The organism is Pseudomonas duriflava (genome assembly GCF_007830155.1).
In the GTDB taxonomy this organism is placed as follows: domain Bacteria; phylum Pseudomonadota; class Gammaproteobacteria; order Pseudomonadales; family Pseudomonadaceae; genus Chryseomonas; species Chryseomonas duriflava.
On sequence record NZ_VLKY01000019.1, the window covers coordinates 1 to 53,862 of the forward strand.

The window sequence follows — 53,862 nt, forward strand, 5'->3', positions numbered from 1 at the left end:
TCGGCATCGGCATCGGCATCGGCATCGGCATCGGCATCGGCATCGGCGCTGAGTCTATGAAGCCTCTATGTCCTTTCAAGCGGGTAGGCCCGTCAGATAGCGCGGGAATCGCAACTTAAGCCATTTTGCATAATGGGTATGATCCGTATGCCTATCTCAAGGATGTGCTGACGCTGCTACCGACGCAGCGGGCCAGGGAGATTGAGCGATTGTAGCCGCATCAATGGGTGCCGGCCTGACTTACGTAAGGTGAGTTGGGCGGACGCTTACAATCAGAGTTCATCTAATAAATGTATTACAGTGTGATGAACATCATTCACTAAGTTCCCGTTTGATTCAAATATTGCGCTAATATAATTTTTAAACTCAGAGATAGAACTTAAGTTATTAAGTAAGGCGTGCTTGACAGCGGATTGACATCTTGAGCATCCAAGAATCATTAGCTTGTTGTAAAGTTTCAGGTTTTTTTTTGTGAAATCAACACTTCTAAAGCCAGAATGCACAGAGTCATTACGGAATATACGAATTTCATCAATCTTACTGAATATTTCTTTACTCCAAAAATCGTAGCGGGAGTGAGATCTTAGCTGTTTTATAAGCAACGGCGAAATATCTTGACTATTTTTTCCATTAGGAAATCCCAGAAACCACCTAACTATACCAATTATGTTATCTGCTTCGGTTTCCTTGAGTAAAGCCTCTAAAGAAAACCAATAATAAAGGATTCTTAGCTGGTCATTTTTTTCATGCCTACTATTACGTGACCAGTGTAAAGACCGAATGTATCTTTGGCTAAGTTCGTTATTTAAAGAAAGAATATAATTAGTTTCATCATATCGTTGAATATCACCTTGGTGAACTATAAAAGCCGTTGTAGGCCTGAACCCATTACTGACTATAGGTTCTGCATCTCCAGAATCAAGATTCTTTACAAAACCAATATCGGAAGTCTTGAAATTGGATATCGCATATTCAACATACTTTATATCAAGGACCTGAGAGAACAAGTCATCTGCTAAAGCAATCGCGCCTTCTACACTTTCACTATTTACTATGGTAGCGATTCTTGCACAAATCTGATACTTTTCATAATCTAAATCGAAGTTTGATGCAGAATTTTTGAAGAGACATATTTCTTGCTCAGAGTCAGACTTGTGTGATCTAATTTCAACTGATCCATAGATCGTGGTGGTAGGTAAGACGACTCCACTAGACTCAAGCAATTTAACTACTAAGAATTTTTTCATTGTTTAATCTTATTATACTGTTAGCAAGTTGGTTAATAGCTATCAATTTTATTTTTCTCTCAATGCGAGGATTAAGAGTAAACTTGTTTTTCTTGACATACTGAATTAAAAGCGGTATGGGCTTATAGCTGTTTGAGTTTATACATGCTTCAATTACTGTGCTCAACTTGCTGTTATCAATACCATTTTTTAATAACTCGACGCAGTATTCTTCGCACTTCTTTTTATTATTTATGGATATATAAAATTTCAGACGGAGCCAATATAGATCTGTTGTTGAAATTTTCTTATCCATAAAAAATTTGTCATATTTTAGAACACCGTCTCGGTCAAACAAATGAATGGATAAGGTATAGCCTAAGCGTATAGAGTTCACGTGGCTGGGACTCACCAAAAGCAGTTTTTCGAAATAATATTTAGCCTCTAGGAATCTTCCTTTTTCCATTAAAACTTCGACGTATTTTGTGAGCCTCTTTATATACTTTCGATGCGTAGGTAGGGTATCTCTATAGATCTGTTCTATGGCTTCCACAGCTTAAAGCCTATTATATTAATTTTCGTTAATTTCGGGTAAAAAGCTGAACTTTGCTGCCACTAAAGTATAATCATCTATTGGCTGAAATCTCTTTATTCTCCGGTGTAGGCTTGACGCAAAGCTGCTAGGATCACTTAAAGTATTCAATAAAAATTTTGGCCTTTTCTCCCAAAAATGATAAGCACCGTCTGACATAATGAATAAATCCACATATGAATCATTAGTGATTTCACTATACGGTATATAAATTTCTTGAGACTGAAGATTTATATTTTTAGATAAGGCGGTAAAGAGTGTATTTTTTCCTGACAACTTTTTAAGTTCTGAGGCTCTATAAATTCCTTCATCTATAAGCTTTTGGTGCTGTGTATGATCTTTGGTGAGCTGTATTAACTTATCATTTTTTCTTACATATATGCGGCAGTCACCAATATGACCTATTTGAAAGCCTTTCTCGCCGGCATAACAAAAAGTTAAGGTTGTAGCTGCATCTTGAAAAGACTCATTTAAAATTGAAAGCTTTGCTATCTCAGATTTTATAGTCCGGAATGTGCTTTCTACATCAATTTTTCCACCCATAGCTTTAGTTTCGGCTAACACATCAATTGCTATTTTTGATGCCTTATCCGCGCCATGGTAGGCTCCAACACCATCCGCTACTGCTAGTAAAAATCCGTTACCAATATTGCGAGGAGTTAAAAATGAATCTTGATTATTTCTATCAAAATTTTTGGGATACGAGAACACTCCGCAACCTATAAGCTTTATCATTTTCCCTTTCCCTCAAGAGCTAGATTCAAATCCTTTAACATTTCACTAACTTCAGCATACCTATCAAGCGGTCTGCGAGCAGTGCTTTTGTCTATGACTCGCTGAACTCCAGGCGCTTCAGCTAAGTTAAGATCTTCTATTAGCAGCCCGAGTGCAAAGATATCTGTTTGCTTGGAGTAATCTCCTGCGTAGAGAACCTCAGGAGCCATATATCGTGTAGTCCCCATTGCCGAAGCAATTTTGGTGAGAACTTCTGACTCAGCGTCCTTATCTAGGTTCTTAACAAGGCCAAAATCAGATACTTTATAAGTATTTTTATTAAATTTTAGTACATTGTTTGGTTTTATGTCTCGGTGTAAGAAGCCTCTCGAATGAATATATGCCACTCCGTTAAATATCATTCTTAAAATATCAGACTTTTCATTAAAGCTAAGATTTCCTTCTTCTAAATCTTTAAGTAAGTCCCCCTCAGCTAAATTCATGACAAACCAGGGTTGCTCAGCTCTAAGATTGCACAAATAAATATGGACTATGTTGTTGTGAACACATGAGGCTTGGTAAGTCACCTCGCGCGCGAATCTACGTCTAAATTCATCATTTAGCTCAGGAGAAAGCACCTTTCGCGCATAGTTTCCGCACTTATGTCCAGCTAAATTAAAAAGCTCTATATGCTCAACATAACCAAACCCACCTTGGCCTATCTTGCTCAAAACCTTAATTTTATAATTTCCGTGTACATCTTCCATTAGCATACTCTTCCTGGCGGCAACCGCGTCTGACTGAAGTTAAGGCTCACCTAATAAGGGAATGTATCGTCCACGGACACGTATTCTTTAAAGATAAGTTGAAAAACTATAGCTAGCCTTGCTAACTAAATATGAATGCGCTCGATCTCTCCAAGACTAATTTCATCTCGGCGTCGGTCATAAAGCTGTGTTGTCTTGGTTGATGAATGATTTGCCATAGCTGCCGCGATCTCAATCGTGCCCCCGTTCTTGAGATACGCCGTAATCCCCGTGGCTCGGAAGGTGTGGTTGCCGATCTGGGTATCGATCCCCGCTGCCTTAGCGCGACGACGCACCATGGCATGGGCATTGGACTGGTGCAGTGGCGTATCGCTGAGCTGATCAGTTCCACGCTTTATAGTTCGAAAAAGTGGCCCTTTAGGGTCATTACCAATACCGGTCTGGTCCAGGTAGGCGTGCAAGTACTCCTCCAGGGCGTGATGGCACGGCATTTCATGCCGCTTGCCGCCCTTTTCTTTCAGCCGCACCCACAGCCGGCGATTCTGGATATAGAGGTCTTCCACCTTCATCGCCAGCGCGGCGCCGATACGGGCAAAGGAAAACACCATCAGCCCAATCAGGGCGCGGTCTCTGAGCCCCGCCGGTGTACTGATATCAATGCTGTCCAATAACTGCCGCGCTTCCGTCGCGTCCAGCACGGGTGTCTTGCCCTGACGCGCCGTATGCCGTGGCCCACGCACCGAAGCCGCGGGATTCGTAGGAATTACCTGTCCTGTTACCAGCCAGTCAAAGAGATGCTTGAGTGCCGCCAGGCGTTGCTTGACCGTGGGCGCCGACACCTGTTGTGAAAGCAACTCGATCCAGGCTGCTACGTGTAGCGGCTGCACCTGAGTAATAGACCCCACACCGACCTCCCGACACCACTGCAGAAAATCTGAGACAGCCCGCCCATACGCACGCCGGGTATTTGGATTACGGATATTCGAAGTGAAGAACTCCAGGAAGCGAAGTTGCGCGCGATCCCCCGCTTCTTGGATGAGTGCCGGCAGCGGAGGCAGTAATGAGGTGGATAGCAGGCTAGGCAACATGCAATCTATTAGTCTCGTCTTTCTGATTAGAAATTTTCATACAGGAGCCAGAACGACCCTTTGCCTCAGAATAGCCGAAAAGAGCGTTTGATAAAGGACATTATCAGACATAATTATCTGATTTTCTTAGAATTAATGAATCGTTCTCCAAACGATGCATATAAGTGATTTTTTCTAGAGAACTGATATATGCATTTGGAAGAGTTACCTATGCTGTGGAAGTAAAGCCCCTGCGCTACGAGCCAGCTCCTCCAGCGAGACGCCATTGAGTCCTGCTGCATACAGGAGTACCTCGGCATCCGAGGCCGACATTCCTTCAGCGACCCGATGTACCTCGCAGGCAACCTCAAAGTCCCACTGTTCCGCGATTTGAGAGGTACTGGCCCGCCTTTCGATGGCGTGGTACAGGTCGAACGCATCAATATAGCGCCCCGCCTCATAGACCCGCACCTGACCTGCCAGTACTCGTAGCCTTATTGCATTCGCCCTACGAAGACGAGCCAGAAAGAAGGCGCTCCAGGTCTGCATGTTCAGGTGATACTCGGCGAGCCAGATACGATCAGAAATGTTCGTCAGGGTGGTGGATTGCATGGACGTGTCCTCGCGCATCACAGGAAGTGGTACTACCAACGTCTCACGAGTTTTCAGGGATGCAAGTGTTAGTGGTCTTAAGAGGTCACAAAAAAAGCGGTAGCTTTAGGGCTACCGCTTCAGGTGAGGGCGTTAGAGAGAGGGTTAGAACAGGCTCAGGCCGTTGGAAATGAACTGCATGGTGGTCGGCATGGCGGCGATATGCGAGAGGGTGGAGCCCATGATCGATTCCACGACCGTAGGCGCGTTGTACAGGCCCATGCCCATGGCAAGGCCCACGGCAAAGGTCATCAGCGACTGGCGAACAACGCCAACGCACGCACCGACCAGAATGATACCAATGGCAATGATCCGGCCCAGCGTTCCCTGCGTCCAGTCCACCAGTGTTTGCCACACATCATCAAACTCGGCACCGCCCGTACCGGCCATGGCCGCTTCCGGTACAACCATCATCGCCCCCATGGCACCCATTACGCCCAGTGTGGCCAGGCCACGAGGGGTAACGGTGCGGCGTACCTGAGTGGCCTTGGCTTTCAAGGCTGTTACCACATCAACCAGCTGGAAGTTCTTGGTCATTGCAATCGCTCCGTACGTTTTGTTTCGTTCAGGATCCCCGGTTTTTGTTCAGTGCCGTTACTGCTGGTACTGGTACTGGTGTTGCTCCCACTGCTTACCGGCGCGAGTGCCTTGAGCCTCGGGGCGGCTGTCGGCGCCTCTTCGCCAATAACCCATCTACGCGGCTGGATTTCCGTGTAGATATATCCACTCACCACCAGATCACCGGTGTCGTCTTCCCAGGGCGCAAGCCACACGCGCATTACCTGCGCGGGGGTTCGTACCGGGACCGGCTGATCCGGAAGCCGTGGCGAGACAAAGGTGCTCACCACGTCCTGCGGGTTCTCGCTGCGGCCGGAGAGCGTTTGCTCCTGGCCTCTGGCGTGCCCCTCGTTCTTACCGTCCTTGCCCTCCCCTGACGGGTCCATGGGCAAGGGCACATTTCCATTGTCGGTAGCGCTGTAGATGTCTCGACTCGACTTGCACAACGCATCGCCCGGCATGCCCGGGCAGCTGTAGTCGTTCTCGCCAACCTGCATCCATGAGCAACCGCTCAGGACCGCTGTTATCACCGCAACTGGAACGAATCCTAACTTGATCATTTCGGTACCTATCCTCGTGGTTGGTACCCGCGCGGGCACCTAAATGAAGATTTATTTTTCGCAAGACCCTTTTCAGGCCAGTTCCCGATAAACGGTACTAGCGACGCTCGCGTGGGTTACGCTTCTTGACCTGCGAGAACTTGAGTTCTGCGCCCTTGCTCAACACCAGCTCGATTTGCCGACCGGCATCCACCTCGATGACCGGAAAGATGTTTTCCGCCATGTCGATATAGAACTGGGCAATGCGCTCAAGCGCACTTGACGCGCCACTGGCCGCCGCGCCCTGAACCATGTCGGGCGAGTAGTTCTGCTGGTATTGCGTGGTCGAGCCAACATTGCCGGTCTGCAGCACCGGAATAGGGCTGACGTTAAAGGCTTCAGCCGCGCCTGAGGCCAGGCCCGCCAAGAGCGAGCGGGCTACAATCGCCCCCTGCTTGGAGACCAGACGGCCTCGGATACCCGCCTTGCCGTCTTCACCCACCGCATAGGCGTCCAGCGGCGCTTCCACTACCTGGCCGTCGTTGCGTACGCAGGAGATCCGCTCGCCACGAAGGTAGGCACGCTCGGAGGAGAGATCGCCAAAGCCGCTGATAATGGCGTGGCAGTCCACAATGTCAGCCTTGAACCGGTTGGGCAGGATGGCGTCGTATTGCACCCGCACCATGGCCGGGAAAGGATCACGCCGTGCGCCCTGTGACGTAGGGGCGTCCATGCCGTTGATCAGCGCCACTGTCACGATCGAGGCAGGCGGTAGATACACCGACTCCTCATCTTCAGCCCTGGGCTTTGCCGCTTCGTCCTGCTTTTCCTGATAGGTCCGGATCTGAAGGGGCTCGGGTGCTTTCTGCTGGCGTTCCCCTCGGCCGGCGGTGCGAATCTGTGGCCCCTGCCCATCCGGTCCGGTGGCTACCGCCGGACTGCGGCTGAACGCCTCGCGGACAGCATTGGTTTCCGCCTTGCTGCGTTCAGGCACATAGCGTTCGCGGCTGGTGCTCTTTCTGGACTCCTGACCAGAGGATTCCCCCGGCGCCTGTGCAAAGTAGTTCGGACCAGCTCCACCAACACCGCTGCTGCGGATCTCGTCTACCTGTGACTGAAGCCCCCCTACCGCCGCCTTGATCTTTTCATCAATCAGGCCGGGGCGGTTGCTGGCCTCCATCTCGCGCGAGAGCACGTCCAGCTTGCGCGACAGGTCATCCTTGTCCTTGTCAAACTTCTGCAACTGCGCCACCAGCGAGTCGAGGGTGATGTCCTTGAGGTTCTGGTCGGTAAGTCCCGTGGTGACAGGCTTGTCCGGCACGGTGTTCTTGGGGGTGCGCTCGCCTTCCCCGGCAAAGATGGAGATCACGCCGCACATGGCCAGAATGCCCCCGCCCACCATGATCCAGCGTCTGTGCCTGGGATTGAAATTCTCCCAGCGTGTCCGGGCCGTATCTATCATGCTCATGCTATTGACCTCCCGAAAGCAGTGACGGGCGTGGCGTGGTGCGGGCACGCTCGGGTGCGTTGCGCATGATCACAAACACTTCGGTGCGTTCCTGCGGCGTCAGGATGTTGCGCGGATAGGCGGCTACGGCCGCCACATCCCAGTTGCCACACGCCGCTTCCTTGAACTCGACCGGCTGCGAGGAGGTGTTCTTGGCTACCCCAATAAAGACCTTGAGGTTATGCCCCAGCATCTGCTGGCCGCGGGAGAAATCAAAGGCAAGTCCGTTCTGTACACAGCGCGGCAGGTCGTAGGTATTGGCAGTGACCGGCTTCATCGAATAACCGCTAGGGGTCTGTCCCAGCGCCAGGTCGCGCATGACATCCTTGATCGTGGCGACATAGGGCTGGCTGGTCTCCCACTTCTCGGCCTCTTCGCTGGCCAGTGGCTGGCGTATGCCCGCAAGGGACTGCTCATCCAGCTCAAAGGAGACCTCACGCGCCGGGATAGTCTGTGGAATAAGCGTGATGGACAGGGCAACGCCGGGATTGCCCTTGTCATTGATAAACAGGGTCACCGGTGCTTCATCGGAAGAAGCCACATACACGATGTTATTGAGGATTTCGGTCGTGGCGCTGGAGGTGGTCTTGACCTCGGGTTTATCAAAAGGGGTCACTATCCGGTTGAGCTGGTAGCGGGCAATGGGCACCAGTACGTTTTCACCAGACCTGAGCCGGATATGCGAGGCATGGTTCAGCTCCATGCTGGCGGGATTGGTAGTGGTCTGGCCGCTACGCGCCTGCGAGAGCGTGATGGGGCGTGGCACGCCTTCCGTCATTACGCTGCGACTGACCGAGGGAATCTCGGGGGTTGTGCTTCGCACCGAGGACGGATGCACCGGTGCCTGAACGGAAATGGCCGGGCCGCCCTGCTCGGCATGGTTGGCCGGGATAACCGGAATATCAATACCGGCTGCCTGCGCCTCGTGCACGCCGCCCAGGGCAAGGGCCAGCGCTGTCATGAAAGGGATGGGTTTCACAGGTGGCTCCTCTATTTACCGGCTTTGCTGGCGCGCTCAGCCGCGCGCTCGGCGGCCTTGCTCTGCTTTTCCAGCACATCAAGCGTGTGGGGACGGTCGGCGTAGGTCGTCATGAACGTGACGACAGGCATGTAGCTGTCAATCCTGATCCTGAACTCGTAGGTACGCCGGTCACGACGGGTCTCGCCGTTGGGGCTGATGACCGAGCTGTTGCCAAACACAAAGACCTTGCCGGAGGCACGCTCGAACACCACGTTGCGTGGCTCGAACGTCATGCTTAGGCGGTCCTTTCTGATGATCTCGGCCTGTGACTGGATCGCCTCCATGGCCTCCTGAAAGATGCGCGGCGACAGCAGCGGCTCCAGGCGCTCACGCACAAACTGCACGTTACCGGGGGTGATGTTGCCCATCAACAGCGACAGAAACATGCCCCAGGCCTCGTGATAGGACTGCCCGGCCTCGTCAGCGGTAACAAAGGCCTCCTCCTTGAGGGTATAGGGCTGAAGAATCACGACCGGCTTCTTGAACAGCAGCATCCCCAGTGTGAGCGCAAGACAGGCAACCAGGCCCACAATGGCGTAGCGGGAATACCGGTTTTCGAGCAGCGCCCAGTTCCACTTGCTCAGCATGTTTCCCATTTTCACGGCAGGACCCTCCGGGCAAAGGGATTGAGCAGGGTCTTTGACGTCGACGGAATGGCGCCCATCCAGTAGGCGATATGAATGAGATAGCCATCGGCATGACCATCCTTGTACTTCTGGTAGAGAAACGTCACGGCATAGCCGATAGCGCCGCACAGGAGCGCTTTGCCGATGGCCATGCCAAAGAGCAGACCGACCCCTATCGGGACCAGCTCATCAAGACTCCAGATCAGGACATGAAGCGGATCATCACAACGCGTGGGGATGTGTATGGCTTTCACAGGTAGAGCCCTCAGTCTGTTACCAGGTCAGGGCTTATTGTGAGGTAAGAGGCAGGCGGGCTATGGCCGTGGTTGGTACCCGCGCGGGTATCAACCACGAGGTTTGGGTGCAAATAATTCAGAAATTTTGAGCAGGCCAGGATAAAAGCCGCCCAGTCTTCAGAGGCATGTCGCCTGGAAGACTGGGTGGGAATAACTCAAATCTGCTTTTGCAGGTTGCCGACAAACACACCCATCATCACGCAGACAAACATCATCACAATCGGAAGGATCGCCGGGTTGATGGCAATGGGGCTGATAAAGGCAATCAGCACCGCCTGCACGGCTACCGAGGCACTGAGCATGCCGTAGCGGTTCCAGACGGGAGAGGCGTAATCGTAGTTGGTCTGCTTGACCTTGCGGCGCATGAGTCCATCCCAGATGGCCGGGATCAGCAGCAGCGCCATATAGGGCAGCCAGATCGACAACAGCGCCAGCCGCGCGCAGATCTGGTAGACCATGTGCATCAGTGCATCGAGCCGGTCTTCCATCCACGAGAAGAGAAAATCGCCCATGCGCTCCATGCCCCGACTGCGAGCGGCTTCCTCTTCACTGGGTATCATCAGGCGATGCAGCGCCGGATAGATGCCGGTTTCAAACACGGCGCCCTTGTACCAGCTCATGGCCTTGGTGTTGACGTAGGCCTCCGATTCCTCGCCCAGGTGGCTGCGCACCATGGCCGACTCCTCCCGAATCACCCGTTCGGTCCAGTCGCCCGGAATAAAGACCGTAACCAGCAACAGCTCAATAGCGACGAGGAAGAGTGTCAGCCACAATGGCGTCTTCATATTTGGTACCCGTCAGTATGTCGAGATAGCGCTCATGCAGGAGGCTGATCAGAAGACGCCGTGCCTCGGTAATTTCAGCTTGCGTCAGCGGCGTGGCGGTCAGCGGGTCATCGGCATTAAGCACTTCACAGGCAGTCCTGTCAGAAAGCAGGTTCCACGATTGACCGGACCTGTCCGAAAGGGTCACGCCCAGGAGTTTTACGGTAGTGGATATGATCGTATTGACGATGACTGCGAGCCGATAATAATTATTAAGTTTGCCATCGCCGTTTACATTAAGTACGGCGGCGGTATATTCGGTCATGGTTTTGTCTACAACCGACCAGATGACCGGACGGTTCTGGTGCAGAATTCCCTCGCCAATATGATTATAGACACTTTCCATGTAAGTAATGGTACGTGCCCAGTCAATGTCAAGTATTTCCCAGTAATGAATATGCTTATTCAGTGAGGAAATGGCTCTGAATCTGCGATTGAATCCTAGTGGCTGGATTATAAGATTTACTTCCGGGTTTAAGGTGTAGTAATTGGAGTTATTCATAGGTCCGTCCAGGGCTGCCACTCATATGAGATCGGGATACTTCCCTTGATAACGATTTGGCTTGTTTAATAAAGAATAGGAAGAGCATTAGCCACGATGGGTTCTTCATATCGCGTATCCGTCAGGATTCCGCGATAGCGCTCATGCAGCAGGTTTAACAGCAGGCGCCTGGCATCAGTTATCTGGTCGGGAGACAAGGGCGTGGCAGAGAGCCTCTGGTCGGGCTCAAGAACTTCACAGGCGGTTTTTTCAGAGAAAAGATTCCATGCGTTTCCTGAAGTATCACTTAAGGTGACATCAAGAAGTTTGACCGTGCTGGATATGATGTTATTGATGATAGTTGCGAAACGGTAGAAATTATTCAACTTGCCATCGTCGTTGACATTCTGAACAGCAGCGGCATATTCAGCCATGGCCTTGTCAACAACAGACCAGATGACCGGGCGGTTCTGGTGCAGGATACCTTCACCAATAGTGTGATAGATATCTTCCATATAGTCTTTTGCACAAGGCCAGTCTATTTCCAGAATGTTCCAATAATGGTGGTGTTTCTCAAGCGAGCGGATTGCCCTGAATCTGCGGTTGAATCCATGCTGCTGAACGATCAGGTTTACTTCAGGATTTAAAGTGTAGTAACTGAAATTATTCATATCTTTGTCCAGGGCTCAACTAATGTAGAATCGGGATTCTTCCCTTGATTAATTTCCCGCCAGATAACTTCGCAAAATATTCCAGATTCGGTAGCATGGTTAAAAGTTGGTAATCAAGCAGAGGCACCAACTCCTCCATAAGTCGCTCACCCTGTCCACCGCCATGAAGTAACGGGTCCTCTCCCCCGGAATTCATGTTTTGAGACCGTACTACATATTTGATACGGGTTTCGGGGATATCTTTTACAAACTGTTCCTGGGTTTCAGCATCTTTTAAGCGCAGGGCAATGGTGTTATTAACATTGCCCAGTACTTGTTGCGCTTTATGTTCGCTGCCAAGCCGCGCACAGAAATCCGCATAGGTTTGGGTCGCCACATATAAGGTCAATTTGGCTCCCCGGCCCTTGTTTAACAGCATGATAAAGGGTTCGTTGATAACTTCTGCCGCCTCGTCAACAAAGACATTTACTGGACGGTTATCCACCTCAAAGTTATACCGATCACCTGTAACAGCCGTCAGGTCCGAAAGTAGAATGGAACCAATTGCTGATGCAACCATGTTATCAGTAAGAGAATCCAGCCCAATATAGGTAATGGCGCCCTCATTTATTAATAAGGCGCTATTGGTAATGGGCCTGTCGTCAGTAGGATCTTCGGGGTCAGGCGAAAGAAGTGGACCAAGATCGCCTGAGGTCAGCATGTTTAGAACTGGCAATAACGTTGCGACCATCTTGGAGAAGTGCGCGCTGTCATGCTCAAACATATTAAGCAGACCTTCCAGTTCTGAACTGGCCCGTACAGGTTGAATCACCTGCTTATAAAAAGCATTGGCGGTGAGCGCCTTTTTACGGGGTAGCAATGGCTCCAGCCATTTATCATAAAATGCCACCATCATGGCTTCCCAGCCCTCACCTAACACGTCTCTGGCGTAGGCACAGACGGCGCTGACCACCAGCCCATCAACCCCTCCCTCCAGATACCGGCGCAAGAGTTTGAGCGTGGGCCTCTTGTCAATGAGGTACAGCCCCTGACAGACGTTGTTCAGCGCCTGCCAGCCAAAGCTCTTGAAGGGGTCCGAGCCGGTTTCCGAGGGAATCAGGGCGGCGATACGCGAGGCAATCTCGGTGACGCGGGTAAAGTTCTGCAGCGGGTTGATGCGCATGCACTCATCCGGAAAGGCCGGGTGAAAGCTGTAGAACGGACGACCAACATGCGCGGCCGCGCGACGGGCATTCTCGCGCATCTCCTTGTCGCCCTTCGGGTCAATGATCAGCACCGCTTCGCCGCGCAGTACCTTCTGGCTGATAAGGAGGTCAAACAGGCGGGTCTTGCCCGCGCCGGTGGTGCCCTCGATCAGCACATGGCCTTCCGTATGAGGAATCGGCTGGGTGATCTCGATCTCACGGGGCTCCAGGCCATGAATCCACGGCGCTCCCATCGGCATCTCATCCCTGCCCTCAACGCCCTTGCTGGCGCGGGGATTGACGATCTCTGACAGGTCACGCTTGAGGATCTCGTATACCAGCTGGCAATGACGGTTCTCCCAGTAAAAGCCCTTGCCCAGCCACAGCTGGTCAGGATGCTTTTTTAATGCCTTGCCCAGCTGCTCCAGATTTATGAATTCGAGCTTTTTGCCCTGCAGGTTGCGCTTGACGTAATACAGGCGAATCGCCGCGGGCAGACGGCTGATGGCCATGACCGAGCAGATGCCGCTCATCCAGTACACCGGCTCGGGTGGCATGTCGGTGACCTGATTGACCAGGTAGGCGACCGAAGACGCAGCGACCCAGCCCATGCAGGCCATGAATTCATAATTAGGCCGAAAGGGCATCTCATAACGATCATTCATGGCTGCCCTCCCGCTCAGGCGCCTTGGGTCTTACGTAAATGAAGTACCTGTCGACTTCCAGGTCATAGCGGGCCGTTTTTTTCCTGATGATGTAGCGCAGCGCCTTTTCCAGATCCTTGCGTCTGATGGTGGGGTAGTCGGCACTGACCATATCCAGGCATGCGATACCGGCTGCAATCCCCTTTTTCGTCTTGCGAAGGGTGTCGGGTAGCCAGCGACCATAACCCCTGATGATCATCTCGAAGAGCTCCTCAAGGCATTGCTGAGGTGTTGCGCTGGCAACAAACTGGACATCCAGTTCTACATGTTCCTGTTCCTGTTCCTGCTCATGCTCATGCTCATTGCATGCCTGCTCTCCCTCGGACTCCGCCAGTCCATGCATGGGGTCGATCACGATCTGGACTGGCTCTGGGGCAAGTGGGGTATTGAGCGCCCTGACCGTATGCAGGTACTTGATAGGAACCGGTCTGGGCTGCTCCAGGACAATGGGAACCGGCCGCAACGAGGCACCTGTCACTGTGGCGTCTACCGCAGCCACGTCTACAAACCTGTCCAGCCGTAGATCCGGCACCTTCATATTGAGCGGCTTGAAACCGTCTACCGAGCCGGGCAACCGCGAATCGCTATGGGCTCTTTCTTCGGCTCTGGAGCGCCGATGCCGGGGCTTGCGTTGAGGAGGAGTTATGAGGGCGTGTTGGCCAGTGCTTTTTCTATCAGCCTGCCCTGACATAACCTGCTCGGTCGGACTGACATTAACCGGTAGCCTTGCCTGACCAACCGGCGCACCAAAAGGCAGGTCCATAACTTCAAAACAGGCGTCGTCCCGATGCACCACGGGCACGACAGGCTTTAGTTCATCATCCACAAGGTCCAGCAGGCCTGGCATAGCTGGATGAGCGTCGTCAGGTCCGGCAGCGGCCTCTGTCTGCTGAGCCTTGTTTTTCGGCTTGCTGGATGTCTTGTGGCTACCGCGCTTTGGCTTGCGGCCGGTATCAGGTTCGAGCAGCTGGAAACCATGCATTTGCTCGACGTCCCGCTCCTGCGCCTCAATGGCTTCCAGTTCCTGCTCATAGGCGTCCAGTGGAGGCCCGGCCAGTGTTTCAAAAAAATCAGCGCCCAGGTCCATGCCAATAGAGCTTTCCGCTACGGACTCAGATTCAGTAGCCTCAGGCATAAAGGCATTATCGTCACCTGTCCCTGCTTCAGCGTTCTCCACTTTTGGCTGCGGTCCTTTGGTGACATGTTCAAGCAGTGCATCAAACTCGCTGGTCGCCTTGGGAGATACCGCTGATACGTCTTCCTGCGTAGATGATGTCTCTGCCTCTAACGGGCCAGTGGCAGCAACTTGCCCGCCTGCCTTTGCCTTTTTCTTTCGTCTGGCTGTTCCCTTGTCAGTTGCGTCAGTTGTCGCAGGTGAGACGGTTTGCGCCGCGTCCTTCTTCTCAGCAGCTGCATCGGACTGTGTAATAGCCTGCCCCTTTTCAGGTGCATCAGTCAGTACACCCTCTATCGGAGCCGGTAGCCCCATGGGGTAAAAGAGGCCGGTCTCCTGAATCTTGAGCAGTGCCAGTACCGGTCCCTCGGCCTCTCCAAATTGAGGCTTGATTGCCCAGTAGCGGTAGGTAATGACGGGTTCGCCAGGGCGGGTTGGCTCGATCTCGCGTGCTGTTGCGACCCCGCATTGAATCAGCATGTCCGCCTGAATAGCGATGTCCTTGGGAATGGCCTGAATACCGTCCTCGTTCAGGCGGTCTACGACATCGCGTGAGGCAGCCTTCCAGTTGATAAAAAGCCCTTCCTTGAACACATAGACCATTGCACCGGCCTCGTTCACCTTCCAGCGCCCGGACTTGATCATCCGGCGAGTCCCTTCCACCAGATAGCGCTCAACCGAGGGCATAAAGGCCTGCGAGCCATCCCCTCCGCCGTTGAGCTTCAAGTCCAGTGTGACGCTGGCCTGATCCGCCTTGAGCACCACGTGGGCAATCTTGGACTGCACGGCGTAGCCACCAATGGCTTCGTCAATCTGATCGAGCATTTCCATGGTGTTGTCAGGTGTCAGAAAGGTCCGCGTCTGTTTGGGAATCAGCAGACGTGCGATACCCGGACCATGAAAGGCATGGCGGTTATGCAGGCGATCCTCGCGCCATGACACAAAGTAGCGCTGGACCTTGTTGTCCCGCGCCCAGGGCACCAGCCGGTAACCGTACTCCTGCAGGGCAAAGTTCCAGAGCAGGCCCGTATCGCTGGTGATCTTCATGTCACACACGGGTTTGCCGACGTCATGCAGCAGTCCAGCCAGCGCCGTGGCCACGCGCCAGACCTTTTCCCGCTGGCGTCGCTCACGAGGCGTTGCGTCCGCGTCATAGATGACCGCCCCACTCATGCGCGCCGCATGAAAAGCCACCTCAAGGCCGTGGCGCAACAGGCCGCCGCGTCCCTTGTGGTGGTGGTCCTGCGAGGCCGGCAGTAGATGCACAAACTCGGCATAGCGCACCAGGACCGGATCGATAATGGTCCTGAACTCCTGCTCGGAGAGCCCGAGCGACTGCTTGAGGCGCGCTATCTGGGTGCGATGCCCCGCCAGCAGCCTGCGCGGCTCGATGATCTCGCAGCCTTCGGGAAACGGCGGATAGCGCGTACCGGGATCGGCCTCGAAATCAGGCAGGTAGATGTTCTCAACAAAATACAGCGGGGCACTGGAGCCATCTGCCGGATTTCCTTTCTGCCTTCCTAAAAGACCACGCAAAAAACTGAACATGACGCGCTGCGACTCCAGTCAATCGATCCTGAAAGCTATCGTCGCAGATTTTTTTGCTACCAAACCTCGTGGTTGATACCCGCGCGGGTACCAACCACGAGGAATAGCCACATATTTTTGTTCGTAGACTGTTCCCACCCCACCACGGAGCAGTTCACATGAAGGCTTACCTTGCTACTGACGGCTGTGTTCACCTTGTTTTGAAGACGCAGGCCGAGATCGATGCACTCTGGTCCATTGCCAGTCACATCGGCGGAACGACCCAGACCCTGCGGGCAGTGTTTTGTGACGGCACAACGGCCGAGCCGGGCCTTCAGGACGCCCTGCTGCCCTTTGCCTCAAGGCATGAAACCGATACCCCCAACCTCCAGCCGGGCGATCCCAGCGCGGTGCTGGAAAACCAGTACGGCCAGTATCTGGACGGCACCCTGTTCTTTCGCCCGCTCGCTCGGCGCAGGGGCAGCCATGTTTAGGATCATTCTTCCCCTTGCCCTGGCCACCGCTGCGTTGTCCGGCTGCATGGGCCTGCAGGGCAGGCCTCACCCGCTGCCTGAAATACCGGACGAGCCCTCGCTCGAATGGGTAGAGATGAACCTGCCCGAGTTCAAGCGCATCACTGAGCAATACCCGACCGAGGAAAACCGGGCCGCGCTTAACCGTCTGGAAATGTATGTGGCCTACTATAAGGAGCTTGAGCTGCGGGCCGGGCGGGTCAACCGCGCCCTGTCACTGGCATGGATCAACACGGGCCGCGCCGGTGCCGCCATGCGCCAGCCCGCCTACGTCCACGCGCTGGGCGGTGACTTCAACACCGAGACCCGTAATGGCGCTGCGCCTGATCCACGGCGCGGCATTGTCTACGACCCCACCCGCGCCCGGACGCCAGCCGTACCCATGGTGCCGGTGACGCATACCCAGACCTTTGCTGCACGTCCAGACCGGGCGCGTGGCTACTCCATTTACGAGACCTCCCGCTGGGTACGCTACTGCGACAACGGCAAGGGCATGGATGAAGCCGACTGGCAGTTTGTGACCGATGAAGGTCAGCAGCTGGGCATTCCTGACTACCTCACCGGACGATGCCGCGCGCCCGCCTATGACTACAACAGTTACCTCGCGGCATGGCGGGGCTTTTGTAGCCGATCAGACCTCTCGGCGCCGACCCGCGCCATCGTGAAAAGCAGTGTGCGGCCCAAGTCCATTGGCGGCTGCGCGGCCCTGAACATCCACTGATCCTGACGGAGCCGGACCATGACAACACCTACTGATGAAACAGTACTTCCCGAGATCAAGGCGGAGCGCGAACCTGAAAGGGAGAAGAAACAAAAGTCACCTAAAAGGATGACGCTTCTGGCCGTGGCCATCCTCTGCGGACTCGGAATCTCGTACATAGCCACCCACCAGGGCAAGCCGGAACATTCGATCCCACAGACGCCCGTCAGCAATGATGTGCCGATGGCGCAGGGCACCGATCCGGCATTAAAGAGAGAGGCGGCTCAGCTGGATACCGCAGCGCCTGAATCAGCCAGGGAGGCAGCCGATGTCGGGACCTCACATACCTCCTTCGCTATCGACCCGGACGCCGACTTTGAAGAGGATGAATTCGCAGGCGAAGCATCGCCTCTACCCATCCAGGCACCGGAACACCGGATCACCCGCGAGGGTGTAGAGACGGTTCCGCCTACAACGGAGCCTGTTGAAGAGGAGATGACCGCTGGCGCATCGCCTGAAACCACTCCAACCCCTGCCTCAGAGGATAAGACGCAGCCAGTTGCTAGTAGCGCTACGGCACCAGCCAACCCCCCCCAGAAAGGGCAGGATGAGGTATCACCACCCGAGGAAGACCTCGCCAGCTTTGGCTACAGCATCAAGCCCAGTCAGGTAGGTACACCTCCCGAAGCTGAGGATAGACACCAGAAGCGACTGGCAGCGCTGGCGCAGACCCCGGCCTACCAGAATATGGTAACCGCCGTGGGCATACGGGTAGGCCAGAACTGGCGCGCACCCGAGGACTACGAGAAGCATGGTGCACAGGTCCGGGTGAAAGTGGGACCGGACGGCGTCATGACCGGGTTTGAAGTGATCCGCTCTTCCCATAATGACGCCTACAACAAATCAGTTATCAGCGCGGCCGTCGAGGCGTCTCCCTTTATCGAGATCAACACACTGCCCGCAGCCGATCGGGATGCCGTCACCGAATTCACCCTGAACTTTGGTCGCAGGATTTCGGATGCCGAGCACAGCGCGGCTAACGGGTCGGCTTTGCCTGAAGATCTGCCCGAGCAGGCTCAGACTGAGGACGTCACAAGCGGTCCGCTGGCGGCGGCTCCCATGGCTGCCCGCACTGTTCAGGACCCGCTCAAGGCCATGTTTGAAACCAGCCATGCGATGACCGGAGGCCAGTGATGGACGCCGTGCAGGTGAATGAAGACTCCTACAGAGACCTTCTGGTCATGCTCTCCGAAGCCGCCAACGCGCAGAGCCCGCTGGATGCTGTATGCCTGATTACGTTCACGCTGCAGGACATCCAGAAAAACCACCGGCTTCCCCAGCTTGAGGACATGGTGCGCGACTGGAAGCTGCTCTATGCCCAGCATCAGGAGAAACGCTCATGATTCCTCAGCTGGTGGCGCTGGGCGTCATTGTCGCGCTGCTCTACTCAACCAATGTGCTGTTTTTCGACAAGGACGATATCCCCGAGGGGAACGCACCGGAGTCCAGCCAGCAAAGTCCCGGCGGACGAGACATTGCCCAGGCCTTCAACCTGGTCAATCAGGAACTGCTGGGCAAGCTCAAGGACGGTAATGGCACCCATGTTACGGATTTTACCGGCCCGGAAAAGGAAGAGGCCGAGCGCAAGGCACAGGAGCGCCGCCAGGCTGATATCGAGGAAGTACGCACCGTCGCCGCTGAAATTGCCGAGGAGATCGGGCTGAACTGGCGTATCAGTGAGGAGCTGTATGCCCAGAACTACGCCATCGTGGCCATTACCTTAAAGGACAGTGGCAAGGTCGCTGCGGTCGAAACGCTTTACTCCACCGAAAACCGTTTCTTTGATAACAGCCTGCGTCGTGCCATCCGCAAGGGCGAGCCCTATCGCCAGTTCAAGGACATGACCACCCGCCAGCGCGAGCAGCTTACCGAGATCGTGCTGCACTTTGGCGCAGGCAAGCCTCCCACCGACCGCCAACTGGCCTCGATCAGACGATCAAGGGGTGATTTATGAGTGTGGACGTGTATCTGGCCGAAAAGCCCAGGCAGGGCCGCGCGCTGGCTGCGGTACTTGGCTGTGACAGGACCGGCAAGGGCTGTATGCACAATGGCAAAGGCACCTTTGTTACCTGGTGCATTGGTCATCTCCTGCAGGCGCTAAAGCCCGATGATTATTCCGAAGCGTGGAAAGGCTGGACGCTGGATCACCTGCCCATGGTGCCCGGCGAGTGGAAGCACCAGCCCAACGACAAGACCCGCGATCAGCTCAGGATTGTTTCTGAACTCCTGAAAAAAGCCGGAAAGGTCTATATCTCCACCGACTTTGACCGCGAAGGAGAAGCCATTGCCCGCAACGTCATCCGTTACGCCGGTTATCAGGGGCCGCTGTACAGGGTGTGCATCAAGGCCCTGAACCCCAAGGGGCTGCGCAAGGCGCTGGACAGCATCGTGCCGGGCAAGGAGACCATCAACCTCTACCACTCTGCGGTGTGCCGTGAACGCTCCGACTGGCTGGTCGGCATGAACGGGACGCGCCTGTTTACCCTCATTGCCCGTGGGGCAGGTTTTCAGGAAACCCTGCATGTCGGCCGTGTGGTCTGCCCCATGATCAATCTGGTGGTCACCCGTCATCAGGCTATCGCCAACTTTGTTCCCAGGAGCTACTGGGACCTGTGGGCCGATGTCTCCGTACAGCGTGGCCAGTTCCGGGCCAAGTGGGTACCGCCGGAAGAATGCACGGACGAGGCCGGACGCTGCATCAACAAGACGCTGGCCGAGCAGACTGCCGCGCAGCTGACAGGAACTGGCGGTGTGATCGAGAAGGCCGAGACGACACCCTCTAAAGAGAGTGCGCCCCTACCCTTCCACCTGAACAGTCTTCAGCAGTACGGCAACGTGCGCTATGGCTATACCGCTGACGAAGTACTCGCCGCGGCCCAGTCGCTGTACGAGAACCATCAGGCCATCTCCTACCCCCGTACCGAATGCCGGTACCTGCCGGAAAACATGCACGCCGAAGCACCCGAGGTGATGCAGGCCCTTATCCTGAGTGATGCCTCTATCTCTGGGCTGGTGGCTGGCGCGGACCTCAAACGCAAGGGCCGATGCTTTAACGACAGGCAGCTCGAAGGCAAAAGCCATGAGGCAATCATTCCAACAGCCGAAAAGATCAATCTCTCTTCACTTACGGAGATTGAGCGCAATCTCTACGACGCCATCCGCCGCTTCTACATCGCCCAGTTCTATGAGCACCATGAATTCAACCGCACGGTGATCCATGTCCGGGCAGGTAAGCACGAGTTCATGGCCAAAGGACGCCAGCCTACGAAACAGGGCTGGAAGATCCTGTTTCCGGACACTGAAGCCTTTAGCGAAGCTGATAATAATGAAGAGGATGAGAGCGAGGAGCAGAGCAGCGCGCTTCCCCCAGTCAACCAGGGTGAACCGGCCATCATCAGCGGGCCGGAAGTCTCAGGTAAACATACTCGGCATCCGCCCTACTTTACCGAGGCTACCCTGCTCTCGGCCATGGAGCACATCAGCCGCTACGTCACCGAAGAACAGTTCCGGCGCATCCTCAAGGAAACCTCGGGACTCGGTACACCCGCTACTCGCGCCAGCATCATCAAGACCGCCGTGGATCGTGGCTACCTGATCCGCAAGAAGCGCCAGCTGCATGCCAGCGACAAGGCCGTGGCCCTCATGAAAGCCCTGCCCCCCGCACTCAAGTCACCCGGCCTTACCGCCGCGTGGGAGCAGGAGCTGGAGCGCGTCGCACGCGGTGAAGTCAGTCAGGACGAGTTCATGCGCAAGATCACTGACTGGGTGTCGCGCATTGTTCATGGTTTTAAAGCCAGCCTTACGGCCACTGAGGGACAAGGTAGTACTCAAGCTGCTGCCCTGAAACAAACCTTTAGCGAGGCGCGCGGCACAGTTCACAAATGCTTCGCCTGCGGTGCTGAGCTGCGCCGGGTCAAGGGCAAGCAAGGCTTCTTCTGGGGCTGCGCCAACCGCGACACCTGCAACAAGACCTTTCCCGATCAGAAGGGCCTGCCGCAAAAGCCCATCAGCGAGGAGGACCGTCCCCTGTGTGGGGACTGCGGTCGCCCGATGACCCTTCGCCTAGGCAAGAAAAAGGAGGCCAAACGCGCCAGCCGGTTCTGGGGCTGTTCGGGCTATCCCGAGTGTCGTGCCATTGCGCCCTATACCAAACCCAAGAGAGATCCACTGGAGGCATGACGATGAGTTGGTTTAAACGCAATCGAAGTAGCGATGTACCGCCCTATTCCCCGGATGACTCCATCGAGGTCCTGCAGGAGCGCCAGCGCCTCATGCAGATCCACACCTTTGACAAGTGGGTCTCGGGCACCGTCAAGCAGAGCCGTGCCCGGCACCGCTGGACCCTAATCTTCAAGGGCATGCTGCTCCTGATCGTCCTGCTCAGCGCCTTTAACACCTGGTACTTCCTGCGCCTGTTTGATGAGTCCTCGGAAGTGGCCGATGGCGCCAGCCATGTAGGTGTCGTGGACGTAATGGGGCCGATTGATGCCCAGCAGCCTGCCAACGCCGACCGCATCAACAGTGGTCTGCGCCAGGCCATGGAAAACCCCAACACCGTGGCGGTGGCCATCCGCATCAACAGCCCCGGTGGCAGTCCGGTCCAGTCCAAGCGGGTCTATGACGAGATCCGCTACGAAAGCCAGCGGCATCCGGAAAAACCCATCTTTGCCGTGATCGAGGACATTGGTGCAAGCGGCGCCTACTACATTGCCTCGGCCACCAAGGAGATCTATGCCTCGCCTACGGCCATTGTGGGGTCGATTGGCGTGATCAGTACCGGCTTTGGCTTTGACAAGACCATCAAGCTCCTTGATGTCGAGCGCCGCGTGTATACCGCCGGCACCAGCAAGTCGATGCTGGACCCCTTCTCCCCGGCCAGGGATGAGCAGGTCCAGTACTGGAAGACCGTGCTGGGCGCGACTCACCAGCGGTTTATTGCAGACGTAAAGCAGGGCCGTGAAGATCGTCTCAAGCCTACCGAGGGCATGTTTGAGGGACTGGTCTGGGAAGCCGGTACCGCCAAGAACATTGGCATCATTGATGACCAACTGACCCTTGAGCAGCTTGTGCGCAGATTGGTGCCGGACGATGACGGCAAGCTCAAGATGAAAAACTACACCCCGCGCCTGAGTCCGTTTGCCGACTTCAAGAAGGGCATCTCGCTGAGCTTTCAGGAGGCGCTGGGTATACACACCGAGCAAGGCTACAGCTCGCCCGTCAGGTTGATGATTCCTTAACCCTCCGCCATGTGGCCCTGCATGAGCCCGCTTGTGCAGGTGCCTGTTTAGCAGGAAAACCGTCATGACACAGTTACTTGCTCTCTTGGGTGTGACCGCCGCTGTGCTGGCCCTGACCGGCCTTGCCAAGCATTTCCTGATCGCCAATCCCAAACTACCGACGTGGCCCGCCTATGCCTTTACCGGCATGGTGGGCTCCCCTGTTCGGGAGACTGCACGCGCCATTGTCTGTTTGTGCATGGGCTTCAAGCTCACCCGCATTGCCCTGTACAAGCGCAATGATGCAGACGGCACGCTGGGCTATGTGGACTACACCTTTTTTCCCGGCCCGCTCAGTTACATAGGGCGTGCGCTGGAAGGCCTCGCACCCTGCGCCGTGGGTGCGCTGCTCCTGTGTCTGCTGACCGGTATTGCCTATGACGTCCCTACTCCCCCGCAGGACGTCATGGGAATCCTCTACTGGATTCCCGAGGCCCTGACTGAAATCCTCTGGAGCCTGTGGACCGAGGCCGACAGCGATCCCTTGAGCCTGCTCATCATTACCGGTTTGTTTCTCGTTGCCCTGCATGCAGTACCCACCCTGACGGATCTGCACAGGCTGAGCTATGGCCTGATTACCTTTACCCCTATTGTGCTGTTTATTGGCGCTCTGCTCTGGTTTATCCGCTCGGCCCACTTTCCCTATATCGAAGGGTTATTCATTCAGGTCGAGCGCTGGTTGATCCCAGGCACCTATGACGCCGTTCAGTGGATAGCGGTGAGCATTCTCATGCTGTGTGTAGCGGCTGTACTGTCCGCGATGCTGTTTGTAGTCATCCCGACGCTTGCTGTCTCTGTCTGGCACAAGCTGACCCGCAAGCCCGTCGCCAACCCGGAGGCTGTAGAACCATGAGAGCGCCACTGGTCATGCTCGCGCTCATAGTCTCAGGCGTAGCATGGGCTGCCCCGGAAACCTACTACGACGCCAAGCACTTTCTGCGTAACGACATCTACGGTGATCAGAATGCTGGCGAGAAGGCCTCGGGCGACCTCTACTGCGGCTGCCAGTGGGAATGGGTAGGCCGTAGCGGCGGCGTGATGGATCATGAATCCTGCGGCTACCAGACCCGCGCCCTGCCCGACCGCGCCATTCGCCTTGAGTGGGAGCACATCCAGAGCGTCTGGTCCTTTGGCCACCAGCTCCAGTGCTCGCGCGAGGGCGGCTCGGGAGCCTGCCGGGCTGATCCCCTGTTCAACCGAATTGATGCGGACCTGCACAACCTGGCGCCCGCTATTGGAGAAGCCAATGCCGATCGCGGCAGCTATCTGTACGGTGAGCTTCCGGGCAAGGCCAGTCGTTATGGCCGCTGCGATCTCAGGATCGACCCAGCCTCGCGCACGGTTGAGCCACGTGATGCGGTGAAGGGCCTCATTGCCCGCACGCACTTCTACATGAGTGATCGCTACGGCATTACTCTTTCCCGGCTCCAACAAAAGCTCTTCATGGATTGGGACAAGCGCTTTCCAATCACCGAGTGGGAAAAGGAGCGAGACAACCGTATTGCAAAAGTTATGGGACACCACAACCCCTTTGTAACCGGACAGGCCAGCTGGACGCTGGATCACAAGCCAGGCCTTGCCGGCATCATCCGGCGCGACAAGACGGTCAAGGAACTCTTCCCGGACCTGCAGGCCTCTGCCTCAGATGATGCGGAAAAAGAGGAAATCGAACCGTTTGACCCGACCCGTACCGATGGGATGGTCTATGCCTCACGTCGAACCGGTACCTACTTTGTACCAATGCTCTGCCCTTCCTACCACTCGATCCCGGCGCGTATCCGGGTGGCCTATCGTACTGAGCGAGAAGCACAGGCAGATGGATTCAGGCGGGATGTGGAGTGTCGTTGATACCATTTAAACAATGTGGCTACACGATGCAGTTTGGATACGGCTATAATTGTTTTACAAGCCTGCTACTTATTACATATAGAAATAGGCGTAAAAATTCTTGAACAAAATTCTCTGATAGAGGAGTGAGTTCCCATTCCATGTTACTCACAACCTCAAGTACAACCATCCCAGTGGATGGTTGTATACACATGCGGGAACGGTTGGTAAATGCCAACAGCCTGACAATGCAGGCTATTGAATGATGCTGGCACTATTACCTATTCCTGTCTGACTAAGCGTAGCATTGCTACCATTAGAATTAAGCAATTGCTCAACATAGGCTTTATTAAAGGAGCCTGATTGATTCACAATAGCGTGACTCGATCCCTCATACGAGGCCTGTACCAGGCCAACGTCATTAAAGTCTCCATTTTGAGCAATCCGAATCGACCCGTTGTATTGGCCTGTCTGCGTAATATCTACCGTATTACTGTTGCCGTTGGTAGCTCCTTCGATTGTTTCAGTAATAGTAGTCTGACGTACTTGAATGATATTAGAGTCGCCTTCAACACTATAGTCTATGCTACCCAGGACAGTGTTTTGCTCAATCGTTACACTATTGTCATTACCAACAGTACTACTTCGTATGCTAGAGGCGTAGCCTGACGAATCCTGCGCAATAAAAAGCTCATTGTTCGACCCAGTCTGGGACGCGTTTATAATGTGCTCAGCACTGCCTTGTCCTATCTCCGCCCTATTATTGTCTCCGCTCTGGCTAAAATCGATTTGATTCATAGACCCTTTTTGAATAATTGCCGCATAGTTACTATCACCCTGTGACTGTTGAAGACTTAACCTGTGATACTCCTCCTGTTGATAGACACTGGCGTAACTACTGGTCGCGGTTTGTTCAACGACAGCACTATGGTAGTCACCTTCCTGAGTAATCTCGCTAGTATTCATTTCAGCCAGGGCTGGTAGGCTAGCGGATAGGAGAGTCGCAACGGCAAGTGGTTTTATACTGAACATATCAAACTCCATCTTTTCTTTGAGAATCAGCCAATGGGCAATTGATGGGCAGACGAGCTCCAGTGAGCAATTTGGGTGGTCTAGTCAAGGCTTCCATGAGAAATCTGATTTTCAAACAAGATTTAATACGCCGCTATCACTCTAAAGACTGTATTTGAAACAATAAGGAATTAACCCCGCCAGTGCTGCTGACCCAAGCCCGCCGCTCCTCAAGGTACTCAGGGGAAGCGCACCGAAGTTACAGCGGCCGAGCTGGTGGTGCTGATCAGCTCAGTACTCAATGAGTACAAGAGGAGCGAGTCGTAGGCACTGCCTACAGGCTAGGGTCTAAATAATGGGAAAGCGCAGATTTCCTGATTAGGTATCTGCGTTTATTCCATAGGCTGCTTCTTGACTGCTCCCCACTCTGAAGGACGGGGATTCTCACAGATGGACGCTCATGCCCGAGCGAGTAAAAGACCAGAAGAGAAGCGCGGCCATGCTGACCGAGGCGCCCAGCAAGCAGACGCCCGCCCACCCGGCCCAGCCATAGACGGTGGTAGAGCTGACTGCACCCAGTGCGCTGCCCAGGGAATAAAAGACCATATAGCCACCAATCAGGCGGCTCGAGGCGTCTGGTCGCGCCGCGAGGATCATGCTCTGGTTTGTGACATGTACAGCCTGAACGGCAAAGTCCAGCACAATGATGCCCAGCACCAGCCACAGGATTGATGCTTCAAGGTAGGCCATCGGTATCCATGACAGCAGGAGCAGTACCAGCGCCACCCCGGTTGTCTGCTGTCCCCTCCCCTGATCCGCCCGCCTACCGGCTTGCGACGCGGCCAGCGCGCCTGCAATTCCAGCCAGGCCGAAAAGTCCTATCTGGGTATGTGAGTATCCAATGTCGGGCACGCTCAACGGCAGGACAAGCGACGTCCATAGAATGCTGAACGAGGCAAAGACAAGCATGGCCAACACGGCCCTGGCCCGCAGGACAGGCTCAGTGAGAAAGAGCTCTACAACAGAGCCCAGTAACGCCCAGTAGCTCACCCCCGCTTGTGTCAGGGAGTGGCGAGGCATCCTTAGGCCAAGGAGCATAACCATAAGCAGCATGAGCGCGGCGGACAAGGCATAAACCGCACGCCATCCCGCCAAGTCCGAGACGACTCCGGACACGAGGCGTGCCAGAAGAATACCCAGGACAATGCCGCTGGTAATCCGGCCTACGACTCGCCCTTGCTCAGCTGGTGCCGCGAGCGAGGCGCCAAAGGCAACAACCACCTGAACGACCACCGCCATCAACCCAACCAGCGCCAGCGCTGCCAGCAGTAGCGCAAATCGCTCGACCAGACTGGCAAAGGTCAAGAAGGCCACCGATAGCAGCATTTGCCCCAGTATAAGCTTGCGTTGATCGATCAGATCACCCAAGGGGACAAGAAAAATGAGCCCCAGTGCGTAACCTATTTGCGTCACAGTAACGACCACGCCAATGCGAGCCGGAGCCACGCCAAGACTGTGCGCCATTGAGTCTAAAAGGGGCTGGGCCACGTAGACATTGGCGACGGCAAGGCCTGCGGTCATGGCAAGGAGAAGAACAAGCGCACCTGTCAACCGCGGCTGGTTGTGACCTATACAACACTCATGGCCAGTGCAGGATGATGTTTCTGTTGGAGTATTCATGGACAGCTCTGTAGCTCCTGACTAAGCGCGACCGGCAAACCGCCCAGGCCGCATGGCTTGTTACAGCATCAGACAAAAGCCACCTGTACGGCAGACCTACATATGAATCATTATCTCCATACAGATAAACGAGTCCCTATTCTGAATGGTCAGAAAAACCCTTGTCTGTATGGTTTCTTTCGGATTCTATGATCGTATAGTTGAAAGATGACGCTTTATCTTAATCTTGCCACACTGCTCGGGCAGCGCATCGAAACAGGGCTCTATCTACCTGGGCAGCGCCTGCCTTCGGTCAGGACATTAAGTCTTGAACATGGAGTCAGCCTGTCAACCGTTCAACAGGCCTATCGCGTACTTGAGGATCTTGGTCTTGCGGTCCCAAGGCCCAAGTCAGGCTACTTTGTCTCCCCTACCAGGCGGCAGATGCTCCTGCCGGCATCCAGCCGCCCGGCGCAGCGACCCGTTGAGGTGTGCCAGTGGGACCAGGTGCTTGAGCTTATGCGAACCTCTTCCCGCCCGGATACCTTGCAGCTGGGCAGCGGTACACCAGATATCGCAGCCGTGACATTAAAACCGCTTTTTTCCGCACTGAATCAGATCTCGCGTCGTCACGATCTGGCAATGCTGCGCTACGACAATATCCAGGGCTTGCTGGAGCTGCGCCAGCAGGTCGCACGGCTGGCGCTGGACTCAGGGTGCCGGCTATTGCCAGAGGACATTGTTATCACCACCGGTTGCCATGAGGCGCTGTCAGCAGCTGTGCGGGCGCTTTGCAAACCGGGCGAGATCATGGCTGTAGAGTCGCCAGGCTTTCATGGGATCATGCAAACCCTCAAGGGTGCGAACGTGCAGGCGATAGAGATTCCTACCGACCCCGTTACCGGGATAAGCCTTGAGGCGTTGGAGTTAGCGCTTGAGCAGTGGCCTGTCAGAGCTATTCTTGTCACACCCAGTTGCAACAACCCCATAGGGTTTACAATGCCAGATGAGCGCAAGCAAAGGCTCCTGCGGCTGGCTCAGCGCTTCGATACGCCTATAATCGAGGATGATATCTATGGCGATCTGGCCTATGGGTATCCCAGGCCGTCTTCAATCAAGTCCATGGATAAAGAGGGTCGAGTACTGCTCTGCAGTTCCTTTTCCAAGACCCTGGCACCAGGTCTGAGAGTTGGCTGGATTGCGCCAGGACGATACCTTGAGCAAGTCCTGCATATGAAGTATATCGGCACGGGGGCTACTGCCACCCATACCCAGATGGCGGTTGCTGAGTTTATCGCCAAAGGTTTTTACCAACCCCATTTACGGCGTGTCCGCGGGCAGTACCAGCGCAACCGTGATCGTGTCATCCGATGGATATCACAGTACTTCCCCGAAGACACTCGAGTCAGTCAGCCCCAGGGGGGCTTCATGTTATGGGTAGAACTATCTGAGTCGGTTGATACACTTCGTCTGAATCGACTCTTGACGGAGTCAAGTATTCAAATTGCGGTTGGAAGTATTTTTTCGGCGGTCGGGAAGTACCGCAACTGCCTGCGGATCAACTACGCCTGCGTTGAGAGCGCTGCCATGGAAGAAGCCATCAGGTGCATAGCTCAATCCTTGAATTCTGCCCAGACCGTCCATAATTGTCATCCCACCTCGCAATCGTCAGGGTAAGACCGCTCAGGATTACCGTACAGCTTTCGCCTGCTCGCTAAACTGATCCATTGCCTGGCCCAGCTGTACGCTGGTTCCTTCGATATAGTCCGGCCATGGCACGAAGGGATTTGAGGTCAATGCATTGAGCACGTAGGCCTTGGGGCAGCGATACACTACCGGCTGGCCATACTCGTAGTGCGCCAGCACGATGTCGCTCTTACAGTCAGGCATGTCAGTAATCTCGGCTATCTGTTTGATCGCGCCGTAGTTCACCATGCCGCTGTTTTCATCCTTGACATCCTCCCCGCCCTAAAGGACGGGGATTCCCACAGATGGACGCTCATGCCCGAGCGCGAGAATGTTTCTGGCCGCGTTGATATCGCGGTCGTGAGCCACACCGCACTCACAGCAGGTCCATTCTCTTATACGCAACCCATTGACGCCTTTTGGCACCGTCAGGGCGCCGCAAGTTGGCATCAGTAATCCGCCTTGGGTCAATTTTCAATCAGCACCAAAAGCTGTATCCATTCCTATTGCTCGACGTTGCCTAGTTACCCTCTTATGTCTTCATATGGCGGTTCGCGGATACATCTATGTGGATTCAGCGATAAATCAAAACCTGCACCCATAACGAGCATGACAGTATTAAAGCGCAAGGCTACGAACGAGATGCTCGCCAGCACCTCCGAGCACGACATGCAAAGTAGCCGCTCCAAGCCCCTAACCCACCTGCCACCAGCATCTGCAATGGCCAATGATCGAGTGCCCGAAACTGCAGGGCTTGTGCCACACCCAAAAGATAGCGCGTGATGAAAATTCCAAGGATTACCAGCAGTGGTAACCAACTGCCTCGCATTATCAGTCGATCCGAGTTTTTAATCCTTGTCACGATGTTGGGTTCCATAAACCGCGAAACGATCTTGCTCACAGCGACAAGTCCTGCAAGCCAAAACCCAAGACCAGCACCCCAGTAATCGGTGTACTGAAACACTCCTTCCATAGACAACATGAGCATCCCGATAGGGAGCAGCAAAGCGAGGCTGAACCGCACCTGTCGTGTGCGTGTTTGCATCAGTCCCAATACGCAAAGAGCGATTAGTAAACCGAATACCCACGGGGGGCTGTGGCTGAGGATTTCCAGCACGGTCAGTGGTGCAAACGGAACATCGTCAACTGAGGGTGCCTTGCGTTCTCCAGATAGAGGGATCTCGTCATCGGGTCCAACAAAAGCAACGAGCCGGGACAACAAGCCCTCATGCACAGCCCTTCGGTTCACTCCCGCCTTGTCTATACAGAGCGGGATGCCATTGACCTCGGCGTTATAATGACAAACGGAAAGAAACACAAAGTGCCCCTCGTTACCTTCCAGCAACAGGGTTTTTGCTCCAGGTATGGCCGTTGCATAGCGAGCGCCGTGATGGCTCCATGGAAGAAAATCATCATGCAAAGCCCCCACTACCAACGCTGGAATGTCCGAACCAGCCATGGACTGTTTAACCAGTGCGGGGCCTAGTGCAGGGTCAAGCAATACTATTTTCCTAACGCGGGGGTCGCGGTAGTTGCCGTTAAACAATGAGATATAGGAGCTTGGCGCCCGCTTGATGTTCTGCGCGTAAAAGCACGAACGATCACCACCTGCTAGCCGGGAAACGCAGTACTCTGCGAATGCCTGGAGATCAAAGCGTGCTCCCGCCAGTAATGCTGCCGTCTGACCACCGGCAGAGTGACCAATAACAATGGCGTTGTCCCAGGCAACCTTTTTTTGGAAAATATTCAATTTCGTCAGGGCATCCAATGCCCGAGATGCATCCTGCGCCCGCTCCCACACCATACCGGTGACAAAAAAGTTCTGTGTCTGCTCTCCGTACACGCGGGATTCGCCAAAATGATTGAGACCGACGACTATGTACCCCTTCGATGCCAAACCGCTGCCAATCCAGGCGTAATTGTCTGATGCCCCCATGCTGCCATGTGAAATGACAACGACCTTGTGAGTCACCGCTGACTCATCAAGGCATAGCGCTTTCGTTCCTGAGCTGCATACGCCTTCGGGGTACCAGATAGCAACATGCAGCGGGCGACCCGTATTTATGACATCGAGATCTCTCCTCACTTCTCGGACCTGGCCGCTGCACACCATCGACAGCAATGGCAGCACAAAAACTGCCAGTAGGTATAACCACCACCTCACCATATCCATCCTTGATATCAAAATGATCGGAAAAGCTATCAGCCCAGTCTGCAATTAGAATCAAACTTGAAACCAGAGATTGACTGGCGATCTATTTTGCCGAATGGCTCGTTACGAAATGAAGATACAAACCTTATCGTTGGGTGGATACTGAAAAAGGTCACAAATGCCTGGAAGCAATCAACGTCAATCGGTGTGCAAGTTACTGGTTGATTACCCACAGGCTTGTAGTGCTGACGGCCGCCTTGCCGAGGCATTAAAAACAGGCGGTGTCGCCGCGTTGATGGATACAGCAGCGACCCTGCGCAAAATGTCAAAGCTGTTTGCTTCAACCAACCTACCCGCGTAGGCAGAACAACGCCAGCAACCCAGCGTCGATAGCTTCAGGGTTGGTGTTAAGTAGACCATTCAGCAAGCCGTCCTGCGCCAGGCCCAATTGCTCGTTGACCTCCTCACGGCGTTGGGTCTTCTGACCCATCGCGTCGACCTGGGACAGCTACTGGATAGCGTGTTCAGCTAAGGTGCAAATTTGTTCTGGTTTCATCTGAATTTGGGGCGGGAACGACGTTGTGACTGTGTGGAAAGATCCGCTTAAAAGGCTAAAAATGGTATTCACTTAAACCAGGTAGACACCATCGCCTCTGGCGTCGGGGTTAGGAAGGTGAATTGTCTGAACGGTTACGGCTGAGGTACAGTTTTTGTGTATTCATTAGGGTATACCCCAGCGACTACACCTTGTTCTATAGGCTGCTCTGGTTAGTTAATGTAACGGTAGCCTCCTAGTCACGTTGGGTCGTAAGCAGCTATTTAATGGTGTTAATCAAAATGGCACATAATGTGATATCTGTACGGCCAATAAAACCTAGCGAGTGGCAGCTTTATCGGGATACGCGACTATATGCACTTCGCGACTCTCCCGATGCTTTTGCAAGCACCTATGAAGAAGAAGCTCTAAGAGCAGATGAGAGTTGGAAAGCCCGAATCATTGCGGCTTTTTCCTCCAACAATGACCATGCTTTGTTTGCGCTGGATGGAAATGAGGTTTGCGGTCTGGCTTGGGGAAAGCTATCAGCGAATACCGCTGACATCTTTCAAATGTGGGTAAATCCTAAATCACGAGGGCTAGGTGCAGGCCGCGCTCTGCTCGATGAACTCTTAGCCTGGGCTAGGAGATGTAGAGCGCTCCGTGTCCGCTTAGGTGTTACGGCAGCCGATACACCAGCAATGCATTTATATAAGGCGTTTGGCTTCCTGTCGGCTGGAGATCTAGAGCCTCTGCGCAAAGATTCTGTTCTCATGAGTCAGCCAATGGTATTAGAGTTAAGGTCCACTCTGCCTTGAGCGCAAGTCTCTGAGTAGTTATTAGCGTATATCTCAGCGACTACAGGTCATGAAGCGTTACAGCTAGATGTATAGCACCGCTGTAACGCCTTGATTGGCAGTGGCTGCCTATTTAAAGTCACATTCTTCGGCTTTCATAACTCGGCAAAAGGCACCGGCAAGTGTCGAATTATGATGGTTGATGATCGACTCAGCGCTTAGTAATGGCGTATCCGAGCAAGTATGGCCATCCTCGATCAGGATGGTCTCGAACCCTAAATCACGTGCTGCACGGCAGGTGCTATCAACACAGTACTGAGTCTTCATGCCCGCGACTACGATGGTTTCTACTCCTCTTGATCGCAGCTGTTCGGCGAGAGCAGTAAAAACAAAAGCATTCGGCCTGGATTTCTCAAAGATAATTTCGGTGCCATTGAGAGCCAGTCCGCCTACTAATTCAGTAAGAGGACTACCCCGCTCAATTGGACTACCTACTGGGCCTATATGCCTTGCAAAGAAAACGGAACAATCCGATTTTTGGGCTCGGACTATAAGTTCATTAAGTGTGGCAAGCAGACGCTCACCACGCCAGGGCTTATCGGGGCCGTGAAACAGGCCTACCTGCATATCGAGGATCAAGAGTGCGTGCATTGCTTATTTCCTTACATTGGCCAGTGATGTAAGGGCAAATAAAAAGGCCCCTACCATCTCTGGCGGGGCCTTTGGGTTCGCTTGCTATCTCTTGCTCACGACACCTCGCACGGCCCGCCTTTAGCGGTCGTGGTTGTAACGGTCGAGGTAAGCTGAGTCATATGCATGTCTTGACTATAGTGGCAGCTGTAGCTATCAGCAATAGTTTCGATTTGCTATCAAGCTATATTGTTCTGATGAGAAGCTTCAGAACATATCGCAGCTAATCAGCTCAAAACTGCCAAACCGGATCGCCTTGACCTCATGTGCAAGAGGTAAGCACAAAGCTTTGGCAGTTGCTGTTCGACCCATACAGCATTCCCAGGCAAGCGCTCCAGGTAATCAAGTATTGGCGTTAGGATTGCATCAGCCATGCTGTACGTAGCACCACAGAAACAAGCATGATCTCCCAGTTGTTCCTCTAACTTGGCCAGCATTTGTATCGCTTTTTGCTCAGCATTGATCAGCTCAGCAGGGCATGGAGTGCTGGCTGGCTTAACAGGAGGCGCCACAACCAGAAGATAGCGTCGCACCAGGGCATAGTCAGCGTACAGGGCTAACGCATTAGCCCATTGATTAACATTTGCCTTTTCATATGGATCTTCAGGACATAAGCACATATCAGGAAATGCGTCATCCAGGTAGCGGCAAATAGTGGTTGTCTCAAAGACTTTATGCTTCTCATGGAATAGTACGGGTACTTTTCCAAACGGATGTAGCTCCAGATGCTCAGGGCTTCGAAAAGCAATCGCCTGCCCGTTGAGCTCCATTCCATAGGTATATTGCAGCCCTTTTTCTTCACAGTAGAGCCGAACACTACGAACAAACGTGCTGAATCCAGGGCCGAAAATATGCAGGTTCATGACAAGTCCTTGGTAATAAATCTACCTCGATACTGTCTTTTTTGACTTTATGTTCAAGAACATAAAGTCATTATTTGGCAAACTATCGGATAAGCAGTGACATTTCCAAGCATGAGGGAAAGGATGCCTTGGCCAACAACGCAGCGCGCACAAACCCGTCAACGAATCCTTGATAGCTCAGCCAGGCTATTTGCTCTTTATGGTTACGATGCCGTTAGCATTGATATGGTCATGAAAGAGGCCGAGCTCACAAGAGGAGCCTTCTACCACCACTTTACGTCCAAGGCTGATTTGTATGAGCGCACGTTACACAGCGCTGCAATTCAGGGGGGGCAACTTCTTGAAAAAGCGGGTGCGGAAGGTCTGGAAGGGATCGTTAGGGAGTATCTGCAGATGGATCATCGGAGCGGGGAGTACATGCATTGTCCCTTAGCGTTCATGATCAATGATTGTGCTCGGCAGGATGGCTTTATTCAGGAAAGCTACACCCAGATCTTTTCTTCCTTTGTCGCTCGACTTGAAGAAGCGCTGACGGCTAGTCCTACTGACAACAAGCGGGAGCAAGCATTACGCATGGCCACAACCATGATTGGAGGAGTTGCTCTTGCACGCGCAGTCAATGATGAACTGTTGGCAGAACAGATATTGTTGGCTTGCCAAGGGCAATGCCTAGAACTACTTGCAACCGACGCTTAGATTTCGCATTGTCGAACACAACAGACATATCCCTTTTCAGGAAAAGCTTAGTCTCATTGAGCAATAGAGTGCTATGGGGCAGCAATCAAATGATCAAAATCAACTTCTAAACTTCAGACATTGATTTAGTGCTGATTTGAGCGATGCAGCTATTGACGTATACCCCAGCGATTACAGGCTATGGCCATTAGCTTTCGTCAAGCCAGAGATCAAAAAGCCACCAGATCTCTGTTTTCTCTATGAGATGTATAGTCGGAGCACACGTTTAGAAAGGACTGTCCTAAGTGCTTCGCTACATCTCAGGTATCTCCGCGTTGTTTCTTATGTGCTCAGCAGCCCAGGCGGGAACGCTATGTACTCTCATTGCTGACGCGCATACGCAAAAAGTCATTATGAAAAAGGGTGAATGTAGCCAGCGTGTCACCCCGGCCTCCACATTCAAAATTGCCTTGAGTCTGATGGGCTACGACGCTGGCTTTCTGAAAGACGCAACCACACCAACACTGACATATAAGGCAGGTGATCCGGATTGGGGCGGCGCGATGTGGTTACGTCCAACCAATCCTAACGACTGGATTAAATACTCTGTTGTCTGGTATTCCCAAAGGATTACTCATCATCTGGGAGAGCCGCGGGTACGTGATTACGCTCAAGCCTTTGGATTCGGGAATGCAGACATCTCGGGAGATCCAGGCAAACAAAACGGTCTTGATCGGGCATGGATTAGTTCATCATTAAAAATATCACCTGTTGAACAGGTAGATTTCCTGACGAAGCTCGTAAATAGACAGCTTCCTGTGTCTCAACACGCTGTAGAAATGACCTCACGTATTACAGAGGTTGCCCAGCTACCTGGCGGCTGGGAAGTGCACGGAAAGACAGGAACAGCCTTCCCACGTGACGCAAACGGCGAATCTGACGAGGCACATGGCTATGGCTGGTTTGTTGGATGGGCCACGAAGGGTAACCAGACGCTGGTGTTTACTCGTTTAAGACAGGATGAACAGGCGGACCCAATGCCAGCTGGAAAACGAGTACGTGATGAAATACTGGCAGAGTGGCCAGAGATTACAACGTCCTATGGCAAGTAGTCTCTAATACAAGGAACCACCATAAAGCAGTGGCAGTTCTAACCCTTGGCAAAATACATAGCCTATCAAACAGTAATAGCTATTTTTGTGTATCCATTAGGGTATGCTTCATCGACTAAAGGCTTAATCGAGCTGCGTGCAATTAGTCTTCAGATCGGCTATTTGAATGGCGATTACGTTCATAATGGTTCGCAATATCAAACGATGGTAACCAGGATTCACGCCGGACGGTCCAAAGCTCGTAGGTAGGAACCAGTTGGTTTGGAGCGTCAAGCGATCCTAAATTTATCTCGATCTCATCATCGCTCCGCTGATAGATCGATGAGCCGCATTTGGGGCAGAAATGGCGTCCTAAATAGGCCTGCGTCTCGCCTTCAATTGTCACCACACTTTCAGCGAAAATTGCAGAAGCGTGAAATAGAGCGCCGTGATACTTACGGCAGTCTAGACAGTGACACATACCAACCCGATAAGGCTGACCTAGGGCCAGAATCCGAACCGCTCCACATAGGCAACTGCCTGTAAACTTACTCATGTCTTTTCCTTTGAGGCTTTCACCACTTAGCATGTGAGGCAGGCTTCATGGGTTGCAGGCCGTTATTATCTGACTACGCCTAGTGACCTCCCGACAGAGAACAAACGCTTCTTTCCAAAAAGTTAGCTTGATGTACTGATCTTCTTAGCTTGAGACAGGGCAGATTCATAGTTATCTCTTTGATATTATTTGGGTATACCCCAGCGACCACATAGCATATTTACTAGTCTGGAGATTTGCTGACAAAACGGTTGCCTAACCCAAGCATTCCGTATGATTCAATAGGGCCATTGCAGAGAAGGAAGCAGACTAGCCATCCTAATCATTTCGGCTCTAAGGTTACTTATGCTATGAACGAACCACCTTTTAGCCTAGAACAAATAGCATCTAGGTCTGGCCAATCTAAAATGGACAGATTGGTTAGACACTGGCTTATAGGACTACCAGTTGCCGCCAGAATTGATTTTCTCAAGCAGCTCTGGCCATTGAATTATCGATTCGCGCTCATACTGACTCAGGCCGCTCAGCTCCCTAAGCGTGAAAACCAAGATTTATTCAAATACTTGCTACGAACAAGCAGTCACAATGCTGCCGAAGAGCTCATAAACAGATTTGAACCGATTCTCGGAAAGGAACGATTCTGGCAAATTGCTTCGGTAGAAGAGCTATCGCCTGCTATGCAAGATTTCCTCAACTACCACAGCGGCAGTCATCTAAAGCGTCTGTCGAGCGAATGAAAATATCTTAGTCGTTCTGATTCGCTCACTCGAATGATAGCTTTTCTTGTGTAGTCATTAGGGTGTACCCCAGCGGTAACAGCGAGCAGCTATCGTCTGGGTATAGCGATAAATAGGCAGGAGGACTTAAACGACTACACCGCCTATTCGCTGCACCTAACGACTATACTCAACCACCTGATTTTACCCTCAAGCTGAAAGATTATTCCCTTTCAATTGATGATGCCATTTAGATGGCATTTGTTTGGATACTCCAGCGTACCTCGTCCAAACACACCCTTTCTCGCTTAACGAGGCATGTTCGCTTTACTCCTTTGCATGGGTTGGAAACATTGACGGGAACTGTATGCATAGCCATGCTGTATAAAAATACACATAACCATGTCGCTCGGATGTCGTCATGCAAAGCCACTCCATCACCATTTTAGGCCCGCTTTCGGCCACGGATTTAACCCTCCCGCTTTACGGGTATCGCGTTCCAGCAGGCTTTTCCAGTCCCGCCCAGGACCACATTGAAGAACGCATATCGCTGGACCACTTGCTTGAGATCCAGGCGCCCCATACCTACCTGGTACGTGCGCACGGCGACAGCATGATTGGGAGTGGTATCTACGTCGGTGATCTGCTAGTCGTTGATCGATCAGCTGATGCAGTACAGGGTGACGTGATCATTGCCGCCATCAATGGCGAGCCGGTTGTTAAACGCCTCGGCAAGGTTGGCGAAACGCTGGCGCTTCTCTCCGACAATCCTATCTACCACCCCCGGCTGATCCTTGAAGGCGACGACCTTGAGGTCTGGGGCGTTGTGCGGTGTAGTCTGCGGACGCATCGCGGCCATGTCTGACGAGACTATCTTTGCGCTGATCGACTGTAATAGTTCCGGGGCCTTACTAACAGTTATAATATATTTTTTCTCGAAAAATCATTTGGTTAGACTAGGTAACTTTTTTCATATTTTATTGTTTTCAGGTAGTTGTCGGCCACGCTAATCGGGCTATAAATGCCCTCTTTTCACTTACTATCATATAGCTCGCAACATCAGGTATGGAGTGACAAGGCAGGACTCAACGCGGCAATAGAGTTCCTGGCTAGGTAGTTGAACAGACTTGCCCGCCCGTTTGCATTCGACCTGACCAGTCCTTTAGGACGGATTCGACCAGTACGCTTCTTGATCATGACCAGCAGAAGACGACCCATAGCTGCCGTTTGGGAAGGGCAGCTCACGGCCAGCTATGGGCGGTCATGGCAGTGAGCAAATGCAAAGTCGGCGTTCCCGCTACGAATCGTGCGCAGCGAGCCTGCCAGACATCGCTCATGGCTATATCTTTTGGTGTGAAAGTCGGTATTTATGCGGTGTCGGTGCTGCGCAGGGAGAGTTGTTAGAGCAGAAGCTAACCTATGTCTGCTTACCTTTAGCGAATCGAGCGAACGGGACATCCGGTGCGCTATCTCGATTTTTAGCAGCAACCTTATGAACGCGACGGCCCGTTTGCTACAGCCAGTAGAATCCCAAATCCGACCAGAAGTGCGCCGAACGTGCGGTCGATCCAGTGACGCCCAGCCAGTAGCCGATCCCGCACGGGCCCGGCAGAGAAGCAAAGCGCTACTAAACTGAACCACGCTATATGTGCCACTGAGATGAAAGCCCCATAGCCGATTTGCATCGCCAGTGGCGTTTCAGGTCGTACTACCTGCATGAATAGGCTGACGATGAATATGGTGGTTTTTGGATTGAGCGCATTGGTAAGAAAGCCAGTACGCAAGGCAGCTGCATCTGAAAGCGACGCCACGGCGCGGTCGGCCAGTACACGGCTGGGTTTAGAACGGAGCATTTTTACGCCGAGATAGACCAAGTAAACGGCCCCAACAAGCTTGATTGCATTGAATAACCAAAGTGATTGTTGGATTAGCAGGCCCACGCCTACGAGGGTGTACGTGAGGTGCACGAGCACACCCAGCCCGATCCCTAATGCCGTCAGCACACCAGCGCGCCGCGAGAGCATAAGGCTGTTGCGCGATACCATCGCAAAGTCCGGCCCCGGGCTGATAACGGCAAGTATAGTTATAGTGATTACAGCTATCAGTTCAGTCATGGCGTATTCTGTATAAAATTGACGAATTTACAGGATGTTATCCAGCACTATGCTTGGTGAACAGCGATGATTTCTGATAGTAATGGTGAGTCAGACTCACTATTGTACAATGCGAGATTGCCCTCGTTGATTGCGCTGCGCTGCTTCGAGGCGGCTGCCCGCCTAGAGAATTTCAGCCGGGCGGCGGACGAGTTGCACCTAACTCCGGGCGCAGTCAGTCGTGCTGTGCGCCTGCTGGAAGACGAACTCGGGGTAGCCTTGTTCGATCGGCGCAGCCGACGCGTGTATTTGAATGATGCCGGCCGCACACTTGCGCAAGCTGTCGGTAGTGGTTTGGATCTGATGCGGGAGGCAGTCAGCGATCTGCGTGCCAATGCTCGACAAGGGCGGCGCTGGGTGCTGTCCTGTGAGCCCACTCTGCTCATGCGCTGGCTGATTCCGCGCTGGTCGGCCTTCCAGACGTTGCACCCGGAGGTCGATGTGCACCTAGTGGCCGGTGGAGGCCCGTTCAGCTTCGTCAATGGGATTGACTTGGCCATACGCCGGGACGACTTCCCTTGGCCCGCCAGCTACCACGTGGAACCTTTGTTCGCGGAAAAAGTGGGACCGGTTTGCCGCGCCGACAAGGCAGCAGAATGGTTCACGCAAAGAAAGTCCGGGACCGTGCTCAAAGCTACCGCCCCGTGTCTGCATACCCGCTCGCGCTTGAGCGCGTGGCAGGAATGGGCATCTGCCGTAGGCAAGCCCGCTCCGGAGACGGCCGGACAGACGTTCGAACATTTCTACTTTAGTTTGCAGGCCGCCGTGGCCGGGCTAGGTGTGGCTATCGGTCCTTGGCATCTTGTCCGCGATGACTTGGACACAGGGGTACTGTCTGCGCCGTTGGGTTTTGTGGAGGACGGGTCATACTACTGCCTGTTTTCTCCTCACCCCCCACAGCCCAACAGCCTGCAAACCGACCTGCTGGAGTGGCTGCGCGCCTCGACATAGACAAAGCAATGCAGCGAAAAATACTACTGTGCTCTAGTAGAGACCGTGTAGCTGAGCAAGCGAGCAAGCCCCTCGCCTTGAGGGTGCTCCCTCCCCACGGTCGAAAATCTAACTTAATTCGAGCTCATCGATCACTGCTGCAATTCGCTGACGTGTCTCACCCGTGAAGGTCCGTAGTGGCAACGGCAGGCTTGGGGTAGTGGTGAACTGACGCAGCTCTGCCGCAGTCGCGATCACTCGTAGACTACCCCCACAATCCCGGAACAATGCCCATAAGGGTTCTAACCTTCGTGACAAGCGCGTGGCCTCTGCCGCATTGCCCGTCAATGCCGTGTCGGTCATGATCTTTGCCGTATTGGGAAACAGCCCGCCCATCACCGAGTACCAGGCTTCGCACCCTGCATTCAGGCCAGTGGCTGCAAGCGTATCACCACTCACTCCAATGGTGACATGCTTGGGAATAACCGCTCGCAACCGATCCACACGCGCTTTTGCCTCATCCGGTACTACGGAAACGCCTGGAATTTTAATGGAGCCCACCCATGGGAGATGCGCTATACGGCCATGGAGCTCATCGTTGAACTCGAAATGTGTCGTCCCTGGATTGTCGTAGACGCACAATGGGACAGAGATATTGGAAGTCACCGCTTGGTACAGCGAATAAACGTCCTCATCCGTCAGTTTTTGATAGGACATAGGCGGCAGAAGCAACGCTTTGACCCCCACCTGCTGAGCATCCTCAGCCAAGTCCAGGACATCGCGTGTACGCACGGCACCGATACTGACCATGACCGGAATCTCGCCGGCACACTCTACCGCTATCTGGGCGACGCGTTGCCGCTCTGTGCGAGACAGATAGGCGTAGCTACCAGTGGAACCGAGTGCTCCGATAGATGAGACATTGGCCAGCACGAGGTTTTCGACCAGACGAGTAAAAGCCTGCTCGTCTACGCCTGTTTCATTCATGGGGGTCAAAGGAAAAGCGCTTAGGCCGTTGAACATTGTTAATCCTCGATCCAGCGGGTTAGTGGGCACTGGCTTCTATCAGCGCACACTCAATCTGAGCACCTGGCATTATTAGTCGTAAGCCCTCACTAAGTCTGTCGCCAGACTCGATGAGCGCTTCCAGTGGCATTGCAGGCAAGCTTTCAAGGATGAACCACATATGCTTCGCCTGGGCATCCAGGCGGGTCCGGACGCCTTGCCGCCAGTTCCAGCGGCGACAGGTAACGCCTTGGTCGTCACGCCATATGACTTCGCCTATGTCGGGGTATTCATGGGAAGGGGCGCCCTCCTTTATGGTGTCGAATGGCTCGGTTCCGTTGGCTATCACCAACCGCGGTGACCCAACGTAAGCTTCAGCGTTTTCACCACCGACAGGGATTGCATATTCAAGGCTAATGGCATTGTAGAGATCGACTACCGGGTCGATGCTGGGAAGACTGCCATCTCGCAGTACCCGCTTGCGTAACGCATCCGCAGAACACGGAGTGCGTTGAGGCTTGGCACCAAATTGCCGATAGAGGTCTGCCCAAGCCCTGAGGTGAGCTTCAGCCCAGTCCGCGCCGCCTGCCTGGACCACCCTACACGCCTGGGCTAGCCAATCGACGGCAATGTGCGGATGAGTCATCGGTGCAGCTTCGACCACAATGCTCAGTGCTCTGAAGCCCGGTGCAAGGCTAGCTACACTAGGGTCGATTGACGGCGATACAGACAACATCAGAGAATCCCTTTACTTTTGAAATTCAATTCGATGCTAGCTATTAATGACCAAAAAAGTCAATATAACGACCGAGCCTGGCGCTGACGTGCAGAAGGTGAGCCAAGCGGTATCACGCAAGCTGAAGCAGGAACGGCAAGCGCAGCACATCACGCTGGATGAACTGTCCCGCCGTTCGGGGGTAAGCAAGGGAATGGTCGTAGAGATCGAGAAATGCACTGCGAATCCTAGTATTGCGATCCTGTGCAAGATTGCCGCTGCGCTGGGGCTTTCGGTGGCAGATATTGTGGACGTTGCCGACAATCCTGCGGCACACCTCATCAGGAGCCAAGATATTCCCATTCTCTGGACTGGGCCTTTGGGAGGCTCAGCGCGTCTGCTTGCAGGTACCAGCGGCCCGAACATGATTGAGCTATGGCGATGGGAGCTATATCCAGGCGAGAGATTCGTTTCCTTGGGGCACCCTCCAGGCACATCCGAGCTGTTTCATGTCGAGACAGGAGTCCTGCATGTTGAGGTAGGGGGGATCAAGCTAAAGGTAACGAAGGGATGTTCTGCAGTGGCCAGAACGGACGTCCCTCATACGTATTCAAACGGTGGTAGATCGAAGCTGGTATTCACTATGTCTGTCGCAGAGATTCACGGACCTTCAAGTGAAGGGTAGACCCCTCTATACCACTCAATAAAGTCCGTGCGCGGTCAGGAGCAATGAATGTCGATTGAAATCCATCACCTCATCATCGTATTCACAACCTACATCGTGGGGGCAGCAAGCCCTGGGCCTAGCAACATGAGAATTATGGGCGTTGCAATGCACCGTGGCAGGCAGCCAGCGCTCATGCTAGCGGCCGGTGTCATTACCGGGTCCTTCTTTTGGGGGGCGATGGCAGCGCTGGGGATTTCTGCGATCCTTGCTCAGTATGCAGAAGCCATAACTGCCTTGAAAGTGATTGGGGGCACTTACCTGCTGTTCCTTGCGGTCAAGGCGTGCCGCTCGGCGCTGACGTCCAATAGCCAACACGAAGCGGAAACAGCGGCTGTTGCAAATATCTCAGGTTTTAAGCTGTTTCAACGCGGTCTCTTGATGCATCTGACTAACCCTAAAGCGCTGCTTGGCTGGCTAGCTACCATGACCCTCGGTCTGGGGCCTGAGGGGTCGGGATTGTCCTGGCAGGATGTGCGGTGCTGAGCATTACGATCTTCTGCGGCTATGCCATCGTCTTTTCGACGGCCCCGATGGTGCTTGCCTATCGACGAGCACGACGGTGGATAGAAGGTACGCTTGCACTGGTTTTCGGCGCTGCTGGAGCGAAACTGATGTTTTCCGGCGCATGAGCACCGGTTTTCATGCACTGACCACTACCTCGGAGAAGCGGAACCAGAGGTTTTGCCAGCAGCGGCAATGCGTGGCATTTGGACTACATGCGCATGCTACCTAGCTGGAAAGCGTATCCACCCACAACCTCACTTCATGCCGCCAATTTAGGTAGCGGCTTGGCAAACTGCAACATTTATTCAGGAGTACACATGACCATAGAATGGGTCTGCAAACACCATGCTGAACTAAGCATCGTACAGCTGTACCGGATTCTGCATCTGCGTACCGAAGTATTTGTAGTCGAGCAGCAATGCCCTTTCCAGGACATAGACGGGTTGGACCTGCGAGATGATACCAACCACTTGATGGGCTGGCAGGGCGACCGTCTGGTCGCTTACCTGCGCCTGCTTGATCCGGTCGCCTGCAAGGGCGAAGTGGTGATCGGTCGTGTGGTAACCTCACCTTTGGCCCGCGGCCAGGGACTGGGCCATGAACTCATCGCCCAAGGGTTATTGCGTGCGCACAAGCTTTGGCCAAACGCGCCTATCTACCTCTCGGCGCAGGCGCATCTGCAAAGCTATTACAGCAGATATGGTTTTGTCGCCGAGGGTGAGGAGTACCTTGAGGATGATATTCCGCATATCGATATGCGCCGCCTAATTAAAACCTAGCGTAAAGTGCGGGGTTTAAGCGCAAGCGGGCAGGAAGAGCGCTGTGCTCAGTCAATGGGTGATAGGTGGCGAGACAACGCTAGAAGGAATGCTGGATTATGTGAGTTCGCCGAGTAAGCATGGCCGATTCCATCCGGTTTTTTTATGGCGAACCTCTCATCGGCCACATCCTCTCAATTAACCTCCTTACAGAAGCTAATTAAGGTAGTCATCCGACGTTGGCCTAAGGTCGCTTTGGCCGTGTTCTGTCGGTCACGGCCACGAAGCGTGCTGGTCAAATCCGATACTATTGGCAGTCAGGTCGAATGCAAACAGGTGGTCAAGTGAAATGCAATTTCGCATCATATCAGGCTTGCTGTTTATTGATATTAATTTCAGCAAGCACTAACGCTGTAAGAATAAAAACCGCTCCTATAACAGTACGTAAGCTTAGGGATTCTCCGAGTAACAGCATGCCAGCAAATGCGGCAAAAACCGGCTCGCATAGATACGTTAGTGCTACCTTTTCTTCCTCAAGGTATCGCTGGGCAGCACTTTGAACGGCATACATGTAGGCTGTTGCGAATAAAGAGGCAAAGAGAACTCCCCGCCAGAAAAACGGTTCGGCAGGCACCCAGATAGCCCGCTTATCAAGCATTGCAGCAAACAAACATCCGAGGCTACATACGGCTAATGCTATAACTACGGTTAGCATTGCATCGTGCTTGTTTGAAAAATACCCGACTGAGAGAACATAGCTTGCGAAAAATATGGCGCAAGCCATCGTCCAAAGGTCGCCCACATTCAAGTGAAGACCATTTCGAGCTACGATAAGGTAAAGCCCGGTTAAAGCGATTACACATGAAAGCCAAACGCGCTTAGGGACTGGCTTTTTAAAAATGCTCCACTTAAAGAGTGGGATTAACAAAACGTCTAGGCCAGTAATAAAAGCGGAATTCGTGACACTGGTGTGCTGTAGACCAATGGTCTGTAATACATTTCCTATTAAAAGCGGCAATCCAATTAGACTTCCTGCAAAAACCGTATGCCAAGTAAGTTGCATTAGCCGTCTTGCAAAGATAATTGCTAGAACAAGGACAGCGATTCCGAATTTGTAGGCAAGGAAAACAAAGGGTGATCCATCCGCCACACCGGTTTTAACAAGAGAAAAGGAAATACCCCAGAAAGCAGTTCCTAAGACCAGTAGCAGAAGATAAAGCTGACGCTTCAACATACAAAAAACCACCTCATGAATGTGGGTGGCCAGAGTATGCGGACGCCGCAAGAGGACTCGCTTTTACCCCCGATTTCTTCTCTGACGCTGGGGCAATACGGTTAGTAACTCCTCATCCACAGAGGAGTTTAATTAGCTTCTTTTACTCAGTCAACGATCTCCAACACAGCGGTTGAAACAATAACAACCAAACGGAGGATCATAGCTATTTTTGTGTAGTCATTAGGCTATACCCCAGCGGTAATTCTTCCCTCTCGGCAAGTGATGCCATTTAGATAGCATTTGTTTGGATACTTACGCGTTCATCGCCTAAAAATGAGCTTTTTCGTTTAACGAGAAATGTTTGCTGTGCTCTTTTGCATGGGTTGAAACATTGACGGGAACTGTATACATGACCATGCTGTATATAAATACACATAACCATGTCGCTCGGATGTCGTCATGCACTCTAACCACGTCACCGTTTTAGGCCCGCTTTCGGCCACGGATTTAACCCTCCCGCTTTACGGGTATCGCGTTCCAGCAGGTTTCCCCAGTCCCGCCCAGGACCACATCGAGGAGCGCATATCGCTGGACCATCTGCTTGAGATTCAGGCACCACACACCTATCTGGTGCGTGCCCACGGCGACAGCATGATTGGGAGTGGCATCTACGACGGTGATCTGCTGGTCGTTGATCGATCAGCTGATGCAGTACAGGGTGACGTGATCATTGCTGCCATCAATGGCGAGCCAGTTGTGAAGCGACTTGGCAAGGTTGGCGAAACGCTGGCGCTTCTCTCCGATAATCCTCTTTACCAACCCCGCCTTGTCCTTGAAGGCGATGACCTTGAGGTCTGGGGTGTTGTGCGGTGCAGTCTGCGGACACATCGCGGTCATGTCTGATAAAATCTATTGCCTTATAGATTGTAATAGCTTCTATGCATCGTGTGAGAGGGTATTCAGGCCCGACCTAAAACACATTCCAATCGTCGTTTTAAGCAACAACGATGCCTGTGTTATTGCGCGTTGCTCACTGGCAAAGAAACTGGGCATCAAGATGGGAACGCCCTATTTCCAGATCAGGGACGAGCTAAAACGCCTTGGAGTTCAAGCGTTTAGCTCCAATTATGCGCTTTATGGTGATCTTTCAGCGAGGGTCATGGCCTCTATAGAGTCGCTGGTTCCTCGACTGGAGGTATTCAGCATCGACGAGGCCTTTGCCGACCTTACCGGTATTCCAGGCTCGCCGGAAGCAATGGGCCGCATGATTAAGGAACATGTTTTCAAGTGCACCGGTATTCCGGTAGGTGTAGGCATCGCCAATACCAAGACGCTGGCCAAGCTGGCCAACCACGCTGCCAAACGCTGGTACAAGTCTACCGGTGGTGTACTGGACCTGAGAGACCCGGACAGGCGCAACCGAGCCTTGCAGTATATTGAGGTCAGCGAGGTCTGGGGTGTTGGGCGAAGGCTTACTGAAAAGCTCAACATGCTGGGGATCGAGAAGGCATGGGACCTCGCTCAGTATGACGCGTGGTCAATCCGAAAGATGTTTAGTGTAGTTTTGGAAAAAACGGTACGTGAGCTGCGCGGCATCTCATGCATCGATCTGGAAGAAGTCGCACCACCCAAGCAGATGATCTGTACCAGCCGCATGTTTGGCCAGCGCCAGTACATGTTTTCAGCCGTGGCAGAGTCGGTAGCCAGTTATACGGCTCGGGCAGCGGAAAAGCTCAGGGCGCAGCATTCACTCTGTCAGGTCATGCGTGTGGGCATTCAGACGGGTATGCAAGGCCCGCCTGAGGAGCGCTACTCCAACGGGGCTATCCTTAACCTGCCCTACCCAACCGATGACACCCGTGTACTGGTCCAGTACGCCTTGCACGGACTGAAACACATCTACCGCGAAGGCTATGGCTACGCCAAATCCGAGATCCTGCTCATGGACTTAAAGCAGCGTGGCGAATACTCCATGGACCTGTTCCAGCCCGAGCAGTCAGCAGGCGCCGACCGGCTCATGAGCACCATGGACAGTATTAACCGCAAGTTCGGCAAAGGCATGCTCCGCCCTGCGCGTATTACAGCTCAACCCGGCTGGGCCATGCGGCGTGAGCTGATGAGCCAGAGCTACACTACACGGCTGGATCAGCTTTGGACGGTGCGTAGTTGAGAGTCGCTTTGACCGAAGAGTGAGAGAAGGTACGGTCAGCCTTCCTGCGGAACCGTCCAGAAAATCTGAACATTGCCATCATCGCGAAAAGCCAGGGTCACGTTGTCAGTGTCACCCTGCTCCTCCATAACGCGATCCCAGGCGTCTTCTGGATCGCTTTCCAGCCGTTCAAGCAGGGCTGTTTTAGACCTTTGAGCAGCTGGACTGTTAATCACGCGCTGAAGACGCATCGCCAAAACTTCATAGGGTTTGGGAGCAGGTGGAGCCGACCCGGTTTTCTTTGCCATGTGTACAACCCTATACTGTATGCATTTACAGTATTACATGCCTCGCACCTAGATCAAGCTATTTCACAGGGCAGCTCCTGAGCGCCCGGAGCCAGGAGCCAGGAGCCAGGTGATTTATGTTCAACTCTGTACGAACCATGTTGCGATAGTGCTGCGGCTCCAGCGCCTCGATCTGGGGGCTACCCAGGCCCGAATGCCCGCCTTGCGCTTTTCCTCTTCGCTGAAAATTCTGCCTGCTTCGGCATACTGCGGCAAAGGACGTGCAGCTTGTCTGAACCCTGCGCTCCGAATGCTGCATGGACAAACTTGCATCATCGAGAACTCGTGAGACCTTAGGTATACAGCCAAGCCAAGGAGAACATCATGAGTGAACGCCCCACCGTAATCGTTCAAAAGATTCTGAACCCAACCGGTGAGATCAGCCACTGCCGTATCCAGATAGGCTCAGCTACCCTTCCTGCCCCATTCAGCGAGGGCTTCGAGCCACTCGAAGCGCGAGTTAAAAAGGTTACCGGGATCGAGCTGACAGCGGCTGAAGTCATGGCGGTTACGGCGGCATCGCGTGAGCAGATGGAACGAGAGGCGTCCCGATTGAAAGAGGTGCTACTACCGTTGCCCTCAGGAACCGTGGCCAATGTAGAGGATGGGCTATTTTTCTGGATCAACAGCCGCGGTGAGCTGGTATGGGCTGACTGCATACCCGGCCAGGATGATCCCTCTCAGGTCTATCCAGGGCTGATCACTTGCATTGGAGAAATCGACACGCACGAGCTGTATGCCATCTCACAGAGCATCCGTATGTGGCTGGCTATCCCTGCGTTTATCCATGTTGATGCAGACTGGGTGCTTCGCACGGAGAGCGATCAAAGATAGGACACACCTGTTAGGGGCGTGAGCAGACCACTACTCACGCTTGAGCACACTGCGCCGACGATATTCACGCATCCTATCCAGATAGGCACGATGTCGCTCGGGATCACGACGTATATGTATGCTTTATAAACTTTCTTCTGCTAAGCAAATATCAAGCTTCGAGATAAAGACATACAGGTGAGCAAGTTACTTTGCACCACAACTGCCTGAGCTTCGTCACTTGAGGTCAATAAATCTATAATGATGCAGGTTTGTCTGGATAGTAGCGGTTATAAGACGCTACAGCTGCGGGCCAAAGGCTCATCAATTCATCCTGATTCCGACGAGTCCAGTCGACAATCAAGTCGATATTTGAGGGCAACTCACCAAGCCTAGATTTTACATGAAATTCTTTCATATCAATATCCCACGTTGCACCTCTTCCTTGAAAAGAAACGCTTGGCTGACTTTCATGGTTTGCGCAGAAGACCGCCGCGTAAGGTATATCAAACTTATTTAAAGGCGGGCACAGTTCATGAAATTGAGCCAGTAATGGCTTTTCAATAACATGGAGGCCACATGACTCGTATGCTTTACGACCGTGCGTCTCAAAATCATATGCCACAAAGCCTGCGGACGTCTGGAAGGAAACCTCTTCAAATAACTCTGGAGGGATAGAGCCGAAATATAAATACCATGTGTCCTCCATAGTCTTTGCCTGTTTCATGTATCTGCGAAGTTCATCATCGCTCAGCGCTTCTAATTTATAGACACAGGAAAGGCCATAAGTTTTACGCCAGATTGCTGATTCACCCAGCTGCTTACTAAATTTTGAGTATTTTATCAAGCCTGAAACTTTGAGGTTTTCGGAACTCCATGAATCCAATTTTTCAGAATTAATTGTTATTCGTACCTGTGTTTTATTATGGGTAGTCAAATTCTTTGCAGGTGCGCCTATTTCTTGGAGAAATTGTACATCATCAATACTCAACTTCTCGCCAGTTAATAATCCGTGGCCTTTAGGCTCTGGGTGAGTCGTCAGCCAAACACAATGGCCATACTTCTTAGTATTTTGAGCCAAGTATTGTCCAAGCCATAAGCTAGTATTAAATATTGAGCCAGCTAACGTGACCGAAGTGTAGTGATAAAGATTCATATAAACTCCTCAAACCCATGCACAGATTAATCCTATAAAACTGATTAATTGTCTATAGAACCAAGACTCCAGAATAAATACTATAAATAGCCATAGTATTGCATCAAGCAGCGCCAATGGTGCTCTTCGAAACTTGATCTATTTCCATGCCCATGCTCCATGCTTGCTGCATTATGAACAACTGAGCCCCTACAATGGCCGAGGCATCTGAATATGTTATATCCAATACAGCGGCGACCTTCTCGACGACGGCTTCTTCCCACTCAAAATATTCACTCACGCTGATGTCCTCGTGGCATATGGATGGGTGCAAATACTCGGCCTGATCAATCACCGCCGCCACTGCCACCGTCTCCACAGGAACTACCTGAATCATTGACGCCCCCGGTACAAGTAGGCCCCGTATCGGTATCACTGAGCATTGCCAGCGCAGCAAGAGTCGTCAAATCGGCACCGCTGCTGTTTGAGGAGCTACCTGATTGAGAGGCGTAGCTGCGAGAGGTATAGCTGCTGGCGCGGGAGGCGCTCCTGTGCTGACGCCCCGTTGCAGGCCGAGCTGAGGTCTTTTGAGTCGCAGGCTCCTCTTCCTTGATCAGCTGTGCGACCAACCAACCAACCAACCAACCCAGCGCCAGCAACAGGCTAACCATGAGGAGAACGGCTGATAGAGGTGTATATATCCAGCATGTGACCCAGGCACCAGGTCACGCTTAGGGCGGCGATGTAAATGATGATGAGCTGCTTCGTATTCATGGGAGAGGTCCTGAAAGTGGAAGACACTTCTACTCTCTCACGGGAAATCCGGTATGCAAGGGCATTGGCGCCAGGTATGCAAGAAAGGCCAAATCACCCCAGCCCAATTCACAGAATTATTAATCGCCCGTTAGTGGGAGACGCTTAAGCCAAGAAAGAATGCAGCGCCAACGAAAAAGCCACCTATCAAGAAGCTTGTCGATGCAAAGATAAGTCCTATTTTTTGTAGTAGGTCTCCGTCAAATTGATAGAGATATTTACCTAACATTAATAAAAGGACGCAGGAAGCCATCAGCCCACCATATATGGTTAACCAAAAACTTCTCAAAGGTGCGGCGAGTAACAAGATCGCAATAAAACCAATATTCCAACAGGAAAAAAAACAGCAAAGTACCTAATCGGTATGTCCCTATTTTTCACGTCAAATCCCTTCGTACTATTTCGGTATTCAAGATGTTTCTTAGATCTGTAGTCTTTGGCTCAGGCGGAAGTCATCTGTACCTATAAATTGTACAGAAACGCATCGCGAGGCAGTTTCCTTTGCAGCATCAACCCCGAGAGGCTGAAAGCGAAAACCAACGCAAGCGGCAAGTAATTCATAGACTTTCCTACCAGGATTGAGGATCAAGCTTTCGGGCTACCTCGGCAGCGGTAATGATGTGGCCGCGCTTGAGTAGTCCCAACCGTAGCGTATGTACAAAAAGGTCCCGGCTGGGCTTTTTTGCAAGGAGGATCTTTCGCTCCTCGTCGTTGAGGGTGTACACCTTGCAGTAGTGATCTACTGCCGCTGCAAAAGCACCGTCAAAGCCATGTACCGAGGTTAGAAACCGTGTCTCCCCTTTGCCATACCCGGAATTGGCAACAACAAAACAGGGAGTGATGTAGGTTCCATAGTGACCCTTGCGGCCACGCTCAACCTTGAATGCCGCCCGGAACCCCATGGCCAGTACACCCGGCCCACCTTTGGGACGACCTTGACGCAGCCCTTTGGCGCGCTTGACCGCTTCGGCTTCGGTACGCCATTTCCTGTCGAGCGATTCAGCCAGGCTATGCGCCTGAGCGGGACTGTATTCAGATAGGCCAAAGTAGCGCTGTCGAAACTCGGATTCCTCTCCCAACGTAGTCGCTACCCGGTAGCCAACAAATCCTGCTGGGTGTTCACCTGCCCCATAAAACATCACAGCCATCTTCAATCCTTCCTGATAGTCATCCACCTCGATAGCCAGTACTTCAAAGCTCTGCCCTAGAGTGTATTTACAAGAATGCAAACGCGCCTTCTTGCTTGAGGCAAATGGAGTCCCTTAACTTCGGACGACAGACACGATGCTATTGGCTCGACGCATGATTTCCTCCGCCTGAGCCTCTGTTCTAGCCCGGGCCAAATCGTCAGGATCGGCCTTGTTGATGATGCTCGCCGAAACACCATACTTGCGGCCGTGCGCTCGGTAGAAGTGGAGCAATCTCTTTTCCTCAGGCGTTAACATCGCAAAGATCTTTCCATCCAGTGCCAGAGCTGCTTCAACTGTCGGTAGTGCCATGACTCGGTTCCTTAATTATCAGAATTTAACTAAAGGATAAGAAGACTCCGCGTGTGTTTCATATAGATTTACGGTAATTAGCACGAACACACGTATTAATGCACGCCACACTGCCCGAGCTAGAGTATTCCCTGAGCGTATACAGTGAAGTTTTGGGTACAACCATCGCCTTCGATCAAACGGGCCACTGTTGGTAAGCCCTCCAGTTCCAGAACAACGACCCGCAATCCGTTGCGATGCCTATCCAAATGGTAGGTTGTACTGATGCCGGGAAAATCCAACCACTTAGCTTTCTGAACAACCTTCTTAAGTGTTTGCATGGTTCTACTCCGACGTAGCTGAGAAGGCCGCGCGAAACTTCTGCTCAAACGCAAGGTAGTCATGCAGCAACCTTAGCCGTTCAGCCTCGCCTCGCTCCAGCCAGGCAGTACCCGTGGTCTCGGACCACTGCTCTCCACTGAAAAACAGACCCGCCAGATCACCCGTTTCTATCCCGCACGCAGACTGGATAGCGATCAATGCCTCGTCCATATCGGACATGGCAGCAGAGCTCTCCAGTAGCTCGACAGTCACCTTGCTGATATCAAACCGCACCTGCATAGCGGTCGTTACTGGATTAAAGCGGGCATCATCCCCAGTGCGCCGTTTCTTCTCGATCAGCTGGTAGGCTTCAGTATCAAGGCCCCCGCACAGATCGATCAAAAGGCCTTCATGGCGGCAGAAATCACATTCTCCTGTTTGCCCTGCTTTCAGGTTGTCACCACAGCATTCGCAAGATTCTTGGATAGGCATGGGTTGCTCGCATTTTGTTGGTTCCTATCGACGCTAACATCCAAATCCTGTGATGCAAGTGGCTACTCAGACGGCAACGGCACTAACGTTTCGGTGTCTATCCTGCACACAGACACATCCGCATCGCTACGCTTCAAGGAAATCAAGGAAACATCATGCACAAGGACAGGGAAGAGTTGATCGCCATGCTGGACGCACGGGTACACCACGAGATCCGCTGGCTTAGACGCATACCTCTTCTGATAGGAATACTGGCCGCAGTTGTAGCCTGTTATGGTTACTTCATGTCGTATTGGACAGTCATGGTTGTGGCGCTTTTCATTCTCACGGTCGGCATGTCGGCACAGGCTGTACTCTGGTTTGGGCTGTGGGATATTAACAAGCACCAATAAATCCAGATGTACACCTTATACATTCTCTATCCGCGAAAATAACTGCTTTATCTGGCAAAATTTATCAGGCTGAGCGGACTTGCATCAGCGGATTTGTAGGGCAAGGTGGAGTTATCGGACACGGCCAGGAGCCTGCGATGACCGCCTTCCAACCTACACAAGACGCCTTTGCCTTCCCTCAAAGTGAGGTAGCCCTCCAGCTGCCCGAGCGCTCACTGGAGCAGAAGATCGAGCGGGCTGTGCGGGCCATCAGCTCACTGATCAAGCAAGGCTGGCACCCAGTCGTGGCATGGAGTGGCGGCAAGGACTCCAGCGTCACTCCACGCATCGTCTCTGATTGACACGAATCTAACTATCACGATGTGTTTAGTTCCTATCAGAATCAGCATAGAGCAAGCGATAGCCACTATGGTCTTTCAGGCATTGACGAGGCGAGTATCCAGGCCGAAACGCTCCTGGCTGACCAGCCGGTACTTACCCTCAGCCAGCTCACAGCTAACTAGTAAATTCCAGGAATAGCGCGTAACAGCCGAAGGAATAAGCAGGAACGGATGTTCTGCTAGATACATATCTGCAAACCTTTGCTGGTTCGGCGATGAAGTAGCAGGCGTAAGCCAGTTGGGATTAGGCATATCACCGGCCTGTACGACCTTGATAAGGCTCTTATCAAGCACCTCAAAGCAGGTAAGGACATAAGGAATAGTATCGAGCACGTCAAAACCGGAATGTACCGCCACTTCAAGGATGGCAGTTGAAGGATCAGCCGAAGCGTAGACGACCTTACGCCCCGGTGGATTCCATCGACCTCCTAGTTTTTGTGCGCCAATGCCGCTGTCCCAGCTGTCCTTGTATACCTCTCGGTCAAGTCTCCAGGCGTACCAGGAATTAGCCCAGGGCAAGGGGTTCACTGATAAACCCCCAACTCAATGCGCTCCAGGTAATCCTCAACAGCCTGAAA

62 protein-coding genes and 1 pseudogene are annotated in these 53,862 nt (G+C 53.0%); 25 read left to right on the forward strand and 38 right to left on the reverse strand.

The window, feature by feature from the left end:
• Positions 1-131 precede the first annotated feature (131 nt).
• A pseudogene (locus tag IQ22_RS19840) lies at positions 132-215 on the forward strand (transposase domain-containing protein); the annotation flags it as partial.
• Positions 216-272: 57 nt separating this feature from the next.
• Here IQ22_RS19840 and IQ22_RS19845 read toward each other — a convergent pair.
• From IQ22_RS19845 to mobH, 16 genes are all read right to left on the reverse strand, one after another.
• Positions 273-1,247, reverse strand: a complete 975-nt coding sequence (locus IQ22_RS19845) for a HEPN domain-containing protein (protein ID WP_145145252.1) — start codon at positions 1,245-1,247, stop codon at positions 273-275.
• Positions 1,248-1,797: 550 nt separating this feature from the next.
• Positions 1,798-2,553: a PP2C family protein-serine/threonine phosphatase gene (locus tag IQ22_RS19850; RefSeq protein ID WP_145145254.1), complete on the reverse strand. Its 756-nt coding sequence runs from the start codon at positions 2,551-2,553 to the stop codon at positions 1,798-1,800.
• Positions 2,550-3,299, reverse strand: coding sequence for a serine/threonine-protein kinase (locus IQ22_RS19855; protein ID WP_145145256.1), 750 nt, complete (start codon positions 3,297-3,299; stop codon positions 2,550-2,552). The genes IQ22_RS19850 and IQ22_RS19855 overlap by 4 nt, the downstream gene beginning before the upstream one ends.
• 125 nt (positions 3,300-3,424) lie before the next feature.
• Positions 3,425-4,387 carry a tyrosine-type recombinase/integrase gene (locus IQ22_RS19860; RefSeq protein ID WP_145145258.1) on the reverse strand — a complete coding sequence of 321 codons (963 nt, stop codon included), beginning with the start codon at positions 4,385-4,387 and terminating at the stop codon, positions 3,425-3,427.
• A 204-nt stretch (positions 4,388-4,591) separates the two neighbouring features.
• Positions 4,592-4,978: a hypothetical protein gene (locus IQ22_RS19865; protein ID WP_244309294.1), complete on the reverse strand. Its 387-nt coding sequence runs from the start codon at positions 4,976-4,978 to the stop codon at positions 4,592-4,594.
• 144 nt (positions 4,979-5,122) lie between these two features.
• Complete coding sequence (traA, locus tag IQ22_RS19870) at positions 5,123-5,554, reverse strand: TraA family conjugative transfer protein (RefSeq protein WP_244309296.1); 432 nt, start codon at positions 5,552-5,554, stop codon at positions 5,123-5,125.
• Positions 5,551-6,135 carry a type IV conjugative transfer system lipoprotein TraV gene (gene traV, locus IQ22_RS19875; RefSeq protein WP_145145262.1) on the reverse strand — a complete coding sequence of 195 codons (585 nt, stop codon included), beginning with the start codon at positions 6,133-6,135 and terminating at the stop codon, positions 5,551-5,553. The genes traA and traV overlap by 4 nt, the downstream gene beginning before the upstream one ends.
• A 97-nt stretch (positions 6,136-6,232) precedes the next feature.
• On the reverse strand, positions 6,233-7,582 hold the full coding sequence (locus IQ22_RS19880; protein ID WP_208733677.1) for a TraB/TrbI/VirB10 family type IV secretion system protein: 1,350 nt from the start codon (positions 7,580-7,582) through the stop codon (positions 6,233-6,235).
• Position 7,583: 1 nt separating this feature from the next.
• On the reverse strand, positions 7,584-8,600 hold the full coding sequence (locus tag IQ22_RS19885) for a TraK domain-containing protein (RefSeq protein WP_145145264.1): 1,017 nt from the start codon (positions 8,598-8,600) through the stop codon (positions 7,584-7,586).
• A gap of 11 nt (positions 8,601-8,611) precedes the next feature.
• Positions 8,612-9,238 (reverse strand): TraE/TraK family type IV conjugative transfer system protein, encoded by a 627-nt coding sequence (locus IQ22_RS19890; protein WP_244309311.1) that lies wholly within the window; start codon positions 9,236-9,238, stop codon positions 8,612-8,614.
• 2 nt (positions 9,239-9,240) lie between these two features.
• Positions 9,241-9,522 (reverse strand): type IV conjugative transfer system protein TraL, encoded by a 282-nt coding sequence (gene traL / locus IQ22_RS19895; protein ID WP_145145269.1) that lies wholly within the window; start codon positions 9,520-9,522, stop codon positions 9,241-9,243.
• Positions 9,523-9,719: 197 nt separating this feature from the next.
• Positions 9,720-10,349: an IncC plasmid conjugative DNA transfer DtrJ family protein gene (locus tag IQ22_RS19900; RefSeq protein WP_145145271.1), complete on the reverse strand. Its 630-nt coding sequence runs from the start codon at positions 10,347-10,349 to the stop codon at positions 9,720-9,722.
• Positions 10,306-10,890, reverse strand: a complete 585-nt coding sequence (locus IQ22_RS19905) for a hypothetical protein (RefSeq protein WP_145145273.1) — start codon at positions 10,888-10,890, stop codon at positions 10,306-10,308. Before IQ22_RS19905 ends, IQ22_RS19900 begins: the two co-directional genes overlap by 44 nt.
• 65 nt (positions 10,891-10,955) lie before the next feature.
• Entirely contained in the window at positions 10,956-11,540 is a 585-nt protein-coding gene (locus IQ22_RS19910; RefSeq protein ID WP_145145275.1) for a hypothetical protein, read from the reverse strand.
• Between the two features lie 19 nt (positions 11,541-11,559).
• Positions 11,560-13,389: a conjugative transfer system coupling protein TraD gene (gene traD, locus IQ22_RS19915; RefSeq protein ID WP_145145277.1), complete on the reverse strand. Its 1,830-nt coding sequence runs from the start codon at positions 13,387-13,389 to the stop codon at positions 11,560-11,562.
• Positions 13,382-16,150: a MobH family relaxase gene (mobH, locus tag IQ22_RS19920; RefSeq protein ID WP_145145279.1), complete on the reverse strand. Its 2,769-nt coding sequence runs from the start codon at positions 16,148-16,150 to the stop codon at positions 13,382-13,384. The genes traD and mobH overlap by 8 nt, the downstream gene beginning before the upstream one ends.
• 345 nt (positions 16,151-16,495) lie before the next feature.
• Between mobH and IQ22_RS19930 the strand changes: the two genes are divergently transcribed.
• The 8 genes from IQ22_RS19930 (at position 16,496) to IQ22_RS19965 (ending at position 24,546) form a co-directional block, all read left to right on the forward strand.
• A complete protein-coding gene (locus IQ22_RS19930; protein WP_158635463.1) occupies positions 16,496-17,383 on the forward strand; it encodes a hypothetical protein in 888 nt (295 codons plus the stop codon).
• 18 nt (positions 17,384-17,401) lie between these two features.
• Positions 17,402-18,556, forward strand: a complete 1,155-nt coding sequence (locus IQ22_RS19935; RefSeq protein ID WP_145145285.1) for a TonB C-terminal domain-containing protein — start codon at positions 17,402-17,404, stop codon at positions 18,554-18,556.
• On the forward strand, positions 18,556-18,765 hold the full coding sequence (locus IQ22_RS19940; RefSeq protein WP_145145286.1) for a hypothetical protein: 210 nt from the start codon (positions 18,556-18,558) through the stop codon (positions 18,763-18,765). The genes IQ22_RS19935 and IQ22_RS19940 overlap by 1 nt, the downstream gene beginning before the upstream one ends.
• Positions 18,762-19,376, forward strand: a complete 615-nt coding sequence (locus tag IQ22_RS19945) for a TonB C-terminal domain-containing protein (RefSeq protein ID WP_145145289.1) — start codon at positions 18,762-18,764, stop codon at positions 19,374-19,376. Before IQ22_RS19940 ends, IQ22_RS19945 begins: the two co-directional genes overlap by 4 nt.
• Positions 19,373-21,601, forward strand: a complete 2,229-nt coding sequence (locus IQ22_RS19950) for a DNA topoisomerase 3 (protein ID WP_145145291.1) — start codon at positions 19,373-19,375, stop codon at positions 21,599-21,601. The genes IQ22_RS19945 and IQ22_RS19950 overlap by 4 nt, the downstream gene beginning before the upstream one ends.
• Positions 21,602-21,603: 2 nt before the next feature.
• Complete coding sequence (locus IQ22_RS19955) at positions 21,604-22,659, forward strand: S49 family peptidase (RefSeq protein WP_158635464.1); 1,056 nt, start codon at positions 21,604-21,606, stop codon at positions 22,657-22,659.
• Between the two features lie 64 nt (positions 22,660-22,723).
• Positions 22,724-23,551: a hypothetical protein gene (locus IQ22_RS19960; RefSeq protein ID WP_145145296.1), complete on the forward strand. Its 828-nt coding sequence runs from the start codon at positions 22,724-22,726 to the stop codon at positions 23,549-23,551.
• Complete coding sequence (locus tag IQ22_RS19965; protein ID WP_145145297.1) at positions 23,548-24,546, forward strand: endonuclease; 999 nt, start codon at positions 23,548-23,550, stop codon at positions 24,544-24,546. The genes IQ22_RS19960 and IQ22_RS19965 overlap by 4 nt, the downstream gene beginning before the upstream one ends.
• Positions 24,547-24,780: 234 nt before the next feature.
• Here IQ22_RS19965 and IQ22_RS19970 read toward each other — a convergent pair whose 3' ends face one another.
• The gene (locus IQ22_RS19970; protein WP_158635465.1) at positions 24,781-25,557 is read right to left on the reverse strand and encodes a hypothetical protein; all 777 of its coding nucleotides are present in this window, start codon (positions 25,555-25,557) and stop codon (positions 24,781-24,783) included.
• Between the two features lie 423 nt (positions 25,558-25,980).
• Positions 25,981-27,216, reverse strand: coding sequence for an MFS transporter (locus IQ22_RS19975; protein ID WP_145145301.1), 1,236 nt, complete (start codon positions 27,214-27,216; stop codon positions 25,981-25,983).
• 207 nt (positions 27,217-27,423) lie between these two features.
• Here IQ22_RS19975 and IQ22_RS19980 point away from each other — a divergent pair, with 207 nt between their 5' ends.
• Positions 27,424-28,872 carry an aminotransferase-like domain-containing protein gene (locus IQ22_RS19980; protein ID WP_145145303.1) on the forward strand — a complete coding sequence of 483 codons (1,449 nt, stop codon included), beginning with the start codon at positions 27,424-27,426 and terminating at the stop codon, positions 28,870-28,872.
• 12 nt (positions 28,873-28,884) lie between these two features.
• Here IQ22_RS19980 and IQ22_RS19985 read toward each other — a convergent pair whose 3' ends face one another.
• The 4 genes from IQ22_RS19985 to IQ22_RS23220 all read right to left on the reverse strand — a co-directional run bounded on the left by IQ22_RS19985 (position 28,885) and on the right by IQ22_RS23220 (position 31,523).
• Entirely contained in the window at positions 28,885-29,130 is a 246-nt protein-coding gene (locus IQ22_RS19985) for a hypothetical protein (RefSeq protein WP_145145305.1), read from the reverse strand.
• 33 nt (positions 29,131-29,163) lie between these two features.
• Entirely contained in the window at positions 29,164-29,331 is a 168-nt protein-coding gene (locus IQ22_RS19990; RefSeq protein WP_244309298.1) for a transposase, read from the reverse strand.
• A gap of 181 nt (positions 29,332-29,512) precedes the next feature.
• Positions 29,513-31,054 carry a DUF6622 family protein gene (locus IQ22_RS19995; protein ID WP_145145307.1) on the reverse strand — a complete coding sequence of 514 codons (1,542 nt, stop codon included), beginning with the start codon at positions 31,052-31,054 and terminating at the stop codon, positions 29,513-29,515.
• 328 nt (positions 31,055-31,382) lie between these two features.
• Complete coding sequence (locus tag IQ22_RS23220) at positions 31,383-31,523, reverse strand: hypothetical protein (protein WP_158635466.1); 141 nt, start codon at positions 31,521-31,523, stop codon at positions 31,383-31,385.
• Positions 31,524-31,870: 347 nt separating this feature from the next.
• Between IQ22_RS23220 and IQ22_RS20000 the strand changes: the two genes are divergently transcribed.
• Positions 31,871-32,386 carry a GNAT family N-acetyltransferase gene (locus tag IQ22_RS20000; RefSeq protein WP_244309313.1) on the forward strand — a complete coding sequence of 172 codons (516 nt, stop codon included), beginning with the start codon at positions 31,871-31,873 and terminating at the stop codon, positions 32,384-32,386.
• A 108-nt stretch (positions 32,387-32,494) separates the two neighbouring features.
• Here the strand turns inward: IQ22_RS20000 and IQ22_RS20005 are convergent, their stop codons facing one another.
• Positions 32,495-33,016: a cysteine hydrolase family protein gene (locus IQ22_RS20005; RefSeq protein ID WP_145145309.1), complete on the reverse strand. Its 522-nt coding sequence runs from the start codon at positions 33,014-33,016 to the stop codon at positions 32,495-32,497.
• 266 nt (positions 33,017-33,282) lie between these two features.
• Complete coding sequence (locus IQ22_RS20010) at positions 33,283-33,918, reverse strand: glutathione S-transferase family protein (RefSeq protein WP_244309301.1); 636 nt, start codon at positions 33,916-33,918, stop codon at positions 33,283-33,285.
• Between the two features lie 123 nt (positions 33,919-34,041).
• On the opposite strand from IQ22_RS20010, the gene IQ22_RS20015 reads away from it, so the two are divergent.
• Positions 34,042-34,614 carry a TetR/AcrR family transcriptional regulator gene (locus IQ22_RS20015; protein WP_145145311.1) on the forward strand — a complete coding sequence of 191 codons (573 nt, stop codon included), beginning with the start codon at positions 34,042-34,044 and terminating at the stop codon, positions 34,612-34,614.
• A 323-nt stretch (positions 34,615-34,937) separates the two neighbouring features.
• Entirely contained in the window at positions 34,938-35,705 is a 768-nt protein-coding gene (gene blaOXA, locus IQ22_RS20020) for a class D beta-lactamase (RefSeq protein WP_145145363.1), read from the forward strand.
• A gap of 142 nt (positions 35,706-35,847) precedes the next feature.
• On the opposite strand, the gene IQ22_RS20025 is transcribed toward blaOXA, so the two are convergent.
• A complete protein-coding gene (locus IQ22_RS20025) occupies positions 35,848-36,240 on the reverse strand; it encodes a GFA family protein (protein ID WP_145145313.1) in 393 nt (130 codons plus the stop codon).
• A 350-nt stretch (positions 36,241-36,590) separates the two neighbouring features.
• On the opposite strand from IQ22_RS20025, the gene IQ22_RS20030 reads away from it, so the two are divergent.
• Both IQ22_RS20030 and IQ22_RS20035 read left to right on the forward strand, forming a co-directional pair.
• A complete protein-coding gene (locus IQ22_RS20030; protein ID WP_145145315.1) occupies positions 36,591-36,977 on the forward strand; it encodes a hypothetical protein in 387 nt (128 codons plus the stop codon).
• A 400-nt stretch (positions 36,978-37,377) separates the two neighbouring features.
• On the forward strand, positions 37,378-37,821 hold the full coding sequence (locus IQ22_RS20035; RefSeq protein ID WP_145145317.1) for a LexA family protein: 444 nt from the start codon (positions 37,378-37,380) through the stop codon (positions 37,819-37,821).
• A gap of 625 nt (positions 37,822-38,446) precedes the next feature.
• On the opposite strand, the gene IQ22_RS20040 is transcribed toward IQ22_RS20035, so the two are convergent.
• On the reverse strand, positions 38,447-39,070 hold the full coding sequence (locus IQ22_RS20040) for a LysE family translocator (protein ID WP_145145319.1): 624 nt from the start codon (positions 39,068-39,070) through the stop codon (positions 38,447-38,449).
• Positions 39,071-39,136: 66 nt separating this feature from the next.
• On the opposite strand from IQ22_RS20040, the gene IQ22_RS20045 reads away from it, so the two are divergent.
• Complete coding sequence (locus tag IQ22_RS20045; protein WP_145145321.1) at positions 39,137-40,060, forward strand: LysR family transcriptional regulator; 924 nt, start codon at positions 39,137-39,139, stop codon at positions 40,058-40,060.
• Positions 40,061-40,168: 108 nt separating this feature from the next.
• Here IQ22_RS20045 and IQ22_RS20050 read toward each other — a convergent pair whose 3' ends face one another.
• Together IQ22_RS20050 and IQ22_RS20055 are read right to left on the reverse strand one after the other, a co-directional pair.
• Positions 40,169-41,062 (reverse strand): dihydrodipicolinate synthase family protein, encoded by an 894-nt coding sequence (locus tag IQ22_RS20050; RefSeq protein ID WP_145145323.1) that lies wholly within the window; start codon positions 41,060-41,062, stop codon positions 40,169-40,171.
• 22 nt (positions 41,063-41,084) lie between these two features.
• Positions 41,085-41,780 carry a B3/B4 domain-containing protein gene (locus IQ22_RS20055; protein WP_145145325.1) on the reverse strand — a complete coding sequence of 232 codons (696 nt, stop codon included), beginning with the start codon at positions 41,778-41,780 and terminating at the stop codon, positions 41,085-41,087.
• A 46-nt stretch (positions 41,781-41,826) separates the two neighbouring features.
• Between IQ22_RS20055 and IQ22_RS20060 the strand changes: the two genes are divergently transcribed.
• From IQ22_RS20060 to IQ22_RS20070, 4 genes are all read left to right on the forward strand, one after another.
• A complete protein-coding gene (locus IQ22_RS20060) occupies positions 41,827-42,444 on the forward strand; it encodes a helix-turn-helix domain-containing protein (RefSeq protein ID WP_145145327.1) in 618 nt (205 codons plus the stop codon).
• Positions 42,445-42,492: 48 nt separating this feature from the next.
• On the forward strand, positions 42,493-42,969 hold the full coding sequence (locus IQ22_RS20065) for a LysE family translocator (protein WP_244309305.1): 477 nt from the start codon (positions 42,493-42,495) through the stop codon (positions 42,967-42,969).
• Positions 42,963-43,115 (forward strand): hypothetical protein, encoded by a 153-nt coding sequence (locus IQ22_RS23650; RefSeq protein ID WP_244309307.1) that lies wholly within the window; start codon positions 42,963-42,965, stop codon positions 43,113-43,115. The genes IQ22_RS20065 and IQ22_RS23650 overlap by 7 nt, the downstream gene beginning before the upstream one ends.
• A 192-nt stretch (positions 43,116-43,307) precedes the next feature.
• Positions 43,308-43,769 (forward strand): GNAT family N-acetyltransferase, encoded by a 462-nt coding sequence (locus IQ22_RS20070; RefSeq protein WP_145145328.1) that lies wholly within the window; start codon positions 43,308-43,310, stop codon positions 43,767-43,769.
• 346 nt (positions 43,770-44,115) lie between these two features.
• Here the strand turns inward: IQ22_RS20070 and IQ22_RS20075 are convergent, their stop codons facing one another.
• Positions 44,116-44,982, reverse strand: a complete 867-nt coding sequence (locus tag IQ22_RS20075; RefSeq protein ID WP_145145330.1) for a DMT family transporter — start codon at positions 44,980-44,982, stop codon at positions 44,116-44,118.
• Between the two features lie 441 nt (positions 44,983-45,423).
• Here IQ22_RS20075 and IQ22_RS20080 point away from each other — a divergent pair, with 441 nt between their 5' ends.
• Positions 45,424-45,867, forward strand: coding sequence for a LexA family protein (locus tag IQ22_RS20080; RefSeq protein ID WP_145145332.1), 444 nt, complete (start codon positions 45,424-45,426; stop codon positions 45,865-45,867).
• Positions 45,860-47,134, forward strand: coding sequence for a translesion error-prone DNA polymerase V subunit UmuC (gene umuC / locus IQ22_RS20085; protein WP_145145334.1), 1,275 nt, complete (start codon positions 45,860-45,862; stop codon positions 47,132-47,134). The genes IQ22_RS20080 and umuC overlap by 8 nt, the downstream gene beginning before the upstream one ends.
• Positions 47,135-47,169: 35 nt before the next feature.
• Here the strand turns inward: umuC and IQ22_RS20090 are convergent, their stop codons facing one another.
• Positions 47,170-47,421, reverse strand: coding sequence for a DUF1654 domain-containing protein (locus tag IQ22_RS20090; protein ID WP_145145336.1), 252 nt, complete (start codon positions 47,419-47,421; stop codon positions 47,170-47,172).
• Positions 47,422-47,784: 363 nt separating this feature from the next.
• Here IQ22_RS20090 and IQ22_RS20095 point away from each other — a divergent pair, with 363 nt between their 5' ends.
• Positions 47,785-48,294: a hypothetical protein gene (locus IQ22_RS20095; RefSeq protein WP_145145338.1), complete on the forward strand. Its 510-nt coding sequence runs from the start codon at positions 47,785-47,787 to the stop codon at positions 48,292-48,294.
• Between the two features lie 235 nt (positions 48,295-48,529).
• On the opposite strand, the gene IQ22_RS20100 is transcribed toward IQ22_RS20095, so the two are convergent.
• The 7 genes from IQ22_RS20100 to IQ22_RS20130 form a co-directional block, all read right to left on the reverse strand.
• Positions 48,530-49,429, reverse strand: coding sequence for a hypothetical protein (locus IQ22_RS20100; protein WP_145145340.1), 900 nt, complete (start codon positions 49,427-49,429; stop codon positions 48,530-48,532).
• Between the two features lie 103 nt (positions 49,430-49,532).
• On the reverse strand, positions 49,533-49,772 hold the full coding sequence (locus IQ22_RS20105; RefSeq protein ID WP_158635467.1) for a hypothetical protein: 240 nt from the start codon (positions 49,770-49,772) through the stop codon (positions 49,533-49,535).
• Positions 49,756-50,079, reverse strand: a complete 324-nt coding sequence (locus tag IQ22_RS20110) for a hypothetical protein (RefSeq protein WP_145145344.1) — start codon at positions 50,077-50,079, stop codon at positions 49,756-49,758. The genes IQ22_RS20105 and IQ22_RS20110 overlap by 17 nt, the downstream gene beginning before the upstream one ends.
• A gap of 711 nt (positions 50,080-50,790) precedes the next feature.
• Positions 50,791-51,450 (reverse strand): hypothetical protein, encoded by a 660-nt coding sequence (locus tag IQ22_RS20115; RefSeq protein ID WP_145145346.1) that lies wholly within the window; start codon positions 51,448-51,450, stop codon positions 50,791-50,793.
• Positions 51,451-51,483: 33 nt separating this feature from the next.
• The gene (locus IQ22_RS20120; protein ID WP_145145348.1) at positions 51,484-51,720 is read right to left on the reverse strand and encodes a hypothetical protein; all 237 of its coding nucleotides are present in this window, start codon (positions 51,718-51,720) and stop codon (positions 51,484-51,486) included.
• A gap of 119 nt (positions 51,721-51,839) precedes the next feature.
• Entirely contained in the window at positions 51,840-52,040 is a 201-nt protein-coding gene (locus IQ22_RS20125; protein ID WP_145145350.1) for a hypothetical protein, read from the reverse strand.
• A 4-nt stretch (positions 52,041-52,044) separates the two neighbouring features.
• On the reverse strand, positions 52,045-52,512 hold the full coding sequence (locus IQ22_RS20130) for a hypothetical protein (RefSeq protein WP_244309309.1): 468 nt from the start codon (positions 52,510-52,512) through the stop codon (positions 52,045-52,047).
• Positions 52,513-52,667: 155 nt separating this feature from the next.
• Between IQ22_RS20130 and IQ22_RS20135 the strand changes: the two genes are divergently transcribed.
• Both IQ22_RS20135 and IQ22_RS20140 read left to right on the forward strand, forming a co-directional pair.
• Positions 52,668-52,904, forward strand: coding sequence for an MHS family MFS transporter (locus IQ22_RS20135; RefSeq protein WP_145145352.1), 237 nt, complete (start codon positions 52,668-52,670; stop codon positions 52,902-52,904).
• A gap of 137 nt (positions 52,905-53,041) precedes the next feature.
• Positions 53,042-53,245 carry a hypothetical protein gene (locus IQ22_RS20140; RefSeq protein ID WP_145145354.1) on the forward strand — a complete coding sequence of 68 codons (204 nt, stop codon included), beginning with the start codon at positions 53,042-53,044 and terminating at the stop codon, positions 53,243-53,245.
• Positions 53,246-53,320: 75 nt separating this feature from the next.
• On the opposite strand, the gene IQ22_RS20145 is transcribed toward IQ22_RS20140, so the two are convergent.
• A complete protein-coding gene (locus IQ22_RS20145; RefSeq protein ID WP_145145356.1) occupies positions 53,321-53,812 on the reverse strand; it encodes an RES family NAD+ phosphorylase in 492 nt (163 codons plus the stop codon).
• Positions 53,813-53,862 lie beyond the last annotated feature (50 nt).

Coding starts and splice junctions, on each gene's coding strand:
- IQ22_RS19845 (WP_145145252.1), bottom strand. CDS start 1,247: ATGAAAAAATTCTTAGTAGTTAAATTGCTTGAGTCTAGTGGAGTCGTC.
- IQ22_RS19850 (WP_145145254.1), bottom strand. CDS start 2,553: ATGATAAAGCTTATAGGTTGCGGAGTGTTCTCGTATCCCAAAAATTTT.
- IQ22_RS19855 (WP_145145256.1), bottom strand. CDS start 3,299: ATGGAAGATGTACACGGAAATTATAAAATTAAGGTTTTGAGCAAGATA.
- IQ22_RS19860 (WP_145145258.1), bottom strand. CDS start 4,387: ATGTTGCCTAGCCTGCTATCCACCTCATTACTGCCTCCGCTGCCGGCA.
- IQ22_RS19865 (WP_244309294.1), bottom strand. CDS start 4,978: ATGCAATCCACCACCCTGACGAACATTTCTGATCGTATCTGGCTCGCC.
- traA (WP_244309296.1), bottom strand. CDS start 5,554: ATGACCAAGAACTTCCAGCTGGTTGATGTGGTAACAGCCTTGAAAGCC.
- traV (WP_145145262.1), bottom strand. CDS start 6,135: ATGATCAAGTTAGGATTCGTTCCAGTTGCGGTGATAACAGCGGTCCTG.
- IQ22_RS19880 (WP_208733677.1), bottom strand. CDS start 7,582: ATGAGCATGATAGATACGGCCCGGACACGCTGGGAGAATTTCAATCCC.
- IQ22_RS19890 (WP_244309311.1), bottom strand. CDS start 9,238: ATGGGAAACATGCTGAGCAAGTGGAACTGGGCGCTGCTCGAAAACCGG.
- IQ22_RS19900 (WP_145145271.1), bottom strand. CDS start 10,349: ATGAAGACGCCATTGTGGCTGACACTCTTCCTCGTCGCTATTGAGCTG.
- IQ22_RS19905 (WP_145145273.1), bottom strand. CDS start 10,890: ATGAATAACTCCAATTACTACACCTTAAACCCGGAAGTAAATCTTATA.
- IQ22_RS19910 (WP_145145275.1), bottom strand. CDS start 11,540: ATGAATAATTTCAGTTACTACACTTTAAATCCTGAAGTAAACCTGATC.
- traD (WP_145145277.1), bottom strand. CDS start 13,389: ATGAATGATCGTTATGAGATGCCCTTTCGGCCTAATTATGAATTCATG.
- mobH (WP_145145279.1), bottom strand. CDS start 16,150: ATGTTCAGTTTTTTGCGTGGTCTTTTAGGAAGGCAGAAAGGAAATCCG.
- IQ22_RS19930 (WP_158635463.1), top strand. CDS start 16,496: ATGAAACCGATACCCCCAACCTCCAGCCGGGCGATCCCAGCGCGGTGC.
- IQ22_RS19935 (WP_145145285.1), top strand. CDS start 17,402: ATGACAACACCTACTGATGAAACAGTACTTCCCGAGATCAAGGCGGAG.
- IQ22_RS19940 (WP_145145286.1), top strand. CDS start 18,556: ATGGACGCCGTGCAGGTGAATGAAGACTCCTACAGAGACCTTCTGGTC.
- IQ22_RS19945 (WP_145145289.1), top strand. CDS start 18,762: ATGATTCCTCAGCTGGTGGCGCTGGGCGTCATTGTCGCGCTGCTCTAC.
- IQ22_RS19950 (WP_145145291.1), top strand. CDS start 19,373: ATGAGTGTGGACGTGTATCTGGCCGAAAAGCCCAGGCAGGGCCGCGCG.
- IQ22_RS19955 (WP_158635464.1), top strand. CDS start 21,604: ATGAGTTGGTTTAAACGCAATCGAAGTAGCGATGTACCGCCCTATTCC.
- IQ22_RS19960 (WP_145145296.1), top strand. CDS start 22,724: ATGACACAGTTACTTGCTCTCTTGGGTGTGACCGCCGCTGTGCTGGCC.
- IQ22_RS19965 (WP_145145297.1), top strand. CDS start 23,548: ATGAGAGCGCCACTGGTCATGCTCGCGCTCATAGTCTCAGGCGTAGCA.
- IQ22_RS19970 (WP_158635465.1), bottom strand. CDS start 25,557: ATGTTCAGTATAAAACCACTTGCCGTTGCGACTCTCCTATCCGCTAGC.
- IQ22_RS19975 (WP_145145301.1), bottom strand. CDS start 27,216: ATGAATACTCCAACAGAAACATCATCCTGCACTGGCCATGAGTGTTGT.
- IQ22_RS19980 (WP_145145303.1), top strand. CDS start 27,424: ATGACGCTTTATCTTAATCTTGCCACACTGCTCGGGCAGCGCATCGAA.
- IQ22_RS19985 (WP_145145305.1), bottom strand. CDS start 29,130: ATGGTGAACTACGGCGCGATCAAACAGATAGCCGAGATTACTGACATG.
- IQ22_RS19990 (WP_244309298.1), bottom strand. CDS start 29,331: ATGCCAACTTGCGGCGCCCTGACGGTGCCAAAAGGCGTCAATGGGTTG.
- IQ22_RS19995 (WP_145145307.1), bottom strand. CDS start 31,054: ATGGATATGGTGAGGTGGTGGTTATACCTACTGGCAGTTTTTGTGCTG.
- IQ22_RS23220 (WP_158635466.1), bottom strand. CDS start 31,523: ATGGGTCAGAAGACCCAACGCCGTGAGGAGGTCAACGAGCAATTGGGC.
- IQ22_RS20000 (WP_244309313.1), top strand. CDS start 31,871: ATGGCACATAATGTGATATCTGTACGGCCAATAAAACCTAGCGAGTGG.
- IQ22_RS20005 (WP_145145309.1), bottom strand. CDS start 33,016: ATGCACGCACTCTTGATCCTCGATATGCAGGTAGGCCTGTTTCACGGC.
- IQ22_RS20010 (WP_244309301.1), bottom strand. CDS start 33,918: ATGAACCTGCATATTTTCGGCCCTGGATTCAGCACGTTTGTTCGTAGT.
- IQ22_RS20015 (WP_145145311.1), top strand. CDS start 34,042: ATGCCTTGGCCAACAACGCAGCGCGCACAAACCCGTCAACGAATCCTT.
- blaOXA (WP_145145363.1), top strand. CDS start 34,938: ATGTGCTCAGCAGCCCAGGCGGGAACGCTATGTACTCTCATTGCTGAC.
- IQ22_RS20025 (WP_145145313.1), bottom strand. CDS start 36,240: ATGAGTAAGTTTACAGGCAGTTGCCTATGTGGAGCGGTTCGGATTCTG.
- IQ22_RS20030 (WP_145145315.1), top strand. CDS start 36,591: ATGAACGAACCACCTTTTAGCCTAGAACAAATAGCATCTAGGTCTGGC.
- IQ22_RS20035 (WP_145145317.1), top strand. CDS start 37,378: ATGCAAAGCCACTCCATCACCATTTTAGGCCCGCTTTCGGCCACGGAT.
- IQ22_RS20040 (WP_145145319.1), bottom strand. CDS start 39,070: ATGACTGAACTGATAGCTGTAATCACTATAACTATACTTGCCGTTATC.
- IQ22_RS20045 (WP_145145321.1), top strand. CDS start 39,137: ATGATTTCTGATAGTAATGGTGAGTCAGACTCACTATTGTACAATGCG.
- IQ22_RS20050 (WP_145145323.1), bottom strand. CDS start 41,062: ATGTTCAACGGCCTAAGCGCTTTTCCTTTGACCCCCATGAATGAAACA.
- IQ22_RS20055 (WP_145145325.1), bottom strand. CDS start 41,780: ATGTTGTCTGTATCGCCGTCAATCGACCCTAGTGTAGCTAGCCTTGCA.
- IQ22_RS20060 (WP_145145327.1), top strand. CDS start 41,827: ATGACCAAAAAAGTCAATATAACGACCGAGCCTGGCGCTGACGTGCAG.
- IQ22_RS20065 (WP_244309305.1), top strand. CDS start 42,493: ATGTCGATTGAAATCCATCACCTCATCATCGTATTCACAACCTACATC.
- IQ22_RS20070 (WP_145145328.1), top strand. CDS start 43,308: ATGACCATAGAATGGGTCTGCAAACACCATGCTGAACTAAGCATCGTA.
- IQ22_RS20075 (WP_145145330.1), bottom strand. CDS start 44,982: ATGTTGAAGCGTCAGCTTTATCTTCTGCTACTGGTCTTAGGAACTGCT.
- IQ22_RS20080 (WP_145145332.1), top strand. CDS start 45,424: ATGCACTCTAACCACGTCACCGTTTTAGGCCCGCTTTCGGCCACGGAT.
- umuC (WP_145145334.1), top strand. CDS start 45,860: ATGTCTGATAAAATCTATTGCCTTATAGATTGTAATAGCTTCTATGCA.
- IQ22_RS20090 (WP_145145336.1), bottom strand. CDS start 47,421: ATGGCAAAGAAAACCGGGTCGGCTCCACCTGCTCCCAAACCCTATGAA.
- IQ22_RS20095 (WP_145145338.1), top strand. CDS start 47,785: ATGAGTGAACGCCCCACCGTAATCGTTCAAAAGATTCTGAACCCAACC.
- IQ22_RS20100 (WP_145145340.1), bottom strand. CDS start 49,429: ATGAATCTTTATCACTACACTTCGGTCACGTTAGCTGGCTCAATATTT.
- IQ22_RS20110 (WP_145145344.1), bottom strand. CDS start 50,079: ATGGTTAGCCTGTTGCTGGCGCTGGGTTGGTTGGTTGGTTGGTTGGTC.
- IQ22_RS20120 (WP_145145348.1), bottom strand. CDS start 51,720: ATGGCACTACCGACAGTTGAAGCAGCTCTGGCACTGGATGGAAAGATC.
- IQ22_RS20125 (WP_145145350.1), bottom strand. CDS start 52,040: ATGCAAACACTTAAGAAGGTTGTTCAGAAAGCTAAGTGGTTGGATTTT.
- IQ22_RS20130 (WP_244309309.1), bottom strand. CDS start 52,512: ATGCCTATCCAAGAATCTTGCGAATGCTGTGGTGACAACCTGAAAGCA.
- IQ22_RS20135 (WP_145145352.1), top strand. CDS start 52,668: ATGCACAAGGACAGGGAAGAGTTGATCGCCATGCTGGACGCACGGGTA.
- IQ22_RS20140 (WP_145145354.1), top strand. CDS start 53,042: ATGACCGCCTTCCAACCTACACAAGACGCCTTTGCCTTCCCTCAAAGT.